At 67.5% G+C, this 57,671-nt stretch carries 46 protein-coding genes (1 of these 46 running past the window's edge); 17 read left to right on the top strand and 29 right to left on the bottom strand.

The annotated features are described in order from the left end of the window. Both DXK21_RS06120 and DXK21_RS06115 read left to right on the top strand, forming a co-directional pair. Nucleotides 1–220 carry the 3' end of a TonB-dependent receptor domain-containing protein gene (locus tag DXK21_RS06120; RefSeq protein ID WP_114816894.1) on the top strand. 1,856 nt of this gene lie to the left of the window's left edge, so 220 of the gene's 2,076 nt are visible here — the last part of the coding sequence; its start codon lies beyond the left edge, outside the window; the stop codon is at nt 218–220. A 200-nt stretch (nt 221–420) separates the two neighbouring features. Continuing rightward, on the top strand, nt 421–2,919 hold the full coding sequence (locus DXK21_RS06115) for a TonB-dependent receptor (RefSeq protein ID WP_114816893.1): 2,499 nt from the start codon (nt 421–423) through the stop codon (nt 2,917–2,919). A gap of 185 nt (nt 2,920–3,104) precedes the next feature. On the opposite strand, the gene mce is transcribed toward DXK21_RS06115, so the two are convergent. From mce to DXK21_RS06095, 4 genes are read right to left on the bottom strand one after another with little or no spacing between them, the layout of a single operon-like run. Then, nucleotides 3,105–3,527, bottom strand: coding sequence for a methylmalonyl-CoA epimerase (gene mce / locus DXK21_RS06110; RefSeq protein WP_211305981.1), 423 nt, complete (start codon nt 3,525–3,527; stop codon nt 3,105–3,107). After that, entirely contained in the window at nt 3,527–5,689 is a 2,163-nt protein-coding gene (gene scpA / locus DXK21_RS06105; RefSeq protein ID WP_114816891.1) for a methylmalonyl-CoA mutase, read from the bottom strand. The genes mce and scpA overlap by 1 nt, the downstream gene beginning before the upstream one ends. After that, nucleotides 5,686–7,080, bottom strand: coding sequence for a methylmalonyl-CoA mutase family protein (locus tag DXK21_RS06100; RefSeq protein ID WP_114816890.1), 1,395 nt, complete (start codon nt 7,078–7,080; stop codon nt 5,686–5,688). The genes scpA and DXK21_RS06100 overlap by 4 nt, the downstream gene beginning before the upstream one ends. After that, nucleotides 7,081–9,057: an acetyl-CoA carboxylase biotin carboxylase subunit gene (locus DXK21_RS06095; RefSeq protein ID WP_114816889.1), complete on the bottom strand. Its 1,977-nt coding sequence runs from the start codon at nt 9,055–9,057 to the stop codon at nt 7,081–7,083. 143 nt (nt 9,058–9,200) lie between these two features. Here DXK21_RS06095 and DXK21_RS06090 point away from each other — a divergent pair, with 143 nt between their 5' ends. Further along, a complete protein-coding gene (locus DXK21_RS06090) occupies nt 9,201–9,614 on the top strand; it encodes a GIY-YIG nuclease family protein (RefSeq protein ID WP_114816888.1) in 414 nt (137 codons plus the stop codon). Between the two features lie 148 nt (nt 9,615–9,762). Here the strand turns inward: DXK21_RS06090 and DXK21_RS06085 are convergent, their stop codons facing one another. Further along, nucleotides 9,763–11,298, bottom strand: a complete 1,536-nt coding sequence (locus tag DXK21_RS06085) for an acyl-CoA carboxylase subunit beta (protein ID WP_114816887.1) — start codon at nt 11,296–11,298, stop codon at nt 9,763–9,765. 86 nt (nt 11,299–11,384) lie between these two features. On the opposite strand from DXK21_RS06085, the gene DXK21_RS06080 reads away from it, so the two are divergent. Continuing rightward, nucleotides 11,385–12,839 carry a short-chain fatty acyl-CoA regulator family protein gene (locus DXK21_RS06080; protein ID WP_245945123.1) on the top strand — a complete coding sequence of 485 codons (1,455 nt, stop codon included), beginning with the start codon at nt 11,385–11,387 and terminating at the stop codon, nt 12,837–12,839. Between the two features lie 63 nt (nt 12,840–12,902). Here DXK21_RS06080 and DXK21_RS06075 read toward each other — a convergent pair whose 3' ends face one another. Then, nucleotides 12,903–15,143, bottom strand: coding sequence for a TonB-dependent receptor (locus tag DXK21_RS06075; protein ID WP_162790588.1), 2,241 nt, complete (start codon nt 15,141–15,143; stop codon nt 12,903–12,905). 199 nt (nt 15,144–15,342) lie between these two features. Here DXK21_RS06075 and DXK21_RS06070 point away from each other — a divergent pair, with 199 nt between their 5' ends. Together DXK21_RS06070 and DXK21_RS06065 are read left to right on the top strand one after the other, a co-directional pair. Then, a complete protein-coding gene (locus tag DXK21_RS06070) occupies nt 15,343–16,866 on the top strand; it encodes a carboxylesterase/lipase family protein (protein WP_114816885.1) in 1,524 nt (507 codons plus the stop codon). Beyond that, entirely contained in the window at nt 16,863–17,558 is a 696-nt protein-coding gene (locus DXK21_RS06065) for a TetR/AcrR family transcriptional regulator (protein ID WP_114816884.1), read from the top strand. Before DXK21_RS06070 ends, DXK21_RS06065 begins: the two co-directional genes overlap by 4 nt. Nucleotides 17,559–17,606: 48 nt before the next feature. Here the strand turns inward: DXK21_RS06065 and DXK21_RS06060 are convergent, their stop codons facing one another. Beyond that, nucleotides 17,607–19,109 carry a CoA-acylating methylmalonate-semialdehyde dehydrogenase gene (locus DXK21_RS06060; RefSeq protein WP_114816883.1) on the bottom strand — a complete coding sequence of 501 codons (1,503 nt, stop codon included), beginning with the start codon at nt 19,107–19,109 and terminating at the stop codon, nt 17,607–17,609. Nucleotides 19,110–19,212: 103 nt separating this feature from the next. Here DXK21_RS06060 and DXK21_RS06055 point away from each other — a divergent pair, with 103 nt between their 5' ends. Beyond that, a complete protein-coding gene (locus tag DXK21_RS06055; protein WP_114816882.1) occupies nt 19,213–20,091 on the top strand; it encodes a LysR family transcriptional regulator in 879 nt (292 codons plus the stop codon). Here the strand turns inward: DXK21_RS06055 and DXK21_RS16470 are convergent. Further along, nucleotides 20,088–20,912: a hypothetical protein gene (locus DXK21_RS16470; protein ID WP_162790587.1), complete on the bottom strand. Its 825-nt coding sequence runs from the start codon at nt 20,910–20,912 to the stop codon at nt 20,088–20,090. The two genes, DXK21_RS06055 and DXK21_RS16470, sit on opposite strands and share 4 nt — an antisense overlap. Nucleotides 20,913–21,260: 348 nt before the next feature. On the opposite strand from DXK21_RS16470, the gene DXK21_RS06035 reads away from it, so the two are divergent. Continuing rightward, nucleotides 21,261–21,833 (top strand): OmpA family protein, encoded by a 573-nt coding sequence (locus DXK21_RS06035; RefSeq protein WP_114816879.1) that lies wholly within the window; start codon nt 21,261–21,263, stop codon nt 21,831–21,833. Nucleotides 21,834–21,930: 97 nt separating this feature from the next. Here the strand turns inward: DXK21_RS06035 and DXK21_RS06030 are convergent, their stop codons facing one another. The 8 genes from DXK21_RS06030 to DXK21_RS05995 are packed head-to-tail and all read right to left on the bottom strand — an operon-like array spanning nt 21,931 to nt 32,095. Continuing rightward, the gene (locus DXK21_RS06030; RefSeq protein WP_114816878.1) at nt 21,931–23,406 is read right to left on the bottom strand and encodes a cobyric acid synthase; all 1,476 of its coding nucleotides are present in this window, start codon (nt 23,404–23,406) and stop codon (nt 21,931–21,933) included. Nucleotides 23,407–23,446: 40 nt separating this feature from the next. After that, nucleotides 23,447–24,136: a winged helix-turn-helix domain-containing protein gene (locus tag DXK21_RS06025; RefSeq protein ID WP_114816877.1), complete on the bottom strand. Its 690-nt coding sequence runs from the start codon at nt 24,134–24,136 to the stop codon at nt 23,447–23,449. Between the two features lie 10 nt (nt 24,137–24,146). Then, nucleotides 24,147–26,816 carry a sensor histidine kinase gene (locus DXK21_RS06020; RefSeq protein ID WP_114816876.1) on the bottom strand — a complete coding sequence of 890 codons (2,670 nt, stop codon included), beginning with the start codon at nt 26,814–26,816 and terminating at the stop codon, nt 24,147–24,149. After that, the gene (gene kdpC / locus DXK21_RS06015; protein WP_114816875.1) at nt 26,816–27,403 is read right to left on the bottom strand and encodes a potassium-transporting ATPase subunit KdpC; all 588 of its coding nucleotides are present in this window, start codon (nt 27,401–27,403) and stop codon (nt 26,816–26,818) included. Before kdpC ends, DXK21_RS06020 begins: the two co-directional genes overlap by 1 nt. Further along, the gene (locus DXK21_RS06010) at nt 27,403–28,158 is read right to left on the bottom strand and encodes a TorF family putative porin (RefSeq protein ID WP_114816874.1); all 756 of its coding nucleotides are present in this window, start codon (nt 28,156–28,158) and stop codon (nt 27,403–27,405) included. The genes kdpC and DXK21_RS06010 overlap by 1 nt, the downstream gene beginning before the upstream one ends. A 30-nt stretch (nt 28,159–28,188) precedes the next feature. Then, nucleotides 28,189–30,267 (bottom strand): potassium-transporting ATPase subunit KdpB, encoded by a 2,079-nt coding sequence (kdpB, locus tag DXK21_RS06005; protein WP_114816873.1) that lies wholly within the window; start codon nt 30,265–30,267, stop codon nt 28,189–28,191. A gap of 12 nt (nt 30,268–30,279) precedes the next feature. Then, nucleotides 30,280–31,992 (bottom strand): potassium-transporting ATPase subunit KdpA, encoded by a 1,713-nt coding sequence (kdpA, locus tag DXK21_RS06000; RefSeq protein ID WP_114816872.1) that lies wholly within the window; start codon nt 31,990–31,992, stop codon nt 30,280–30,282. A gap of 16 nt (nt 31,993–32,008) precedes the next feature. Beyond that, the gene (locus DXK21_RS05995; protein WP_114816871.1) at nt 32,009–32,095 is read right to left on the bottom strand and encodes a potassium-transporting ATPase subunit F; all 87 of its coding nucleotides are present in this window, start codon (nt 32,093–32,095) and stop codon (nt 32,009–32,011) included. A gap of 537 nt (nt 32,096–32,632) precedes the next feature. Between DXK21_RS05995 and DXK21_RS05990 the strand changes: the two genes are divergently transcribed. Continuing rightward, a complete protein-coding gene (locus tag DXK21_RS05990) occupies nt 32,633–35,461 on the top strand; it encodes a M14 family metallopeptidase (protein WP_114816935.1) in 2,829 nt (942 codons plus the stop codon). A 235-nt stretch (nt 35,462–35,696) separates the two neighbouring features. On the opposite strand, the gene DXK21_RS05985 is transcribed toward DXK21_RS05990, so the two are convergent. The 5 genes from DXK21_RS05985 to DXK21_RS05965 form a co-directional block, all read right to left on the bottom strand. Then, nucleotides 35,697–36,962 (bottom strand): dicarboxylate/amino acid:cation symporter, encoded by a 1,266-nt coding sequence (locus DXK21_RS05985; RefSeq protein ID WP_114816870.1) that lies wholly within the window; start codon nt 36,960–36,962, stop codon nt 35,697–35,699. A 161-nt stretch (nt 36,963–37,123) separates the two neighbouring features. Next, complete coding sequence (locus DXK21_RS05980; RefSeq protein ID WP_114816869.1) at nt 37,124–40,426, bottom strand: TonB-dependent receptor; 3,303 nt, start codon at nt 40,424–40,426, stop codon at nt 37,124–37,126. Between the two features lie 104 nt (nt 40,427–40,530). Further along, nucleotides 40,531–41,487, bottom strand: coding sequence for a FecR family protein (locus DXK21_RS05975; RefSeq protein WP_162790586.1), 957 nt, complete (start codon nt 41,485–41,487; stop codon nt 40,531–40,533). Beyond that, on the bottom strand, nt 41,459–42,070 hold the full coding sequence (locus DXK21_RS05970) for an RNA polymerase sigma factor (RefSeq protein ID WP_114816867.1): 612 nt from the start codon (nt 42,068–42,070) through the stop codon (nt 41,459–41,461). Before DXK21_RS05970 ends, DXK21_RS05975 begins: the two co-directional genes overlap by 29 nt. Before the next feature lie 134 nt (nt 42,071–42,204). Beyond that, entirely contained in the window at nt 42,205–42,378 is a 174-nt protein-coding gene (locus DXK21_RS05965) for a YdcH family protein (RefSeq protein WP_114816866.1), read from the bottom strand. Nucleotides 42,379–42,493: 115 nt separating this feature from the next. Here DXK21_RS05965 and DXK21_RS05960 point away from each other — a divergent pair, with 115 nt between their 5' ends. From DXK21_RS05960 to DXK21_RS05950, 3 genes are read left to right on the top strand one after another with little or no spacing between them, the layout of a single operon-like run. Beyond that, nucleotides 42,494–43,114: a UbiX family flavin prenyltransferase gene (locus tag DXK21_RS05960; RefSeq protein WP_114816865.1), complete on the top strand. Its 621-nt coding sequence runs from the start codon at nt 42,494–42,496 to the stop codon at nt 43,112–43,114. Next, nucleotides 43,111–43,578, top strand: coding sequence for a TIGR02444 family protein (locus DXK21_RS05955; RefSeq protein ID WP_114816864.1), 468 nt, complete (start codon nt 43,111–43,113; stop codon nt 43,576–43,578). Before DXK21_RS05960 ends, DXK21_RS05955 begins: the two co-directional genes overlap by 4 nt. 39 nt (nt 43,579–43,617) lie before the next feature. After that, the gene (locus tag DXK21_RS05950) at nt 43,618–43,842 is read left to right on the top strand and encodes a YdcH family protein (RefSeq protein ID WP_114816863.1); all 225 of its coding nucleotides are present in this window, start codon (nt 43,618–43,620) and stop codon (nt 43,840–43,842) included. A 12-nt stretch (nt 43,843–43,854) separates the two neighbouring features. Here DXK21_RS05950 and DXK21_RS05945 read toward each other — a convergent pair whose 3' ends face one another. After that, nucleotides 43,855–44,430 (bottom strand): diguanylate cyclase, encoded by a 576-nt coding sequence (locus DXK21_RS05945; protein ID WP_281269025.1) that lies wholly within the window; start codon nt 44,428–44,430, stop codon nt 43,855–43,857. A gap of 128 nt (nt 44,431–44,558) precedes the next feature. Here DXK21_RS05945 and purE point away from each other — a divergent pair, with 128 nt between their 5' ends. After that, complete coding sequence (gene purE / locus DXK21_RS05940) at nt 44,559–45,050, top strand: 5-(carboxyamino)imidazole ribonucleotide mutase (protein ID WP_114816862.1); 492 nt, start codon at nt 44,559–44,561, stop codon at nt 45,048–45,050. Between the two features lies 1 nt (nt 45,051). Continuing rightward, nucleotides 45,052–46,149, top strand: coding sequence for a 5-(carboxyamino)imidazole ribonucleotide synthase (locus DXK21_RS05935; RefSeq protein WP_114816861.1), 1,098 nt, complete (start codon nt 45,052–45,054; stop codon nt 46,147–46,149). Nucleotides 46,150–46,262: 113 nt separating this feature from the next. Here DXK21_RS05935 and DXK21_RS05930 read toward each other — a convergent pair whose 3' ends face one another. Beyond that, complete coding sequence (locus tag DXK21_RS05930) at nt 46,263–46,958, bottom strand: COQ9 family protein (RefSeq protein WP_114816933.1); 696 nt, start codon at nt 46,956–46,958, stop codon at nt 46,263–46,265. A gap of 192 nt (nt 46,959–47,150) precedes the next feature. Between DXK21_RS05930 and rpsU the strand changes: the two genes are divergently transcribed. Further along, the gene (gene rpsU / locus DXK21_RS05925; protein WP_114816932.1) at nt 47,151–47,399 is read left to right on the top strand and encodes a 30S ribosomal protein S21; all 249 of its coding nucleotides are present in this window, start codon (nt 47,151–47,153) and stop codon (nt 47,397–47,399) included. Nucleotides 47,400–47,512: 113 nt separating this feature from the next. Here the strand turns inward: rpsU and DXK21_RS05920 are convergent, their stop codons facing one another. The 6 genes from DXK21_RS05920 to DXK21_RS05895 all read right to left on the bottom strand — a co-directional run bounded on the left by DXK21_RS05920 (nt 47,513) and on the right by DXK21_RS05895 (nt 55,335). Then, complete coding sequence (locus DXK21_RS05920) at nt 47,513–48,958, bottom strand: ABC transporter permease (protein ID WP_114816860.1); 1,446 nt, start codon at nt 48,956–48,958, stop codon at nt 47,513–47,515. Further along, nucleotides 48,955–49,935 (bottom strand): ABC transporter ATP-binding protein, encoded by a 981-nt coding sequence (locus DXK21_RS05915; protein WP_114816859.1) that lies wholly within the window; start codon nt 49,933–49,935, stop codon nt 48,955–48,957. Before DXK21_RS05915 ends, DXK21_RS05920 begins: the two co-directional genes overlap by 4 nt. 113 nt (nt 49,936–50,048) lie before the next feature. Further along, nucleotides 50,049–50,678: a M23 family metallopeptidase gene (locus tag DXK21_RS05910; RefSeq protein WP_114816858.1), complete on the bottom strand. Its 630-nt coding sequence runs from the start codon at nt 50,676–50,678 to the stop codon at nt 50,049–50,051. A gap of 228 nt (nt 50,679–50,906) precedes the next feature. Then, on the bottom strand, nt 50,907–52,724 hold the full coding sequence (locus DXK21_RS05905; protein ID WP_114816857.1) for an autotransporter domain-containing protein: 1,818 nt from the start codon (nt 52,722–52,724) through the stop codon (nt 50,907–50,909). A gap of 97 nt (nt 52,725–52,821) precedes the next feature. Then, complete coding sequence (serA, locus tag DXK21_RS05900; RefSeq protein ID WP_114816856.1) at nt 52,822–54,711, bottom strand: phosphoglycerate dehydrogenase; 1,890 nt, start codon at nt 54,709–54,711, stop codon at nt 52,822–52,824. 84 nt (nt 54,712–54,795) lie between these two features. Beyond that, a complete protein-coding gene (locus DXK21_RS05895; RefSeq protein WP_114816855.1) occupies nt 54,796–55,335 on the bottom strand; it encodes a hypothetical protein in 540 nt (179 codons plus the stop codon). A 190-nt stretch (nt 55,336–55,525) separates the two neighbouring features. On the opposite strand from DXK21_RS05895, the gene DXK21_RS05890 reads away from it, so the two are divergent. Next, on the top strand, nt 55,526–56,452 hold the full coding sequence (locus DXK21_RS05890; RefSeq protein WP_114816854.1) for an Hsp33 family molecular chaperone: 927 nt from the start codon (nt 55,526–55,528) through the stop codon (nt 56,450–56,452). A 107-nt stretch (nt 56,453–56,559) separates the two neighbouring features. Next, on the top strand, nt 56,560–57,537 hold the full coding sequence (locus DXK21_RS05885; protein WP_114816853.1) for a glycerophosphodiester phosphodiesterase: 978 nt from the start codon (nt 56,560–56,562) through the stop codon (nt 57,535–57,537). The last annotated feature ends 134 nt before the right edge of the window (nt 57,538–57,671 follow it).

Genomic DNA, 57,671 nt, shown 5'->3' with positions numbered 1-57,671 from the left:
GCAGAACGACATCGCCGCCTTCGAGAGCGAGACGCCGGGCTACAACATGGTCAACGCCACCGTGGCCTATGACGTGGAACTGGCCGGGGTGAAGTCTCAGATCTTCCTGCGCGGGACCAACCTGCTGGACGAACTGGCGCTGAACCACGCCTCCTTCCTGGCCGAAACCGCCCCGCAGCGGGGCCGCAACCTGGTCTTGGGTGTTCGCGCCCGCTTCTGATTTCATCGGAGCCGAAAAAAGAAGGGGCGGCGTGCGACGGACGCCGCCCCTTTCTGCGTTAGATCACTGTCGGGCCTGCTGTGACATTTCCGCGTCATTACAGGCTGTTAATCTGACGGAGATCGTCCCGCCACTATTCGGCGCACATCGGTCTTCAAGCAGGTCGACGCCCCAAGCTTCCGGTCTAGCCAGGACTCTTCATGTCACCCGTCGTTCTGCTTCTCGCTCTCGCCTCGCTCGATCCCAATGCGGAGACGACGCCCGCGGTCGCGCCGCAGACCCAGACGCCCGCCGTCCCTGCGGCTGAAGAGCAGGAGGCCTATGACCTGGGCGAGATCCAGGCTGTGTCGAGCCGACGCCGGGGCGCGGCCCTGGGCGACTATGAGCCCGAGCTGGTGCTGGATGAAGAACAGCTGAAGGCTTACGGCGCCAGCAGCATCCAGGAGTTGATGACCCTGCTGGAGCCGGTGACGCGCAGCTCGCGCGGCGGCGCGCCGGTCTTCCTGGTCAACGGACGGCGCATCTCGGGCTTCCAGGAAATCCGCGGCATCCCGCCCGAGGCCATCGAACGCACCGAGATCCTGCCCGAGGAAACCGCCCTCTCCTATGGCTACAGCGCCGATCAGCGCGTGGTGAACTTCGTGCTGAAAGCGAACTTCCGCTCGCTGACGATGCAGGCCAGCGTCCGCCGCCCGGATGCAGGCGGCCGCACCGTCAGCGATCTGGAAAGCAATATCCTGCGCATCGCCGGCAAGCAGCGCACGACGCTGGATCTGGAATACGAGAACGACACGCCCCTGTTCGAGACCGAACGCAATATCCAGCGGGAAGACGGCGACCCGACCGCCTACCGCACCCTGCTGGCCAAGCAGGAACAGGCCTCGGTCGCCGGTTCGCTGGTGCGCGACCTGAACGACACCACCGCCCTGACGCTGAGCGCCAGTCTGGAGGACACCTCGCGGCTGTCCTATCAGGGCCTCCCGAGCGTCCAGTTGGCCGTGCCGCCGTCGACGGTGACGGAAATGCTCTACCTGAACGCCCCCGACGCCCTGTCGCGCACCACCGACACCCTGGCGGGCAAGGTCGGGGCCCTGGTGGACGGCTATCTGGGCGACTGGCGCTGGACGCTGACCGGCGGCTATGACCGCACCGAAACCAAGACCCGCACCGGGCGCGGACTGGATCAGGACACGCTGCAAGCCGGGGTGACGGCGGGCGTGATCGATCCGTTCGGCGACGCCGACAAGGCGCCGCGCCTGCCCTTCGACACCGCCCGATCCGTGTCCAGCAGCGGCAATCTTGAAGGCGTCATCAACGGCACCGCCTGGGAGGGCCCTGCGGGCGCCCTGACCTCGACCTTCAAGGTCGGCTTCGACACCCAGACCCTGGATTCCGAAAGCCTGCGTTATGATGCAGACCTGAAGACCAGCGTCTTCTCGGAGCGCTCGCTGTCGCGCGACCGGACCAGCGCATCGGGCAACTTCAACCTGCCCATCGCCAGCCGCGACCGAGAGGTTCTGGGCGTGCTGGGCGATCTGTCGGCCAACCTGAACCTGGCCTATCAGGACCTGTCCGACTTCGGCGGGCTGAGCGCCTATACGGTCGGCCTGAATTGGTCGCCGTGGACCCCGCTCAACTTCAACGTCAGTTGGGCCGACGAACAGAGCCCGCCGTCGATATCGCAGTTGAACGACCCGACCATCTCGACGCCGAACGTGCCGGTCTATGACTTCCGCACCGGCCAATCGGTCAACATCACCCGCATCGAAGGCGGCAACGCCGGCCTGTCCGAAGAGACCAAGCGCGTGCTGAAGCTGGGCTTCAACCTGACGCCGCTGAAGGACAAGGACCTGCGGCTGACGGCCAACTACACCCGGACCGAGGTCGAAGGCTCCATCGCCGCCTTCCCGACCATCACACCGGAACTGGAAGCGGCCCTGCCCGAGCGCTTCACCCGCGACACGGACGGCAATCTGCTGTCCATCGACGCCCGCCCGCTGAACTTCCAGAAGGCCGAGCAGCAGGAAATCCGCTGGAGCCTGAACTTCTCGACCCCCTTCGGCAAGCCCGACCCGGCGGCGGCCGGACGCATGGGCCGCGGCCCCGGCGGACCCGGCGGTGGTCCGGGCGCGGGCGGTCCTTCCCCCGGCGGCGGCGGCATGCGAATGGGCGGCGGCGGACGCGGCGGGCGTGGGGCCGCGATGCAGCCCGGCCAGGGCCGGTTCAACGTCTCACTCTATCACACCTATCGCATTCAGGATGAAATCACGATCCGCGACGGCCTGCCGGTGCTGGACCTGCTGGACGGCGCCGCCATCGGCGCGCGCGGCGGCCAGTCGCGCAACGAGGTCCAGTTCCAGGCCGGCCTGTTCAAGAGCGGCATGGGCGGCTTCCTGAACGCCAACTGGAAAGAGTCGACGCGGATCAGCGGCGGCTCGTCGCCGACTGACGACCTGACCTTCTCGGACCTGACCACGGTGAACCTGAACCTGTTCGCCGACCTGTCGTCGCGTCAGACCTGGGTGGCGAAATACCCGTGGCTGAAGGGTGCCCGCGTCAGCATCGGCATCGAAAACCTGTTCGACCAAAGGCTGGATGTGCGCGACGGGCTGGGCGAAACGCCCCTGTCCTATCAGCCCGACTATCTGGACCCCCTGGGCCGGACCTTCCGGATCAGTCTGCGCAAGATTCTGTTCTGATCCTCCCTGCCGTCATTCCGGGGCGCGAAGCGAACCCGGAACCCAGACGCAAGGGTCTTCTCCGCCCATGCCATTGAAGCCGCCGCCCGGGCCCCGGATTGTCCCTTCGGGCCATCCGGGGTGACGGCAAAGGGCCGGATCGCAGCCAAGAAAAAAGGCCCGGTCATCGACCGGGCCTTTTGACTTCAGTGCGCCTCTTTCGGCGTTTCCATCAGCTCGATCAGGACCCCGCCCATCTCCTTGGGATGCAGGAAGACGACCGGCGTGCCGTGGGCGCCGATGCGCGGTTCGCCCGTGCCCAGGATGGTCACGCCCTTGGCGCGCACCTGAGCAATGGCGTCGTGGATGTCGGCCACCTCGAAGCAGACGTGGTGCTGGCCGCCCTTGGGGTTCTTGGCCAGGAAGCCGGTGATGGGGCTGGTCTCGTCATAGGGCTCGATCAGTTCGATCTGGGCCGTGGGGGTGTCGATGAAGCAGACCTTCACCCCCTGGGCCGGCAGGTCGAACGGCTCGCCGATCTTGGTCGCGCCCAGGATGTCACGATACAGCTTGATCGAGTCCGCGATCGACGGCGTGGCGACGCCGACGTGGTTCAGGGCGCCGATCATCACTTCGTCTCCGCAGGGGCCGGCTGGGCATAGCCCAGACGCTGGTTCAGCTTTTCGATCAGGTCTGCCGCCGTCTCGGCGATGACCGAGCCGGGCGGATAGACGGCGGCGGCGCCCATATCCAACAGGGGCTGCACGTCCGACGGCGGGATGACGCCGCCGACCACGATCATGATGTCCTCACGACCCAGCTTGGCCAGTTCGGCGCGCAGTTCGGGAACCAGCGTCAGGTGCCCCGCCGCCAGCGAAGAGGCGCCGACCGCGTGGACGTTCTTCTCGACCGCGTCCCTGGCGGCCTCGGCAGGCGTCTGGAACAGAGACCCGGCGGTAACGTCGAAACCGATGTCGCCGTATCCGGTGGCGACGACCTTCTGGCCCCGGTCGTGGCCGTCCTGACCCAGCTTGGCGATCAGGATGCGCGGCGGGCCGCCGTCGTTTTCGACGAAGGTCGCGACCATGTCGCGGGCGCGGGCGACCTTGGGATCATTGCCCGCCTCCTTGCCATAGACGCCCGAGACGGTCTTCACCGTGGCGACGTGACGCCCAAAGGCGGCCTCCAGAGCGTCAGAAATCTCGCCCACCGTGGCCTTGGCGCGGGCGGCCTGAACCGCCAGTTCCAGCAGGTTGGCGTTTCCGCGCGCGCCAGCCGTCAGAGCTTCCAGAGCCGCATCGGTCGCGGCCTGATCACGCTCGGCGCGCAGGCGCTTCAGCTTCTCGATCTGGGCGGTCAGAACGGCGGCGTTGTCGACCTTCAGCATCGGAATGTCGTCGGGCGTATCGTTCAGATAGCGGTTCACGCCGACCACGGTCTGCTTGCCGGTGTCGATGCGGGCCTGGGTCTTGGCCGCCGCCTCTTCGATGCGCAGCTTGGGGATGCCGGCCTCAATGGCCTTGGCCATGCCGCCCGCCGCCTCGACCTCGGCCATCAGGGCGCGGGCGCGCTCAGCCAGATCGTGGGTCAGGCGCTCGACGTAGAAGCTGCCGCCCCAGGGGTCGATGGTGCGGGTCAGGCCCGTCTCCATCTGCAGCAGGATCTGGGTGTTGCGCGCGATCCGGGCCGAGAAGTCGGTCGGCAGGGCAAGCGCTTCGTCCAGGGCGTTGGTGTGCAGGCTCTGGGTCTGACCGCCCGCCGCCGCCATGGCCTCGACCATGGTGCGGGGCACGTTGTTGAACACGTCCTGGGCCGCCAGGCTCCATCCCGAGGTCTGGCAGTGGGTCCGCAGCGACAGCGAGCGCTGATCCTTGGGCGAGAACGTCTCGGCGACCTTTTCGGCCCACAACAGGCGGCCGGCCCGCATCTTGGCCACCTCCATGAAGTAGTTCATGCCAATGGCCCAGAAGAAGCTGAGGCGCGGCGCGAACCTATCCACGTCCATGCCCGCGTCCACGCCCGCCTTGATGTATTCCAGACCGTCCGACAGCGTGTAGGCCAGCTCGATCTCGGCCGAGGCCCCGGCCTCCTGCATGTGATAGCCGCTGATGGAGATCGAGTTGAACTTCGGCGTCTCCTGCGCGGTCCAGGCGAAGATGTCCGAGATGATCCGCATCGAGGGCGCCGGCGGATAGATGTAGGTGTTGCGGACCATGAACTCCTTCAGAATGTCATTCTGAATGGTTCCGGTCAGGGCCGCGTGCGGCACGCCCTGTTCTTCTGCGGCGACGACATAGAGAGCCAGGATCGGCAGGACGGCGCCATTCATGGTCATGGACACCGACATCTGATCCAGCGGGATGCCGTCGAACAGGGTCCGCATATCCAGAATGCTGTCGATGGCCACGCCGGCCATGCCGACGTCGCCCTTTACCCTGGGATGGTCGCTGTCATAGCCCCGGTGCGTAGCCAGATCGAAGGCGATGGACAGACCCTTCTGACCCGCCGCCAGGTTGCGGCGATAGAAGGCGTTGGATTCCTCGGCGGTCGAGAAGCCCGCGTACTGGCGGATCGTCCACGGATTGCCCGCGTACATGGTCGGATAGGGGCCGCGCATATAGGGGGCAAAGCCCGGCAGGCCGTGGATGGCGTCCAGACCGTCCAGCGCCTCGGGACCATAGGCCGTCTGGACCGTCAGCCCCTCGGGCGTCAGCCAGGGATCGCGCGTGGGTCCGACGCCGGTCGTGGTCAGGTCGAGTTCGACCTTGGTGAAGTCGGGGAAGGTGCTCACTGGGCGGCCTCCTCGGACGCGATCTCAAACGGCGCGGCGAAGCGCACCGGGGTCAGGGCGCCGTGGCGCACCGGGACGAAGGCGGGATCGGCGGCCTCGACAGGGGCCGGGCGCGGATCGGGGTCGACGTATTTGGTGACGCCGACCATTTGGCGGGCGCCGTCCTTCAGCGCGGCCTCCAGCTGGCCGCGCGCGCGTTCGACGCGCGGCTGGATCAGGTGGTGCTTCAGGGCGTCGACCACGCCGCCTTCGGCTTCGATCGACTGGAACTCCTTCCAGCCCGCCTCGGCCAGATCGCGGGTGCGGCTGTCCAGGAACCAGGAGCCGGCGGCGGGATCATCCACCCGGCCCAGATTGGCCTCTTCCATCAGCACCAGCTGGGTGTTGCGGGCCTGACGCCGGGCGAAGGCGTCGGGGCGGCCCTCGGCGCGGGTGAAGGCGTCCAGCACCACCACGTCGGCGCCGCCGACGGCGCCGGCAAACCCGGCGGCGGTCAGACGCAGCAGGTTGGGCCAGGGATCGCGCGCCGACAGCATCCGCCGCGACGAACGGGCCTCGATGATGGCGGGGGTCTCATGGCCAAAGGCCTTGGAGACACTGGCCCAGATCAGACGCATCGCCCGGACCTTGGCCAGGGCGTCGAAATATTCAGCGTCGACCGAGACGCCCAGCACCACGCCCTTCAGCGCCTGTTCGGTGGTCAGGCCGGCCAGGACGGCGGCCTTGACGTAGGCGACGGCGCTGGCGGCGGCGAAGGCCAGTTCCTGCCCCGCCGAACCGCCGGCCTCATGCACCACACGGCCTGAGGCGAGGAAGAGCCTGGCCTCAGGATAGGTCCCGGCCAGACGCGCGGCGGCCTCAGCGGCCTCGGTCACGGCGGCGTCGATCTCGCCTTTCCCAGATTCGGGCCCGACTTCGGCAAAGGCCGAGATGGGGTCCAGGTGGAACTGCAGCTGGGCGCGGGGCGAACCCTTGGCCACGGCCGCCAGAGCCTCGGCGGCCTTCACCCCGTCAAAGCCTGCGTCCAGCGCCACCGGCGCCAGTTCCAGAGCCACGCCCTCGAGGGCGGCGGCCAGCGCCGTCTCGTCCGTCGTGAACGCGCCCTTCAGCACCACCGAGGCGGCGCCGTTTTCAAGGTCGGTCAGGACGGCGGCGTTGACCGCCGCCGCCTCGTCGCCCTCGACCAGTGTGCGCAGGTCCCACGCCCGCCCCTCGGCGTCCGTCGTGCGCGGCGCACGAAGCGCCTGCACCCCGGTCGCGTCGGCATAGAGCGGCCGGATGATCAGGCCGTCGGCGTCGAGGTGCAGCAGGCTTTCGATCGCCCGCCCCTTCAGCGCCTTCTCGGCCTGTTCCCGCCACTCCAGCGGGCTCGGCGTGGGAAAGGTCGTCATCTACGCAAACTCCACCAGCACATCGTCGGCGGCGACCGGATCGCCCGCCTTGGCGCCGACCGCCTTCACCACGCCGTCGTGCTCGGCCTTGAGGATGTTCTGCATCTTCATGGCTTCGATGATGGCGACGGTCTCGCCCGACTTGACCTCCTGACCCACGGTCACGGGGATGTCGACGACCAGACCCGGCATGGGCGACAGCACCAGTTTCGACGTGTCGGCGGCGACCTTTTCCGGCAGGCGCTGATACATGGCGGCGGTGCTGGGCGTCAGGACGCGGACGCGGGCCTTGGCCGCCCGGTGACGAATGTCGAAGCCGTCGGGCGCGCGCTTGACCTCGGCGGTGAAGGGTTCGTCGTCCAGCACGGCGCGGAACTGGGCCATGCCCGGACGCCAGTCGATTTCCGACAGGGTCAGGTCGCGATCATCCAGCGAAATGACCAGATCCTCGGCCTCATCGTACGACAACGACACCTCGTGACCCTCACGCCCGATCAGGACGGTCCAGTCGGTGCGTTCCGAGGGATCGCCCGCCTGCTCGGCCAGGACCTCGTTCATCGCCGCCGCCACGGTGATGAAGATGTCCTTTTGCTCTTCGCTGGGTTCCAGACCGCGGAAGCCGTCGGGGAACTCGTCCTTGATGTAGCTGGTCGACAGCTGCCCGGACTTGAAGCGCTCCTGATCCATCACCGCTGACAGGAAGGGCACGTTGTGGCCGACGCCCGACAGGTGGGTGTCCTCCAGCGCGCGGGCCATGCCGGTGACGGCGGCGTCGCGCGTCTCGCCCCAGGAACATAGCTTGGCGATCATGGGATCGTAGAACATGCTGATCTCGTCGCCCTCGCGGACGCCGGAATCATTGCGGACGGTGTAGTCCCCCTGATCGCCTTCCTCGGGCTGCTCATAGCGCACCAGACGGCCGATCGACGGCAGGAAGCCGCGATAGGGGTCCTCGGCGTAGATGCGGCTCTCGATGGCCCAGCCGTTGATCGACAGGTCTTCCTGCTTGAAGCCCATGGTCTCGCCCGCTGCCGAACGGATCATCTGCTCGACCAGATCGACGCCGGTGATCAGCTCCGTGACCGGATGCTCGACCTGCAGACGGGTGTTCATTTCCAGGAAGTAGAAGCTGCGGTCCTGCCCCGCCACGAACTCGACCGTACCAGCCGAGTCGTAGTTCACGGCGCGCGCCAGGGCGATGGCCTGATCGCCCATGGCCTTGCGCGTCGCGTCGTCCAGCAGGGGCGACGGCGCCTCTTCGATGACCTTCTGGTTGCGGCGCTGGATCGAGCACTCGCGGTCGAACAGCGAGACGATGTTGCCGTGCTTGTCGCCCAGCACCTGAATCTCGATGTGGCGCGGATTGACGATGAATTTCTCAAGGAAGACCCGGTCGTCGCCAAACGCGGTCAGGGCCTCGGCCTTCACGGCCGCAAAGCCCTCGGCCATGTCGGCGTCGGAATGGGCGACGCGGATGCCCTTGCCACCGCCGCCGGCGCTGGCCTTGATCATGACCGGATAGCCGATCTCATTGGCGATCTTCACCGCCTCTTCGGTCGATTCAATCAGGCCCATGTGGCCCGGCACGGTCGAGACGCCCGCTTCAGCCGCGAACTTCTTGGACGTGATCTTGTCGCCCATGGCCTCGATGGCGTGCGGATTCGGGCCGATGAAGGTGATGCCCTCGGCCTCCAGACGACGCGCGAACACCGGGTTTTCCGACAGGAAGCCAAAGCCGGGGTGGACCGCCTCGGCGCCCGACTGGCGCACCGCGTCCACGATCTTGTCCTGGATCAGATAGGACTGGGCGGCGGGCGACGGCCCGATGTGGATGGTCTCGTCGGCCATCTCGCAGGCCAGCGAACCGGCGTCCGCGTCCGAGTAAACGAGCACCGTCTTGATGCCCATCTTGCGGCAGGTCTTGATGATGCGAACCGCGATCTCGCCCCGGTTGGCGATGAGAATTTTGGAGAACATGGTCAGATCCTGAAGGCGTTTGCTTTCGTCATCCTAGGCCCTGTGCCTAGGATCCAGATACGCGAGGCCGACTGTTCATTCACGTCGGCGGATCTGGACCCTCGCCACAAGGGCGAGGGTGACGGTGAAAGGGGGTATGGGGAATGGTCAATCGAGACGGTCTGATCGGCGTCTACATGATGGCGAACCGGATGCACGGGGCGATCTACATCGGCGTGAGCAGCGACCTGATCCTGCGAACCGATCAGCATCGGCGGGGCGTCGTCGAAGGCTTCACCCGACGATACGGGTTGAAGCGCCTGGTCTGGTACGAAGCCCACGAAAGCATCGTGGATGCGATCCAGCGGGAGAAGTCGCTGAAACGCTATCCCCGCGACTGGAAGACCAATCTGATCGAGCGGATGAATCCCGACTGGTCCGACTTGTATCCGGCGCTGGTGACGGGCGGAGCCGAGTCGGCGCCGAACGTTGAGGCCTATCGCGACTGGACGCCCGCCGAACAGGCCGCACCTGACTTGCGACCGCTGCCGAAGAACTGGCGAACGGACGAAGACTGAGCGTCCACTTCCTTCCGTCATCCTAGGCCTTGTGCCTAGGATCCAGACACGCGACGTCGCCGCAGAAACGCCACCGATGGAGTCTCTGGATCCTCGGGACAAGCCCGAGGATGACGCTGAGTGTGTGCGGAAAGCAGCCACGATCAACCTACAACGGGATGTTGTCGTGCTTCTTCCAGGGATTTTCCTGGGTCTTGTTCTTCAGCGTGCGCAGGGCCTTGATCAGGCGACGGCGTGTGCCGTGGGGCATGATGACGTCGTCGATGTAGCCCAGGCCCGCCGCCACGAAGGGGTTGGCGAAGCGTGCCTTGTACTCGGCCTCGCGCGCCGCCAGGGCCTCGGGATCGCCGGCTTCCTTGCGGAAGATGATCTCGACCGCGCCCTTGGCGCCCATGACGGCGATCTCGGCGGTGGGCCAGGCGTAGTTGACGTCGCCGCGCAGGTGCTTGGAGCTCATGACGTCATAGGCGCCGCCATAGGCCTTGCGCGTGATGACCGTCAGCTTGGGCACGGTGGCCTCGGCATAGGCGAACAGCAGCTTGGCGCCGTGCTTGATCAGGGCGCCGTACTCCTGCTTGGTCCCCGGCATGAAGCCCGGCACGTCCACCAGCGTCACCAGCGGAATGTGGAAGGCGTCGCAGAAGCGGACGAAGCGCGCTGCCTTGCGGCTGGAATCGATATCCAGCACGCCCGCCAGAACCTGAGGCTGGTTGGCGACGATGCCGACGCTCTGGCCGTCCAGACGACCGAAGCCGCAGATGATGTTCCGGGCGAAGTCGGCGCCGATCTCGAAGAAGTCGGCCTCGTCGACCATCTTCAGGATCAGCTCCTTCATGTCGTAGGGCTGGTTCGGATTGGTCGGGATCAGGGTGTCGAGCGACGCCTCGTCGCGATCCGGCTCGTCGTAGCTGTCGCGCACCGGCGGCTTTTCGCGGTTCGACAGGGGCAGGAAGCCGATCAGGCGGCGAACCTCGGACAGGGCCTCCAGATCATTCTCGAAGGCGCCGTCGGCGACCCCCGACTTGCCGGCGTGAACGCGGGCGCCGCCCAGGTCCTCGTGGCTGACCACCTCGTTGGTGACGGTCTTCACCACGTCCGGGCCGGTCACGTACATGTAGGACGTGTCCTTCACCATGAAGATGAAGTCGGTGATGGCGGGCGAATAGACGTCGCCGCCCGCGCACGGACCCATGATGACCGAGATCTGCGGAATGACGCCGGAAGCCAGCGTGTTCTGCAGGAAGATGTCGGCGTAACCGGCCAGGCTTTCCACGCCCTCCTGAATCCGCGCGCCGCCCGCATCGAACAGGCCGATGATCGGCGCGCCCGCCGTCAGGGCCATCTTCTGGATCTTGACGATCTTGGCCGCATGGGCGCCCGACAGCGAGCCGCCGAAGACGGTGAAGTCCTTGGAGAAGACATAGACCAGACGCCCGCCGATGGTGCCGCGCCCGGTGACGACGCCGTCGCCGGGGATGCGCTGCTGATCCATGCCGAAGTCGTGGCTGCGATGCTCCACGAACATGTCGGTCTCTTCGAAGCTGCCTTCGTCCAACAGGACTTCGATCCGTTCGCGCGCGGTCAGCTTGCCCTTGGCGTGCTGGGAGGCGATGCGCTTTTCACCGCCGCCCAGTTTGGCGGCGGCGCGACGGCGTTCAAGCTCCTCGAGGATGGCCTGGCTCATGGTTTGGGCTGCTCCCTGTAATCTTTGGTGATCACTGAGACGCTTCGTTGCAAAAAGGCAATCGCAACTTTGCAAAAGGGGCGTAAGTGCGTAAGCCTGCCAAGGTCGACGGGCTGTTTTGCAAAGTTGCGATGGCGGAAAAACTCTACCTCGGGGCCAAGGTGCGCAAGCTGCGCGAGGCGCGCGGCTGGACGCTGGAAGCCTGCGCCGGGCGGCTGGCCCTGTCGCCTTCCTACCTGTCGCAGATCGAGACCAATCAACGCCCGGCGACGGCGCGGGTTCTGATCGCCCTGACGCGGGCCTTCGACGTGGACGCCAGCCTGTTCGATCTGGACGGCGACGCCCGCCTGATTGCCGATCTGCGCGAGGCCGTGACCGACGTGGCCGGTCACGCCGAGGCCCCGTCCGCCGTCGAGCTGAAGCAGGCGGTGACGACGACGCCGCGACTGGCGCGTCAGTTCCTGGCCCTGCATCAGGACTATCGACGCCTGGACGAGCGGCTGAAGACGCTGAACGAGACCCTGGGTCGCGACGAGCGGGCGCAAGCGGCGCCTGCCCTGCCCTACGAAGCCGTGCGCGACTTCTTCCACTATCGCGACAACTACATCGACGTTCTGGATCAGGCGGCGGAGGCGCTGGCCGAGCAGCTGGGGCTGGGCGCGGGCGGCCACCCGGAGCGCGATCTTGAGGCGGCGCTGAACGACCTGTGCGGCGTGCGCCTGGCCACAGGCGAAGGGCGCGGGGCCATGCGGCGCTTCGATCCGGCGGCGCGCATCCTCTATATCGACGCCAGCCTGCCCGGCGCGACGCGATCCTTTTTGATGGCGCATCAGCTGGTCCTGCTGCGTTTCCACGACCTGATCGAGCATGAGCTGGACCGCGCCGCCTTCGACATTCCCGCCGCGCGCGACGTCTGCCGTGTGGGTCTGGCCAACTATGCGGCGGGGGCCCTGCTGCTGCCCTATCGCCGTTTCCTCGAGGCGGCGCGCGAACTGCGTCACGACGTGGACCGGCTGCGGAACCGCTTCCACGTCAGCTTCGAGCAGGTCTGCCACCGGCTTTCGACATTGCAGCGTCCAGGCTGGCGCGGCGTGCCCTTCTACTTTGCGCGGGTGGACATGGCCGGAAACATCACCAAGCGGCACAGCGCCACCCGGTTCCAGTTCGCCCGCTTCGGCGGCGCCTGCCCGCTGTGGAACGTGCATGAGGCCTTCGGCGCGCCGGACCGCATCCTGGTCAACCTGTCGGAGATGCCGGACGGCTCACGCTACATCTGCATCGCCAAGAGCGTGTCCAAGCCGGGCGGCTCCTACCTGGAACCCGACCGTCGCTACGCCCTGGGCCTCGGCTGCGAGATCGAACACGCGGATCAGCTGGTCTATGCGGCCGGCCTCGACCTGAACGGCCCGCCGACGCGCATGGGCGTCAGCTGCCGCATATGCGAGCGCACCGACTGCGCCCAGCGGGCCTTCCCGCCCATCGACCGGACCCTGCGCGTGCCGGAAAACGAGCGCGGCGTCATCCCCTACACCCTCAGCTGAGGCTCAAAAGAAAACCCCGCCGGGCGGACCGGCGGGGCTTCAGTTTATCCGGGGCTGGAAACCCTAGAAGTTGGCGGTCACGCTCAGCGTCACGGTGCGCGGCGCGCCGTAGAAGCCGATGACGGAATCCCCGGTGACCGGCAGCGGGAAGTTGTAGCCGCCGGCGCGATAGCGTTCATCAGACAGATTGCGGCCCGCCAGGCTGACCCGATAGCGGGCGTCTGGCGCGGTCCACATCAGGGTGGCGTCATAGAGCCAGTACGACCCCTGATCGAGCAGGGGAATGGCCTCCTCGAACATCTGGGTCGCCCCACGATACGAAGCCATCGGCGTGAAGATCAGCGAGCCCCGATCACCCAGATCAAGGCTGTAGGGCAGCGCGATATTGGCGGTCCAGTCAGGCGTGTTCTGGAAGTCTCGCTTGTCGGCCATGTTCTCCCGCAGCCCCGTCGCACGATTGAAGGTGACGAAGTCGTTGAACTTGGCGTCCAGGTAGCCGAGCGTCAGGCGCGGAATGAAGTTGTCGGTGACGCGCGCGCTGGCCTCCAGCTCCCAGCCCCAGATCTCGCTGGAACCCGCATTGTCGACGAAGCTGACGACCGAATCCGGCGGGATGAAGAACTGCGAGGTGATCTGCTGGTCGGTGTAGTCCGACTTGAACAGGGCCGTGGCGAAGTTGATGCGACGGTCCAGCAGCGAGCCCTTCAGGCCGATTTCATAGGTGTCGACCAGTTCCGGCTGATAGCCTTTGACGGTGTCGGGATAGAGCTTGGCGTCGCCGCGCATGTCGAAGCCGCCCGACTTGAAGCCGCGCCCGTAGGAAGCGTAGCCGGTCAGTTGCGGCGTGAACTTGTAGCTGGCGCTGATGCGCGGGGTGAACTCCGAATAGGTGTCCGAGTTGGTGTAATCGGTCAGCGGCGCGCCCAGCGGGACGGCCGTGCTGTTGCCGAAGAACGGGCTCTTGACGCCCATATAGTTTTGGCGAAGTTGGTCGACGCTCTTCTTGTCCCTGGTCCAGCGACCGCCGACCGACAGCGACAGCTGGTCCGTCAGATCGTAGCTGAAGTCGGCGAAGACGGCGAAACTCTCGGTGTCCACCTTGCCGCCGGTATATGTGGTCACAGGGAAGGGAACAAAGACGCCCGGCGAGACCTGCGACACGTTTTTTCCAAGGACGGTGTCGAACGCACCCTCGGCCGAGGCGTCCATGTAGAAGACGCCCGCCACGCCCTGCCAGCGCTCGCCCTGGAACAGCAGCTGGAATTCCTGCGTGAACTGGCTGTCGGCGTAGTAACCGGGGATGTCCAGGTACGGTTCAGGCAGGCCGTCGAAGTCGATGCCGTCGCCCTTGGTGTCGCCGTCACGCCAGGCCGTGACCGACTTCAGCGTCACAGCGTCGTTGACGTTCCACTCGCCGGTGAAGGACAGGCCGCGCGTGCGCACATAGCCCTCGTCGCCGATGCCGGCGCGGGTGTCATAGATGCCGTCGGTCATCGGCGCCTTCAGGCGATAGCCATGACGGGCGTTGGACTCGTCCTCCGTCATGTCGCCGGCCAGGCGGAAGAAGAGGTCGTCGGTCGGCGTCCATTCGACACTCAGACGACCCGCCGTGACGTCCTTGTTGTAGTGCTCCGCGCCCGTGGTCAGGTTCGTGCCATAGCCGTCGCGCGTATAGCGGGCGACCGCGCCGCCGATGCGCAGGGTGTCGGTCAGGGGCGTCGAGCCCGAGGCGATCAGGTCGACCTGATTATAGCTGCCATAGGCGCCCTTCAGCGTCAGCTCCGGGTCCTGCCCCAAGCGCTTGGTCACGTACTTGATTGCGCCGCCAATGGTGTTGCGGCCATAAAACGTGCCCTGCGGCCCGCGCAGGACCTCCAGACGCTCGATGTCGAAGATGTCCAGCACCGCGCCCTGCGGACGGGCCACATAGACATCGTCGACATAGAGGCCGACGCCGGGCTCGAAGCCCCACAGCGGGTCCTGCTGGCCGACGCCGCGGATGAAGCTGGTCAGGGTCGAGTTGGTGCCGCGCGCGATCTGGACCGTGGCGTTCGGGGTCTGCTGTTGCAGGGTGGTGATGTCGGCGGCGCCGGTCTGTTCCAGACGCTCGGCGCTGACGGCGGTGACGGCGACCGGCACGTCCTTCAACGACTCTTCACGGCGACGGGCGGTGACGACGATGTCGTCGATGCTGGAGGCCTGTTCGGTCTCCGCCTGCTGGGCGAAGCTCGGCGCTGCGCACAGCGAGGCCGTGATGAAGACGCTGGTCATCAGCGCCAGACGCAACTGTCCTGTCGTTCGCATTCTCGTTTCCTCTCCACGCGCGGTCGTTTGGTCGCCGCTGATCTGTGTTGGCCAGACGGTGGTCCGTGAATGGCCCCGCTGTCAACATCATTCATTCTTGCATGAATGAAGTTTCACGTAGCGGCTCGACAGCCGGGCGAGCGTTGTTCATTCTCAAGTGAACGAGCGCGGCGAAGATCGCGCCTCAAGGGACGGAATTATGGATCAGATCAATCTGGCCGCGACCGCGCCTGTCGCGCACACGCTGTCCGGCGACCTGCGCGGGCGTCGCGAAGGATCGGCGAACGTGTTTCGCGGCGTGCCCTACGCCGCCGCCCCGGTGGACGAGCTGCGCTGGCGGGCGCCGCGACCGTTTCCGGCCTGGGACGGCGTGCGCGAAGCGGCGGAATTCGGTCCCTCCGCCCTTCAGGCCGGTCCCGCCGACGTGGCCGACATCGTCGCCATCGGCGGCGCGCCGGAACCGACCGGCGAAGACTGCCTGACCCTGAATGTCTGGGCGCCCGCCGAGACGAGCGGACCGGCGCCGGTCATGGTCTGGCTGCACGGCGGATCGAACCGCATGGGGGCGGGCTCCCTGCCCTTCTACGACGGCGCGGCCTTCGCCGGCGACGGGGTGGTGCTGGTCAGCGTCAACTATAGGCTGGGCCAGCTCGGCTTCTTCGCCCACCCGGCGCTGACGGCCGAGGCCGCGCCCGACGAACCGCTGGGCAATCAGGCCCTGCTGGATCAGATCGCGGCGCTGGAATGGGTGCGTGATCACATCAGCGCCTTCGGCGGCGATCCGGCCAACGTCACCCTGTTCGGAGAGTCCGCCGGGGGGCTGGACATCCTGGCCCTGATGACGGCCAGGCGGGCGCGCGGCCTGTTCCACAAGGCTGCTGTCCAGTCCGGCGGCGGCTGGCTGCCGGCCACGCCGCTGAAGACCGCGCACGAGCGCGGCGCAACGGCGGCGACCGCGCTGGGCCTGACCCACCCTGACGCCGCCGCCCTGCGCGCTCTCGCGCCCGAGCATCTGACAGCGATTGAGGGCGCCTTCGGGCCGGTCATCGACGGTCGGTTGCTGGACCGCGACCCGATCAGCGCCTTCGCGCGCGGCGACTTCGCCGACGTGCCGCTGATGATCGGGGTCAACAGCGGCGAAGATTCCCTGCTCAACTACGGCGGCGGGCTGAAGCGTTTCGGCCAGCTGATCAAACCGAACGCCAAACTGGCCGCCCTCTATCCCGAGGCGAACGGCCACGAGGAGCAACTGATCCGCCTCGGCTTCCGTGACTTCGCCTTCGCCGCACCGGCGCGCTGGGTCGCCTCGCGTCCGCGCCGGTCGAAGGCCTGGCTCTACGCCTTCGACTATGTCGAAGAGGCCCGGCGCGAAACCATGCCGCGCGCCAGTCATGCGGCGGAAATCTTCCACGTCTTCGAGACCCTGGACCGCCGCCCCGACGGCGCCCCGCCCGCGACAGAGGCCGACCGCGCGATCAGCGCCGCCATGCACGCCCGCTGGGTCGCTTTCGCCAGGAGCGGCGTCCCCGGCGCCGACTGGCCCGCCTATGTCCCCGCCGACGACGCCTGGATGGTGTTCAACGACACGCCCGGCGGCGAGGTGAAGCGCGGCTGGTGGAAGGCGGCGCTGGACCACCACGGGCGCAAGGGGAAGCTGCTGATCCTGCTGCTGCGGGCGCGTGATCGCCTGCGAACCCTGTTCTCGTCTAGACTGCGTAAATGACCACGACCGAGACCAAGCCGCGCGCCAAGGCCAAAGCCAAGGCGCCGCCCAAGCCCAAGGCCCAGCGCCGCGAGGAGACGACGACCCGTATCCTCGATGTGGCCGAGGCCCTGTTCGCGCGCGACGGCCTGCACGGCGTCACCCTGAAGGCCGTGGCCAAGGAGGCGGGGGTCGATACGGCCCTGCTGCACTATTATTTCGACGACAAGAACCGGCTGTTCTCGACCGTCTTCGGGCGCCGCGCCGAGGTGGTGAACAGGCTGCGCCTCGATAGTCTGGACCAGTATGAGGCCGAGCACGGCGACGCCATGACCGTGCGCGGCGCCATCGACGCCTTCCTGCGCCCCCTGTTCGTCCTGTTCGACAACGGCGATCCGGCCTGGCTGAACTATGCCGCCCTGGTGGCCCAGGTGAACAACACCCCGGTCTGGGGCGGCGACACCATGCACAAGCATTTCGACCCGGTGATCGAACGCTTCATCGGCGTGCTGAGACGCATCGCGCCCGAAACGCCGCCGCGTCAGATCTACTGGTTCTATCACCTGCTGTCGGGGTCGCTGACCCTGTCGCTGGCCCAGACCGGCCGTATCGACGTCCTGTCCGGCGGCCTGTGCAAGTCCTCAGAAATGGGCGCCATCTGCGACGCCATGGAGGCCGTCTTCACCGGCGGCTTCGAGGCCATCCGGCGCTAACCCAAAGAAAAACCCGACCTCAAGATCTGAGGTCGGGTTCCGGTCTCATCAGCCCATCGTCGGAATGACGAAGGAGCTGTCCGCGTGTTCCAGTTCGCTATCAGGCCAGCGGGCGGTGACGGTCTTGGTCTTGGTCCAGAAGCGCAGACCTTCCATGCCGTGCTGGTTGATGTCGCCAAACGCCGAGCGCTTCCAGCCCCCGAACGAGTGATAGGCCACCGGCACCGGGATCGGCACGTTGATGCCGACCATGCCGACGTTGACCCGGGCGGCGAAGTCGCGGGCCGCGCGGCCGTTCTGGGTGAAGATGGCGACGCCGTTTCCGTACTGGTGCTTGGACGGCAGGCTCAGCGCCTCCTCGAAGCTGGCGGCGCGCATGATCTGCAGCACCGGGCCGAAGATCTCTTCCTTGTAGGATTCCATCTCGGGCTTGACGTGGTCGAACAGCGACGGGCCGATGAAGAAGCCCTTCTCGTGGCCTTGCAGGCTGAACTCGCGGCCATCGACGACCAGTTCGGCGCCTTCTTCCACGCCCTTGTTGATCCAGCCCAGGACCTTGTCCTTGTGGGTCTGGGTGACGACGGGGCCGTAGTGGGCCTCGGCGTCGGTCGAGACGCCGACGCGCAGGTTGGGGATTTCCGAGACCAGACGCTCGCGCAGTTCGTCCGCCGTGCGCTGACCGACCGGCACAACGACCGGCAGGGCCATGCAGCGCTCGCCTGCCGAGCCATAGGCCGCGCCGGTCAGGTCCTTGATCACCTGATCCATGTCGGCGTCGGGCAGGACGATGCCGTGGTTCTTGGCGCCGCCCATGGCCTGGACGCGTTTCCCGTGCTGGGCGCCCATCTGATAGACGTAGTGAGCGATGTCGGACGAGCCGACGAAGCTGACGGCGTGGATGTCGGGGTGGGTCAGTATGGCGTCGACCGCCACCTTGTCGCCGTGGACGACGTTCAGGACGCCCTTGGGCGCGCCCGCTTCCATCATCAGTTCGCCCAGACGCACCGGCAGCGACGGATCACGCTCCGACGGCTTCAGGATGAAGGTGTTGCCGGCGGCGATCGCCATGCCGAACATCCACATCGGGATCATGCCGGGGAAGTTGAACGGGGTGATGCCCGCCACCACGCCCAGGGGCTGACGCATGGAATAGACGTCGATGCCCGGACCGGCGCCCTGCGTGTATTCGCCCTTCAGCGCGTGCGGGATGCCGCAGGCGAACTCGATGACTTCCAGGCCGCGCTGGATATCGCCCTTGGAGTCGGCGATGACCTTGCCGTGTTCCGAGGACAGCAGCTCGGCCAGCTCGTTCATATTGGCCTCGACCAGGCGCTTGAACTCGAACATGACGCGGGCGCGGCGCTGCGGATTGGTGCTCGACCAACCCTCGAAGGCGGCCTGGGCGGCCTGAACCGCGCGGTCCATTTCGCTGACGGTCGCCAGCTGGACGCGGGCCTGAACCTCGCCGGTGTTGGGGTTGAACACGTCGCCGAAACGGCCCGATGCGCCGTCGAAGGCCGCACCGTCGATTAAGTGGCGAATGTCGCGCATGGAGGCGTTTCCCTGTGATGTCGTTATTCGTTCCAGCATGGCCTAGCAGACCGCCGCGAGACTACCCATTGCAATCTTGCATCCTATGCTGTGCATTCGTGCAATGTTCGACTGGGACGACGTTCGCATCTTCATCGCCGCCGCGCGGGCGGGTTCGCTGGCGACCGCAGCCCATCGGCTGGGCATAGACGCGGCCACGGTCGGGCGGCGCGTGGCGCGGCTGGAGACGGCCCTGAAGTCGACCTTGGTGGTGCGCTCGGCGTCTGGGCTGCTGCTGACGGCGGCGGGCGCGCAACTACTGGAGACGGCGCTGGACGCCGAGAGCGCCATGGAGGCCGCCGAGCGGGTGACGCGGCCCGACCTGATCGCCGGCACGGTGCGGATCAGCGCCTCGGAAGGTTTCGGCGGCGCCGTCCTGGCCCCCGCACTGCCCGCCCTGCTGGCGGCGCACCCGGGGCTGAACATCGAACTGGCCGCCAGTTCAGGCTTCCTGTCGCCCAGCCGCCGCGAGGTGGACATGGCCATCACCCTCAGCCCCGCCGCCAGCCCGCGCTTGATCGTCGAGCCGCTGACGCCCTATCAACTGGCGCTCTACGCCGCGCCCGAACACGTCGCCCGACATGGCGCGCCCGACAGCGTGGACGACCTGCCCCGCTTCGACATCGTCGGCTATGTCGATGACCTGATCTATGCGCCCGAGCTGCATTATCTGGACGAGATCCGGCCCAACCTGCGCCCCCGCCTGGCCTCGTCCTCGATCCGGGCGCAGCGAGACATGATTGCGGCGGGTGGCGGCGTCGGGGTCCTGCCCTGCTTCCTGGCCGAAGGCCTGACGCGGATACTGCCTGACGCCGTCCTGATCGAGCGCCGCTTCTGGCTCAGCACCCACCGCGAGGTCCACGGCACGGCGCGGCTGAAGGCGGCGCGGCGCTGGATCAAAACCCTGTGCCAGACAGCTGCCGACCGTCTGTCGCCCTATTAAAGGCCCAGCAGGTCCGACCAGCGCCATTGGCCGGTCCCCAGCGCCAGCTTGGGCGCGCCGGGATCGTCGCTGAGCGTCACGACCACATAGCCGCGCACCGTCTGCGACTTGCACTCGCGCGGCGAGAACCCGACCACGACGGCCACGGCCTGACGCACGCCCGCCAGCCCCTTGCCCTCCTGGCCGGGGCTCAGCACCCAGTCGCCGTTCCAGATGACGATGGCCCGGCCGCGCGCACCGGACTCGCGATAGGCCTCGGTCAGGCGGGCGCGAATGCGCGGGTCGTCGCGCAGGGCGTTCTGCAGGCGCTCGACCATGTTGCAGACCCCGCCCGAGCCAGATCCAGAGCCTGAGCCCGACCCGCTGCCGGACCCCGTGCCCGTTCCGGTCCCGGCGCCGCTGCCGACGCCGGAGCCCCCGCCCGCTGTCGTCGCCCCGGCCAAGGCGCTGTCGCCCAGAAAGACATAGGAGACGCTGGGCGTCGGCGCGGTGATAGGCACCGGCTCCACCGTCGGCGAACGCGGCGTCGGGCGGCTGGGGCGCGGCGTGGGGCGGGCGACCGGCGCAGGCGCGGCCCTGGCGGGGGTCTTGACCGGCGTAGGCGCAGGCGACGGCTTGGGCTCTGGCGTCGGGGCGGCGGCGGGCTGGCCGCCCCCGGCCTCCTGTTCAGCCGGTTCAGGCGCGGGCGGCGGCGGCAAGGGCTCGACCAGTTCGACCTCCACGGCCTTCCACTCAGGCGGGAAGACCGGCGTCTTGACCGGCGCAGACAGGATCAGCGCCAACACCAGAAGATGCGCGGCGATGCTGATCACGATCGTCATCGCCCGCGCGCCGCGACGCCTGCGCGCGCGGCCGGCTGCCTCAGGCCTCGTCATTCAGACCAGGCCCGCCGCTTCAGGCACTCAACCGTAGATCGTCTCGCCATCTGTATTCCGCAGTCGATCTCATCGCTCAAGATCGTCATTTGAAAGGATCAGTCGCTCGCGTCAGGATCATGGCGCTCGAGATACAACGCACGAGGAAGGCAAAAAACGCAGATATTTGAACTTTTTCTATGGTTAAGCTGGCACCTTTTCTTTTGTTGCGCGTCTCTACCGCGCCGTTCCTGTTCCAACGGGTTCCGCGTACGCACATCCGGGACTAGCGCCCCGGCACGAAGGAGACTTAACTTGATCAAACTCACATCTCGAGCGGTGGCCGTGACCAGCCTCGTGCTGATCGGCGGCCTGGCCGCCAGCGGGTGCGCCAGCCACCGCTTCGTGCGTGACAACGTCGCCGTGGTCGATGAACGCGTGACCGCCGTCGACAGCCACCTGACCCAGGTCGAAGGCACGGCCGGCGAAGCTCTGGCCCGCGCCAACGCCGCCCACAAGCTGGCCGAAGGCAAGTTCCTGTACGAAGTGGTGCTGTCGGACGACTCGGTGAAGTTCCCGGTCAACCGCGACGCCCTGTCGCCAGAAGCCGAACAGCGCCTGACCGAACTGGTCCAGCGCCTGAAGGCCGAGAACCGCAACGTCTATCTGGAAATCCAGGGCCATACGGACTCGTCGGGCGACACCCGCGCCAACGAACAACTGGGCCAGTCCCGCGCCGAAGCCGTCCGTCGCTTCCTCAGCGACCAGGGCATCGCCCTGAACCGCATGGCCACCATCTCCTATGGCGAGACCAAGCCGGTGGCGCCGAACAATACGCGCGAAGGCCGCGCCCAGAACCGTCGCGTCGCGATCGTCGTCCTGAACTGACCTACGGGCGGCGGCTCACAGCGGGGCCGCCGCCGCAATACCCGCTGGAGCGCCCATGGCGCCCTGCACAGTCTCGCCGGATGAAACCGCCGGGCGCTCAAGTCAGGCCTGCGATGCGCTCCATAGCCTTGATGTCGAAGTGCGTTTCCAGAACCGTCGCGATCCGGTCCAGAGCCTGATCGACGCGCGCCGTCTGATCGCCCCCGTCGCTGACCGCGCCGAGCTCCGCCAGCAGGGCTAATCGCGCCTCGGCCTGATCGAACAGACCGTGGACATAGGCGCCGCTGATGCGCCCGTCCCCAGACACCGCGCCGTGAGGCCGTCCGTCGATCCGGGCGAAAGGCCGCGCCGTGTCCGGCCCCTCGGTCACGCCGATGTGGATTTCATAGCCCTCGACCGCCGCCGCCGACGCCGCCAGCTCTCCTTCGACGCGCCGCAGCACCTTGTCGCCCGCCAGCACCGTATCGACCTCCAGCAGCCCCAGGCCCGGCGCCGATCCCGGTGCCCCCTCGGCGCCGTCGGGGTCGCTGATGCGGCGGCCCAGCATCTGATAGCCCCCGCAGATTCCCAGCACCCGGCCGCCGCGCCGCACGTGGGCGTGGATGTCCACATCCCAGCCCTGCGCTCGCAGGAAGGCCAGGTCAGACAGCGTCGCCTTGGTCCCCGGCAGGATGATCAGGTCCGCATCGCCCGGCAGGGCCTGCCCCGGCGGCACGAAGCCGAAGTCCACGCCGGGCTCGTGCCTGAGCGGATCGAAGTCGTCGAAATTGGCGATGCGTGACAGCATGGGCACGGCGATGCGCACCCTCCGCCCCGCCCTGCCCTGTGACGCCCGATCCAGCACCACCGCATCCTCGGCCGGCAGGGCCCGCGCATCGGCCAGCCAGGGCGCCATGCCCAGATCGGCCCAGCCGGTGCGGCGCACGATCTCGGCCCGCCCCTCGTTGAACAGGGCAGGATCACCCCGGAACTTGTTGATCAGAAAGCCCTTGATCATGGCCCGATCTTCCAGGTCCAGCACCGCGTGGGCCCCGACCAGCGCGGCGATGACATGCCCCCGATCAATGTCGCCGACCAGGGCCACCGGCACGTTCGCGGCGCGCGCAAAGCCCATGTTGGCGATGTCGCCGGCGCGCAGATTGGTCTCCGCCGGGCTGCCAGCCCCCTCGACGATCACCAGGTCGGCTTCGGCCTGAAGACGCCGGAAGCTGTCCAGCACCACGTCCAGCAGGGCCGCCTTGCGCGCCTGATAGCCCGCCGCCTGCCAGACGCCCTCGACCCGCCCGCGCACGACCAGTTGGGCGCCCGTATCGCTCTGGGGCTTCAGCAGGACCGGGTTCATGTCCACCGTCGGCGGCGTGCGGCAGGCCACGGCCTGCAAGGCCTGGGCGCGACCGATCTCTCCTGACCGCCCTTCGGCGTCGGGGGCAGTGACGGCGGCGTTGTTGGACATGTTCTGCGGCTTGAAGGGCCGCACCGTCAGGCCGCGATTGGCGAAGACCCGGCACAGGCCCGCGACCAGCACCGACTTGCCCACGTCCGAGCCGCAGCCCTGAATCATCAACGCCGCCATACGGCCTCCTCTGCGACTTGGCGCATGAAACAAGCCCGGATCAGGCTGTCAGCCGGTATCCGACGCCCGGCTCGGTGGCGATCAGGCGAGGCTGGGCCGGGTCCGCCTCCAGCTTCTGACGCAGTTGTCCGATGACCACGCGCAGGTACTGGGTGTCGTCGGCGTGGGCCTTTCCCCAGACGGCGGTCAGCAGGTCGCGGTGGCCCACGACCTTGCCCGCATTGCGCGCCAGATGGGCCAGGACGTCATATTCCTTGGGCGTGACCCGCACGGCCTCGCCCGCACGCGTGATCAGGCGGCGTTCCAGATCGATGACCACCTCCCCCACCGTCAGAGGCCCCGTCGCCTCGGCGCGCGGCGCGGCCTGGCGCAGGTTGGCGCGCACGCGGGCCAGGAGTTCGCCGACGCCGAAGGGCTTTTCGACATAGTCGTTGGCCCCCAGATCCAGGGCCGCGATCTTTTCGGCCTCCTTGTCGCGCGCCGACAGGATGATGATCGGCCCGGCATAGAACTCGCGGGCGCGGGCCAGCACGTCCTTGCCGTCCATGTCGGGCAGGCCGAGGTCCAGCACCACGGCGTCGGGGCTCCACAGGGCGATGCCGCGTAGGCCCTCTTGCCCGCTGTCGGCGCGGCGCGGCTCATAGCCGGCGGCGTCCAGCGCCGGCGACAGGAAGCGATGGATCTGGGGCTCGTCGTCTATGACGAGAATCTGGGGACGAACGGCGGCCATGCGGCAGACCTTAGAGCAGGCTCGGGTGGGTGACGACGGCCTTGGGCAGGCTGATCAGAATACGGGTTCCTTTTCCGTCCATAATCGGGCTGGCGGCGGCGATGCGGCCGTTCATGGCCTCGACGAAACCCTTGGCGATGGCCAGACCCAGGCCGGCCCCCTTGGTGCGGTCCGACGGCTCTTCCATGCGACGGAACTTGTCGAAGACACGTTCCAGTTCGGCGGTCGGGATGCCCTTGCCCTCGTCCTCGATCGAGATGACCACCGCGCCCCGGTCCTCATAGGCGGCCAGCTCGACCGTCGAGCCGTCGGGGCTGTAGACGATGGCGTTTTCCAGAATATTGACCAGGGCCTGTTCCAGCAGCCCCTGATCGACCATGACCAGGCTGAGCTGAGCCGGGAAGTCGCGGGTCATCTTGCGCGCGCCTAGACGTCGCGCCACCCGCTTGCCCGCCGCGTTCAGCACGTCGCGCACGTCGACCCAGTCGGCGCGGATGTTCAGCCCGCCGCCCTCCAGCCGGGTCATGTCCAGCAGGTCGCCGACATAGCGGCTGAGCCGCTCGGCCTCCTCGCGGATCGACAGCAGCAGGTCGGCGCGGACCTCGGGCTTCAGCTTGTCGCCGAGATCAATCAGCGTGGTCGAGGCGCCCAGGACCGTGGACAGGGGTGTCCTCAGGTCATGGCTGACCGAGTTCATCAGCGCGCCCCGGAAACGGTCGGTGCGGCGCAGGGTCTCGGTCTCGACCGCCTGACCGGCCAGGTCGGCGCGCTCGACCGCGACCGCGCCCTGATCCAGCAGGGCCAGAGCCAGTTTCTCCTCGTCCGAACCGGGCGACAGGGCCGCCGCCTCGATCCCCGCCACACCCGCGCGGTCTCGCACGCCTTGCAGCGGACGGAAGGTCCAGCGCGCCTGCGGCAGGGTGCCGGTGCCGTGCCCCGCCGGTTCGCCCTTCTCCCAGGCCCAGCGCGCGGCGGCCATGGCCTCGGCGTCCAGCGGGGTCTTGGTCGGCGCGCCGGCGACCAGGGTCAGTTCGTCGTTGACGGGCAGAAGCACCACGGCCCCCGCCCCCGCCGCCGCCGCCGTCTGCTCGGCCAGGATGCGCGCGGCGGTGGTCCGGTCGCCGACGCCGGTCAGGCGCTGGCTGGCGGCCAGCAGGGCCGACACGGCAGAGGCCCGGCGCTGCGCCGTCTTCGCCTGCTCTCGCACCCGTCCGGCCAGGAAACCTGTCGTCAGGGCCACGGCCCAGAAGACGATCAGGGTCAGGAAATCGGTCGGCGAACCGATGGCGAAACTATATTTCGGCTGAAGAAACAGGAAGTTGTAGGTCAGGAAGGCGACCGTCGCCGCCGCCAGGGCCGGTTTCAGGCCGTAAAGCACCCCCGCCGCCAGCACCGCTGACAGGTAGATGACGCCCAGATCGACACGCTCGAACGTGCGGTCCAGCAAAAGGGCCAAGCCTGTCGCCGCCACGACGCAGGCGGCGCCGACCGCATAGCCGCGCCAGCCGCCGGTCAGACGCAGACGCGGCTCCCGCAGCGTCTTCTCCTCCAGATCGACCCCGTCGGTGATGACGTGAACCGCGACGCCGCGGGCCTGGCGCAGCAGTTCCGCCGCCAGCGACCGCCCCAGCCATTCGGACAGGCGGCTGTCGCGCCCCTTGGCCAGAACGATCTGGGTGACGTTGTTCTGATGGGCGTGATCCATGACGGCGCGCACCACGTCGTCGCCGCTGAGGACCACCGTCCGCCCGCCAAGCTGTTCCGCCAGCTTCAGCGCGTCCGACAGCTTGCCCGCCGAGCCCACGCCGTGCCGCGCGCCCGAGGGCCGGTCGACGTGGGTCACGGTCCAGGGCGCGTCCATCATCATGTCGGACAGCCGTCGACCGGCGCGGACCAGGGGCGCGGCCATGGCGTCGCCGGCGATCAGGACCAGAATCCTCTCGCCCGCCGCCCACGGCCCCGGCACCCCCTGCTCGCGCAGTCGCGCCACCAGCTGATCGTCCACCGTCTGGGCCGCGCGGCGCAGGGCCAGCTCGCGCAGGGCCGTCAGATTCTCGACCTTGAAGAAGTTGTCCGAGGCCAGCCGCGCCGTCTCCGGCACATAGACCTTGCCCTCGGCCAGCCGCTTGCGCAGCTCCTCCGGGGTGATGTCCACCAGTTCGATGTCATCGGCGCGCGACAGGGCGCTGTCCGGCACGCTTTCACGTTGCCTGACGCCGGTGATCCGCAGCACAACGTCCGACAGGCTTTCCAGGTGCTGGACGTTCAGCGTGGTCCAGACGTCGATCCCGGCGTCCAGGATCTCCTCCACGTCCTGCCACCGCTTGGGATGACGCGAGCCGGGGGCGTTGGAGTGGGCGTATTCGTCGACCAGCAACAGGCCGGGGCGGCGCGCCACGGCGCCGTCTAGGTCGAACTCCAGCAGGGTCCGGTCGCGATAGGCGATGGGGCTGCGGGCCATGACCTCCAGCCCGCGCAGCAGGCTCATGGTCTCCTTGCGGCCGTGGGTCTCGACCACGCCGACGACGACATCATCGCCCTCGGCTTTGCGGCGGCGCGCGGCGCGCAGCATCTCATAGGTCTTGCCGACGCCAGGCGACATGCCCAGAAAAACCTTCAGCCGCCCACGCTTTCGCGGGGCGGCCGGGGTCTTGTCCGTCGGGAGGATGGACGGCGCCATCAGCCCTCCGCGGCGGGACGGGCGAAGCGCGCGTCCAGCGCCATATTGGTCAGCAGCACATTGACGCGCGGCTGGCCCAGCACGCCGAATGTTCGGCCTTCGACATGCTGTTCGATCACCTTGCTCACCTCTTGCACGGCCACGCCCCGCGCCTGGGCGATGCGGGCGGCCTGAAGCCTAGCGTAGGCCGGAGAGATATGCGGGTCGAGGCCCGAAGCCGAGGCCGTCACGGCGTCGGCGGGGATAACCGCCGCGCCCATTTCGGCGCGCAAGGCATCGGCGTCCGTCTTGACCCGGGCGATCAGGTCCGGGTTCAGCGGGCCCAGGTTGGCGCCGGACGACGACGAGGCGTCATAGCCGTCGCCCGCCGCCGAAGGACGCGGATGCAGATAGACCGGCTCCGCAAAGGTCTGGCCGACCAGGGCCGAGCCCACGACCTTGCCGGCCTTGTCTCGGACCAGGCTGCCGTCGGCTTGCTCCGAGAAGACCGTCTGGGCCACGCCCGTCACCGCGAACGGATAGGCGACGCCCAGAACGCCGGTGAACAGGGCGATCATCACGACCGCCGGACGGATGTGGTTCAGCATCAGAAGGTCGCCTTCACGCTGGCTGCGACGCGACCGTCATAGGCGGCGCCGAAGTCGTGTTCGTCGGTGTCGAAATAGCGGACGTCCAGCGCAAGATGGTCGGTCAGCTGATAGGCCGCGCCCAGGTTCCAGGTGGTGTAGTCAAAGTCAGACGACACCCACTGGCGCCCGACTGCCGCCGAGATGGTCCACTTGTCGGCCGGGCTGATCGCGCCGTTGATCTCGGCATAGGTCGCCTCGTCCTCGGACGCGCCGAAGAAGTCCGGCGAGTAGTAGATCGCCGCCCCCAGGGTGGCCGGGCCGACCGCGCGCGAGGTTGCGGCCTTCAGCTCGACATAGTCATAGTCGGCCCCGTCCGGCTGACCGGCGTAGAAATAGCTGACCACGCCGAAGTCCCAGTTGAAGCCGCCGAACTCGGGCCGGACGCCGGCGTAGAGGTCGATCTCGGCGTCGGTGTCGGCGTCCCCGGCGAAGGAGACGTTACCGGCCCAAGCGCCGGCGTAGAACAGCCCCTGGGTCACATCGACCCCGGCTGAAATCGCCGGATCGCCTTCGGTCTGGCTGACACCTCGGAAGACATAGTCGGAGCCGACGGCGGCGTTGAAGGCGACCTCAGGGCCAGTCTTTTGCGGGGCCGCGTCCTGGGCCTTTGCCGGGGTGCTGCACAGCCCCAGAGCGATGATGGCCACCAGGCAGGCGCCGCCGAACAGGGCGTCGTTGGCGCCCGAGACCTTCGAAGAGTTACGTTTACGCATGAGAGTTTCCTTGACGTCTCAGGGCGGGCTTCAGGCCAGGCCGAGAGCGGAGATGACGATGTCGATGAGCTTGATGCCGACGAAGGGCGCGATCAGACCGCCCAGGCCGTAGATCAGCAGGTTGCGGCCCAGCAGCTTGCCCGCCCCCACAGCGCGGTACTTCACTCCGCGCAGCGCCAGCGGGATCAGGGCGATGATGACCAGGGCGTTGAAGATGACCGCCGACAGGATGGCGCTCTCCGGGCTGGACAGCTTCATCACGTTCAGCGCCGCCAGCGACGGCAGGCCGACTACGAACATCGCCGGGATAATGGCGAAATACTTGGCCACGTCGTTGGCGATGGAGAAGGTGGTCAGGGCTCCGCGCGTGATCAGCAGTTGCTTGCCGACCTCGACGATCTCGATGACCTTGGTCGGGTCGCTGTCGAGGTCGACCATGTTGCCGGCCTCACGGGCGGCCTGGGCCCCGGTCTGCATGGCCACGCCGACGTCAGCCTGAGCCAGAGCCGGGGCGTCATTGGCCCCGTCGCCGCACATGGCGACCATGCGTCCCTTGGCCTGTTCGGCCTTGATCAGGCGCATCTTGTCCTCGGGCGTCGCCTCGGCCAGGAAGTCGTCGACCCCGGCCTCGGACGCGATAGCCGCCGCCGTCACCGGGTTGTCGCCGGTGATCATGACGGTGCGCAGACCCATGCGGCGCAGGTCGGCGAAGCGCGCCTTCACGCCCGGCTTGACCACGTCCTTCAGGTGAATGACCCCGACCAGGACGTCGTTCTCGGTCACGGCCAGAGGCGTGCCGCCCGAGCGGGCGATGCGGTCCACGGCGGCGCGGAACTCGGCGGGTGCGGCGTTTTCGGCCATGCCCAGGGATTTCAGCACGGCGTCGACCGCGCCCTTGCGCCACGACTGGCCGTCCGCTTCCAGACCCGACTGGCGGGTCACGGCGCTGAACGGGATGGTCTTGGCCCCGACAGGCAGGTCGCCCATCACGCCGGCGTTGCGGCCCAGCTCGACGATCGAGCGGCCCTCCGGCGTCTCGTCCGCCAGCGAAGCCATGACCGCCGCCCGCATCGCTGCGTCGGGACGCACGCCCGGCACGGTGATGACCTCAGTGGCCATGCGGTTGCCGAAGGTGATGGTGCCGGTCTTGTCGAGCAGCAGGGTGTCGACGTCGCCTGCCGCCTCCACCGCACGGCCCGAGGTCGCCAGCACGTTCACCTTCAGCAACCTGTCCATGCCGGCGATGCCGACCGCGGACAGCAGTCCCCCGATCGTCGTCGGGATCAGGGTGATGAAAAGGGCGCCCAGGACGATGGGGTCCAGCTTGATCCCGGAATAGGCGCCGAGACCCAGCAGGCTGGCCACCGCGATCAGGAAGACCAGGGTCAGCCCGGCCAGCAGCACCGAAAGCGCCAGTTCGTTCGGCGTCTTGCGACGGTCCGCGCCCTCGACCATGGCGATCATGCGGTCGAGGAAGGCGGCGCCGGGGGCCGAGGTGATGCGCACCTTGATCCAGTCCGAGACGACCGTGGTGCCGCCGGTGACGGCAGAGCGGTCGCCGCCGCTTTCGCGGATGACGGGGGCGCTTTCGCCGGTGATGGCGGCCTCGTTGACCGAGGCGACGCCTTCGATGATCTCGCCGTCCGACGGGATGACGTCGCCGGCCTCGACCAGGACGATGGAGCCGATCTCCAGCTCCCCCGCCGGGGTCGGGACCACCGTGCCGGTCTTCGGATCGACGATCAGCTTGGCCTTGGTGGTGACGCGGGTGGCCCTCAAGGAGTCCGCCGCCGCCTTGCCGCGCCCTTCGGCGATGCTTTCGGCGACGTTGGCGAACAGGACCGTGGCCCACAGCCACAGCGCCAGCTGGATGGCGAAGCCCGCCGCCAGGCCGCTGGCCACCGCCACGACCGCCGAAGCGGTCGCCAGCAGGGCGACGATCCAGGTGGCGAAGATCACCGGGTTGTTGAGCAGTTTCGTCGGGTTCAGCTTGACGACGGCGTCGCCGAGCGCCCGGCCGAGCATGGCCCCGGACAGGCCGCCCGCAATGGGTGACGCCCCTCTTTGGAGGGATGGGGAGCTCGACGGATCGAGCGTGACTTGGGTCATAAGATTATCCGATCAGAACCGGGCCACGACCTGAAGCATGTCGAAATGCTCCACGATCGGACCCAGCGAGAGGGCGGGGAAGAACTGCAGGCCGCCGAGGATCAGGATCACCCCGATCAACAGGCCGATGAACAGCGGGCCATGGGTCGGCAGGGTCCCGGTCGAGGGAGCCAGCTTGGGCTTGGCGACCAGGGCGCCGGCGACGGCCAGAACCGCGATGGCGGGCACGAACCGGCCCAGCAGCATGGCCAGACCCAGGGTGGTGTTCCACCAGGGGGCGTTGGCGGTCAGACCCGCAAAGGCCGAACCGTTGTTCCCGGTCGCCGAGGTATAGGCATAGAGGACCTCGGACAGGCCGTGCGGCCCCTTGTTCAGCAGACCGGCCAGGGCTTCGGGCAGGACCGCAGCCACGGCCGAGAAGCCCAGCACCGACAGCGGCACGACCAGAACCGACAGCATGGCGAACTGAATCTCGCGCGCCTCGATCTTCTTGCCCAGGTATTCAGGCGTGCGACCGACCATCAGGCCCGCCACGAAGACCGCCAGCATGGCCATCAGCACCATGACGGCGATGCCCGAACCGATCCCGCCGGGCAGGATCTCGCCCAGCTGCATCAGGAACATGGTCACAGCCCCGCCCAGCGGCATGTAGCTGGCGTGCATGGAGTTGACCGAGCCGTTCGAGGCGCCGGTCGTCTGGGCCGCCCAGGCCACGGAGGCCGGGACGCCGAAGCGGACCTCCTTGCCCTCCATATTGCCGACCGAGGTCTCGACCCCTGCGGCGACCAGAGCCGGCGCCGGCTGGCTTTCGATGACGTAGAGCGCCGAGCCGGCGGCGCCCAGCAGCAGGATCGCTGCGATCACCAGGGCGCGCACGTCCTTCTTGGCCAGGACGCTGCGGCCAAAGGCGAAGAAGGCCGCCCAGCCCAGGACGTTGATGCTGATCGCCGTGATCAGCGTCGTCAGCGGCGTCGGGTTCTCCAGCGGGTGGGCCGAGTTGACGTTGAACACGCCGCCGCCGTTGATGCCCAGCTGCTTGATGGCCAGCTGGCTGGCGGTCGGGAACAGGCTGATCGTCTGCGATCCGCCTTCCAGCGTCGTCGCCTGGGCCGAGGCCGCCAGCGACTGCACCACGCCCAGCCCGGCCAGAACCACGGCCACGATGAAGGCGATGGGGAGCAGGACATAGAGGCTGGTGCGCGTCAGGTCGGCCCAGAAGTTGCCGACGCCCTCGCCGCGATTGGCGATGAAGGCGCGGGCGAGGGCCGCCGCGATCGTCGCGCCGGTGGCCGCCGAGACGAAGTTCTGCACCGTCAGGCCGACCATCTGGGTGAAGGTCGACAGCGTCGTTTCGCCGCCATAGCTCTGCCAGTTGGTATTGGTGACGAAGCTGACCGCGGTGTTGAAGGCCAGATGCGGGCTGACGCCGTCAAACCCCTGCGGGTTCATCGGCAAGACGCCTTGCAGACGCAGAATGGCGTACAGCAGGACAAAACCCGTCAGGTTGAAGGCCAGCAGGGCGCCAGCATAGCCCAGCCAGCCTTGGCTGCGCGTCGGGTCCACCCCGGCGGCGCGATAAAACAGGCCCTCGACCGGCTTGAGCACCGGGTCCAGCCAGGTGCGTTCGCCGTTCCAGACGCGCGACATATAGATCCCGATCGGCCAGCCGAGCATGACGGCGAGGCCGAGGGTCAGGGCGATTTCCGCCCAACCTTGAATGTTCATCTTGAGTCGGCTCCGCTCAGAACCGCTCGGGGCGCAGCAAGGCCGCGACCATATAGGCGGCGATGACGAGGGCGCCGGCGCCCCACAGGACGTTCAGCACCATCGTCACAACCTCTTCAACGCAACAGCGAGGGCGGCGAAGGCCAGGAAGGCCCCGCCGCCAATCGCCAGAAAGATCACATCGGCCATGCCGAAAGTCTCCAGCTCAGTGAGAGCCGGAAGAGACGCCCAGGAGGCCTAAGCGGGCCATGCGGAAAGCCCTGCGCCGCATAAGGCGCGCATAAAGATCAGGCCGCCGCGACGGTTCAGGGCGTTATCTATGGCCACTCGTCAACCTGCCCCGTCGAGCCAGGCGTCGATCTCCGCTGTTTCAGGCCCTGACCGGGTCGCGCGGGGCCGCTTTCCAGAGCGTCCTTCTCAGGCTCGCCGCCCGAGAGAATCGCCTCCAGCTGCGTCAGACGCGACAAACTGTTCTCGGCCATCTCCGGCGCCATCGGTCCGCGTCAGCAGGCGTAACGACGTCAGCCCTCCAGCCTGAACGGCCATGGACATCTCCGGGCGTGTCGGCATCGTGGAGGAATCAGCGCTGCGGCAACGTCATGTGATGAGCGCCCCCGCTGCTGCTTTTGACAGGAACGCCATGATCAGACCGTCCACTTCCGCCGACCGGCGGAGCCCAGTATCGCGTCGACGCCCCATCAGAACCCTGGCCTGGACGGTCGGCTTCGCGGCCTTCGCTCTCAACGGCGCCAGCGCCCTGGCCTATGAGGCCGTCCTGACTGAAGCGCCCGCCGCCGTTGCGGCGCCCGCCACGGCTTCACGCATCACCTCGCCGCAGGAGGCCTTCGGGCACGCGGTCGGCGCTGACTACCACCTGGTCAACTACACCCAGTGGGAAGCCTATCTGAAGACCCTGGCCAGCCAGTCGGACCGCATGAAGCTGGTCGAGATCGGCAAGTCGTCCGAGGGCCGCACCCAGTATATCGCCATCGTATCGACGCCGCAGAACCTGGCCAACCTGGACCGCTATCAGGAGATCGCGCGTCGTCTGGCCAAAGCCGAGGGTGTCAACGAGGAACAGGCCCGCGCCATGTCCGCCGAGGGCAAGGCCGTGGTGTGGATCGACGGCGGTCTGCACTCGACCGAGACCGTCCCGCCCCAGGCCCTGATCGCCGCCGTGCATGAATGGCTGACCGCCGAGGACGCCGAGGCCCTGCGCGTTCTGAATGACACCATCATCCTGTTCGCGCCGCTGAACCCGGACGGAATGGAGCTGGTCTCCAACTGGTACATGCGCAACGCGGACCCGCTGAAGCGCGAGTTCGCCTCGATCCCGGTCCTGTACCAGAAGTACGTCGGCCACGATAACAACCGCGACTACTACCTGTCGGCCATGGCCGAGACGACCAACGTCAACCGCCAGTTCTTCCGCGAGTGGTTCCCGCAGATCATCTACAACCACCACCAGACGGCGCCCGCCGGGACGGTGGTCTTCATGCCGCCCTTCCGCGACCCGTTTAACTACAACTACGACCCCCTGGTCATGGGCACCCTGTCGGAAGTCGGCGCGGCCATGCACAGCCGCCTGATCGAAGAGGGCAAGCCCGGCTCGACCATGCGCAGCGGCGCCAGCTACTCGACCTGGAACAACGGGATGGAGCGCTCCATCACCTACTTCCACAATGCGGTCGGCCTGCTGACCGAGATCACCGGCCACCCGACGCCGAGCCAGATCAGCCTGATCCCGCAGAACCAGCTGGCCCGCAACGACCTGCCCATGCCGGTCGCGCCCCAGACCTGGCATTTCGCCCAGTCGATCGAGTACTCGCAGTCGATCAACCGCGCCGTGCTGAACTACGCCTCGCGCAACAAGGACCGGCTGCTGTTCAACATCTGGCGCATGGGCCAGAACGCCATCGACAAGGGCAATACCGACACCTGGCGCATCACGCCGACCGGCGTTGAAGCTCTGGTCGAGGCGGCTCAGGAACAGGGCGCCGTCGCCGGTCGTCGCGGCGTCGATCCGGCCCTCTATGAGCAGGTGCTGCGTGATCCGGCGCGTCGCGATCCGCGCGGCTATGTCATCCCTGCGGATCAGGCCGATCTGCCCAACGCCGTCGCCTTCCTCAACAGCCTGATCAAGACGGGCGTGGACGTGGACCGCGCCACGCGCGCCTTCACCATCGGCAACACGACCTATCCCGCCGGCTCCTATGTGGTGAAGACGGCCCAGGCCTATCGTCCGCACGTGCTGGACATGTTCGAGCCGCAGGACCACCCACACGACCTGCAGTATCCGGGCGGTCCGCCCGCCCTGCCCTATGACGCCACCGGCTATACCCTGGCGTTGCAGATGGGCGTGAAGTTCGACCGCATCCTCGACGGCTTCGAGGCCCCGACCGAGCGCGTCGCCGACGTCATGGCCCCGCCGCCTGGCAAGATCGAAGGCTCGGGCCGCGCCGGCTGGCTGATCGATCACGCCCCGGTCAACGGCTACATCCTGTCCAACCGTCTGCTGAAGGCCGGCGTGCCGGTCTTCTGGCAGGAAGGCGAGACCCGCGCGGGCCGTCAGACCCTCGCCCCCGGCGCCCTGTGGATTCCGGCCAGCGATGCGGCGCGTCCCATCGTCGAGGCCGCCGTGCGCGACCTGGGCCTGAACGCCCATGCCGCCGCTCGCGCCCCCGGCGGCGACAAGATCGCGCTGAAGCCGGTGCGCGTCGGCCTGGTCGACCGCTACGGCGGCTCCATGGCCTCGGGCTGGACCCGCTGGATGCTGGAGCAGTTCGAATATCCGTTCGAGGTGGTCTATCCGCAGCGTCTGGACGCGGGCGATCTGTCCAGAGACTTCGACGTCCTGGTCTTCGCCTCGGACATGATCCCGGCGGACCTGTCGGCGGCGGCCCAGCGCGGTCAGCCGGAGCCCGAGTCCATCCCGGCCGAGTACCGCAGCTGGCTAGGCCACATCACCGCCGACAAGACCGTGCCGCAACTCGACGCCTTCGTGCGCGGCGGCGGCAGCGTCGTCACCATCGGCTCGGCCCACCGCCTGGCCACGGCCATGGGCGCGCCGGTTCAGGACGTGCTGCTGGGTTCGGACGGCAAGGCTCCGACCTCGACCGACTTCTTCATCCCCGGCGCCGTGCTGAAGACCGAGGTCGACAATCGTCAGCCGCTGGCCTTCGGCGCCCCGGCCCAGATGAACGTCTTCTTCAACCGCAACTCGGGCTTCCGCCACACCGGCGAAACCGGCTCCATCGTCCGCTATCCTGAGCAGGTCGCAGTCGCCAGCGGCTGGGCCATCGGCAAGCAGAAGCTGGCCGGTTCGGACGCTGTTCTGGACCTACCGCACGGCGAAGGCCGCGTCATCGTGCTCGGCCCCGACGTGGTCAACCGCGCCCAGGCCCGGTCCTCGGTCCGCCTGCTGTTCAACGCCCTCTTCTACGGGCCGGCCATCAGCGCGGAGGAATAGAGGTTGCGGCGGCGGCCCTGACCGGGCCGCCCTATCCGCCGTCACCCCGGACGGACCGTAGGGCCGATCCGGGGCCCAGGCGCTTCATCAGACAAGCGACGCGTCAGGTTCAGTCGCCTGGGTTCCGGGTTCGCTTCGCGCCCCGGAATGACGGCAAGGAAGCTAATCACCGCCGCATAGCAAAACGGCCGCCCCATCGCTGGGGCGGCCGTTTCCTTTTCAGCGCCTGAGTAACCTAGGCGGTCGCGACCTGGGGCGCGTCCGGCTCGCCCTCAGGGATGTCGTCCAGTTCGCCTTCCCACTTGGCGACCACGGCGGCGGCCACCGAGTTGCCGACCACGTTGGTGGCCGAGCGGCCCATGTCGAGCAGGTGATCGACGCCCAACACGATGGCGATCCAGGCTTCCGGCAGACCGAAGTAGGTCAGGGTCGCCATGATGACCACCAGCGAGGCGCGCGGAATGCCGGCGATGCCCTTGGACGTCACCATCAGCAGCAGCAGCATGAAGATCTGCTGCGAGACGCTCAGGTGAACCCCGTGCGCCTGCATGATGAACATGGTGGCGAAGGTGCAGTAGAGCATCGAGCCGTCGAGGTTGAACGAATAGCCCAGCGGCAGGACGAAGCTGACGATGCGGCGACGCACGCCGACGGTGGGCAGGGCGTCCAGGATGCGCGGATAGGCGGCTTCCGAGCTGGCGGTCGAGAAGGCCAGCAGGGCCGGGGTGCGGATCACCTTGAACAGCGGAATGACGCGACGGCCCAGAACCGCAGCGGCCGCCAGGAACAGCAGGCCCCACAGCAGGCCCATGGAGCCATAGAAGCCCAGCACGAACTTGGCGTAGACGGCCAGCATCTCCAGCCCCTGCGTGGCGATGGTCGAGGCCAAGGCTGCAAAGATGGCCAGCGGGGCCAGCTTCATCACAAACTCAGTGACCTTCAGCATGATGCTGGCGGCCTGTTCGACCAGGTTCAGCACCGCCGGCGCCTTGTCGTCCAGGGCGGCGACCGCCGTGCCGACGAACAGGGAGAAGACCACGATCTGCAGGATCTCGTTCTTGGCCATGGCGTCAAAGATCGACGTCGGCACCAGGTGCGTCACGAAGCCGTGCAGCGAGAAGGCGTCGGTCGAAGCGGCCGGAGCCGTCGCCAGCGCCGCCTGCGGCAGGTCCATGCCCGCGCCAGGTTGCAACAGCTGCACCATCACCAGGCCCAGCAGCAGCGACACCACCGAGGCGCCGATGAACCAGGTCATGGTCTTGACGCCGATGCGCCCGACCGAGGCGGCGTCTTCCATGTGGGCGATGCCCGCCACCAGGGTCGTAAACACCAGCGGCGCGATGATCATCTTGATCAGGCGCAGGAAGACGTCGGTGATCAGCGACAGATTCGTCGCCGCCGCCGCCGCCTGATCGGCGCTGAGGTACTGGTTGACGCCCCAACCGACCAGCACGCCCAGGATCATGGCGCCGATGATGAGATAGGCGAATATTCGGTTCATATTCAACGTTCCAACTGTACTCGACTCACCCCGCCGGAACATTTCCCCCCGACCGTATGAGCCTCATCCGTTCATACAAAAGCGGGGCAGCAGACGATCGAATGTCCGCTGCCCCGCCTCGTTCAGATCTTAGCTAAAGCCAATCGACCCTCGCGACTAGATCAGAATTCCTTCCGGATCGTCGCATACCACCAGCGACCACGGTTCGAGTGGACGCTGCCGTCATAGCCGTACCGTTCGTTGGCCAGCGGCGGATCTTCGTTGGTGATGTTGCGGGCGCCGACGCGAAGACGCGTGCCTTGCATGCGACCGCTCTCGAACTCGTACTGGACGTAGAGGTTGTGGGTCAGCCAGTCCTCGACGACCCAGTAGTCCTCTGTGCCAGCCAGGTAAGCCGAGGTGTCGTAGTAGTCGCTGACGTAGCTGGAATAGAGGCCCGTGCTCCACGGACCATTGTCCCAGGTCAGGCTCGACGAGGCCTTCCACTGGGGGCGGCCGTTGCGGCGAACCAGTTCCTCGACGCCCGAGACGGTGACGCCCGAGATGACGCCGTCCTTGAGGCCGTCCAGCAGCATCTGGTGGTTCTCATTGGCCTCCTGATACAGCTTCAGCCACTGGCTGACGTTGACCGTCCAGGTGAAGGAACCGACCGGCGTGTCGCGCAGGCTGTAGTGCATCCGGTAGTCCACGCCTTCGGACTCGCGCGGCTGCAGGTTCAGGTAATCGTCCTTGATCGACAGGATGGTCCCGACCGGAGCCAGACCGGCGGCCAGACCGTCGGCGATCTGCTGGGCGTCGGGCGCCGCGCGCACCACATTCTCGTTGAAGCTGCCGATCTCGCGCAGGTAATAGTCCATGATCAGCTGGTTGGTGGCGCCGAAGATGCCGACCAGATCGGTCTGGTTGATCTTCCAGTAGTCCACCGCGAACGTCAGCACGCCATAGTCGCTGGACCACAGCTTGGGCTCGAACACGATACCGGCGCTGAGGTTTTCCGAACGCTCGGGCTTCAGGTCCGGGTTGCCGGCGCGGTTCTCGATCCGCGATTCCGACGAGCAGTACTCGTTGTCGCCCGGCACCCCGATCGCCTTCTGGACAGCGCAGGCGGCGTAGTCGCGGCGCGAGTTCGAGCGCTGGAAGTCCGGCTGATGCAGTTGCGTCAGGTTCGGCGCGCGGAAGCCCTTGGACCAGGCGGTGCGGAACATCAGCCAGTCATTCGGACGATAGGCCAAGGCCACCTTGGGCGCCCCGACCAGACCGAACAGGGAGTAGTCCTCCAGACGCCCGGCGACCTGCATGTCGATCGACTTGACGAAGGGGATGTTCATCTCGGGCGAGACGACCGGGATCGCCAGTTCGGCGAAGGCCGAATAGACGTTGCGCGCGCCCGAGCTGTCGGGGGTGTAGGTCACGCCCATGATGTCCGACTGGCTGACGGCGCCGGCCAGATCGGTGAAGGTGATGGTGCCGTCCAGACGGTCGTCGCGGTCTTCGGTGAAGCTCTCGCGACGCGCCTCGATGCCGGCGGCCAAGCCCACGTCGCCGCCCGGAAGCGTGTAGATGTCGGGGCGCGAGACGTGGAAGTCCCACTGCATCAGCTCGGTTTCCGCCGTGCGGCCGACCCGGACCAGGAAGCTGTCGATGGTGGCCTGATTGTTCACGCCGAAGACGGCGTTGCGCGGATTGTTCAGGTCGCCGCCGACGAAGGGGTTGTAGGCGTCGGGCGTCGTCTTGTTGATGGCGGCTTGCAGGCCGGTCATGCTGACGCCGTCCATTTCGTCTTCGGTCCGCGCCTTGGAGTAGAGCAGCGCGCTTTCCCAGTCGAAGCCGCGGAACTGGCCGCGCAGGCCGCCGACAAAGCGGGTCGTGACGTTTTCAACGTCGACGGCGCGATAGCCCAGGTCAGCGAAGCGATAGTCCTTGATCTCGACCCCTGCGCCCGACAGCGGCACGGAGCCGGCGCCGGCCACGATCAGACCCGGCAGACGCGCGGTGACGCCCTCGGCACCCAGAGGATTCCAGTAGGCGGTCGGCGACATCAGCACGCGCTGGAAGTCCAGCGGCGTGTCCTGCTGACGCTGCGACCAGGTGCTGGCCTGATAATAGCCGATCTCGCCAAAGGCCTCGATGCCGTTGTCGAACTGGTGGTTGATGAAGGTGAACAGGTTGGCGCGATCGACTGCGGAGCTGATCGTCCGCATGGTGTCGAGGTCGTAGCGCAGGTTCTGATCTTCGTTGCCCGTCGCCGTCGTCAACGACAGCGTCGCGTCATCGAAACAGGTGCCGGCCACGAAGCCCGCCGCCACGCAGCCCAGGTTCGTGCCCGGCTGGATGTGGAAAGAGCCGGCGGCCGCCGTCAACTTCTGGCCGTTGACCGTCGTCGTCGCCTTGCCTGGGGCATAGGTGCCGGGATCAAGGCGGAAGCCTTCAGCCCAGGCCGTGACCGAGCTGTAGGAGACGTAGTCCAGACTCGTGGCCCGGTCGCCGAAGCGGTTGATGCGGCCCTCGACGGTGGCGTAGTCGCGCTCCCAGATGAACAGGGCGTCGCGGGTCAGATAGTCGCCCATCACCGAGATGTTGGTGCGACCGTCGTTAAAGTCCCGACCCGCCTGGAAGTTGAAGGAATACTCCTCCATCCCGCCTTCGTCGCGGCCCATGCCCGACTGGACGGTGAAGCCCTTGAAGTTGCCGCGCAGGACCGTGTTGACCACGCCCGCGACCGCGTCCGTGCCGAACAGGGCGGCGGCGCCGTCAGCCAGCACTTCAACCCGCTGAACGCCCATGACCGGGATCGAGTTGGTGTTGACGGTCGTGACCGGCACATAGTTTTCGATCTGGGTGCCGGGGTGGGCCACCAGGCGGCGGCCGTTCAGCAGCGCCAGGGTATTGCCGGTGCCCAGAGCCCGCAGGTCGATTGAGGCCACGTCGCCGCGCGCGCTGTTGATGCCGCCGTTGTCGGTATCGGCGTCGTTGAAGTTGACGTCGCCCGCCTGCGAAATGGCGCGGTACAGGTCGTCGCCGTCCACGGCGCCGATGGCGTCGATGTCCTGGGCGCCGATCACCGTCACCGGCAGGGCTTCGTTGATGCGCGTGCCCTTAATACGGCTGCCCACCACCACGACTTCGTCGACCTGGGCCGCCTCTTCCATCTTTGGGCGCTGACGCAGGACGAAGGTCGATCCCTCGTGGCTGACGATCTCCAGGTCCGTGCCCTGGATCAGCAGGTTCACCGCCGCCTCGACATCCATGACGCCGGTGACGGCGCGGGTGCGAACGCCCGCCAGATGCGCCGTCGGCGCCGAAATCTGAACGCCGGCCTGACGCGCCAGCTCCGTGATGGCCTGGCTGATCGGTTGGGCCGGGACGTCGAACGTCCGATCCTGGGCCATACCGCCATTTGCCGCAAACAACAGCGCCAACCCTGCGGCGCTGCCCGCCAGGCCCTGCTTCCAAGACGCTTTCATAACCCCGACCCTTGTACTTTTTTGGACGTCCGCCGTGCGACGGATCTCCTCCAAGACGCGGGGCGCGCCCGAATCCTCCAAAAAAAGCAATTCGTGGTCGGAATTTAGACCTGACGGCGGCTAAGGCGGATTTCCTCGGCGTTCACGGCCACGTCCAGGTCCAGGCTCCCGGCCGCCGCGCGGGCGAAGCTGACGGGGTCGTTGGCCACGAACAGGCCGGTGATCCGCAGGCTCGCCACCAGGGGATCGGCGGGCACGATGCGGGTGGGATTATAGCGCGCGAACTCCCGCGCGGCGCGCATCAGGGTCTCGTCTTCCAGCTGGATTCGGCCATGGCGCCAGGCCAGCTCCCGATCAGCGTCAATCTCGCCGGTGTGCACCGGCGGCGCGCCGTCGGACAGGAAGGCGCGGGTATTGGCGGCCAGTTCCAGCCCCTCGCCGTGCGGACCGTTCAGCTCGACCTCGCCGCCGAAGGACACCACCTGCAAGGGCGACCGGCCCAGCCGCCGCACCAGGAAGCTGGCGCCATTGGCGATCACCGCCGCCTCGCCCGAACGCACAATAAAGGGGCGACCCGCGTCGGCGACCACGTTGAACAGGGCCTCGCCCGTGTTCAGCACGATCTCGCGCGCCTTGCGGTTATAGCGGACGTCGCCCTCGGACAGGGTGTTCAGCGTCATGACCGAGCCGTCGTCGAGCGGCACGACGCGGGTCTCGCCCATGCGGGTTTCAAACGGCTGAGCCCGCTTCCAGAAGGCGGCTAGCCCCCCTGCCCCGCCGACCGCAATCACCGAGACCGAGGCCGCGATCAGACCGCGGCGGCTCAGCACCGACTTGGGCGCCGGGCGCGTGAAGGGAATGGCCCCGCCCGCCAGGGCCGCCGCCCGGCGACTGTGCACCGCCACGGCTCGCGCCCGCGCAAAGGCGCCAAGACGCCGCACGTCGCCCTCCAGCCAGGCGTCCAGCGTCGCCTGATCCGCCGGGGACAGGGGTCCGTCGTCAAGTCTGGCCGCCCAGAGGCAAGAGGCCCGCTCAACCTCCTGGCTTGTCTGCCTGACCATGAACCTTACCGCGTTGTTGTTTCTCAGACTTAGACGCGACCACCGCGCCAAATCCGCCATTGGCGTAGGCGGCCATCAACAGGCCCAGCCCCTTGGCGATGTGTTTTTCGACCGTGCTTTCCGCAATCCCGGTCCGACGCGAAACTTCCTTCTGCGAAAGCCCCGAAACGCGGCTCAAAAGGAATATCTTTCGCGTTTTTTCCGGCAGCCGAGAAATCATCTCGGCCAGGACCTGAAGCTCGTTGCGGGCCATCACCGTGTCTTCCGGCGTCAGTTCATCGACCGCCAGTTGCAGGCTCTCGACCTCGGCCAGGGAGCGGATCGACACCACGCTCTTGCGGCGCACCCGGCTGACCAGAACCGAATAGGCCGTGCGGAAGAAATAGGCCCGGACGTTGCGGATCTCCGACACGTCGGCGACCGTCACCAGCTTGGCGTAGGCTTCCTGGATGATGTCGTCGACGTCGAACTCGGCCTGGCGCCCACGGCGCAGCCAGCCGCGCACCGCCGGCTCGTGCGGCATCACATGCGTGGCAAGCCACAGCGCCCGTTCGTTAGAAACCCCCATGCCCCGCTTCTGCATGAGGGGGGCTGTGGGATTCAACTTCTATTTTCCACCCGCCCTTCAAAGCGACCCGAAGCCCGCTCGCCAGAGCCAGGCAGCAAAAAGCCCCGCAGGCGGACCTGCGGGGCTTGGCGTTATTGAATGGGGGAGGCCTAGTGAGTCCTGGCCTCCAGACTAGTGATCTCTTCCTTCAGCCTGAGCTTTCGCTGCTTGAGCTCCCTGATCTGGATCGGGTCCGCGGTGGGTCTGCGCGCCTCCTGCTGGATCGTCTCATCCAGCGAACGATGCCGATTTCCCAGTTCGCGAATACGAGCCTCAATGGTCATGGCTTGCGCCTCCATGTCTAAGGGACCACTACACAGAACGCCCGGAACGGCGGCCTGTGGAATCACATTGCAGTGACCCTCCGTCGTTCCGAACACGGAGACTGTGGAAGTCAAAATGGCCGATGATGTGAACTCGACCATACGGAACCCGAAACCGTCGCGGTTGGTCGTTGGAATCTCTGGCGCTTCCGGCGTCGTCTATGGCGCGCGGGTGCTGGACGCCCTGCGCGAACTGGGCGTCGAGAGCCATCTGGTCGTCACCAAGGCCGCCCTGCTCACCTTGTCGCAAGAGACGGATCTGAGCCCAGACGACCTGATGTCGAAGGCGGACGTGACCTACAAACTGGGCGATGTCGGCGCAGCCATCGCCTCGGGCTCGTTCCGCACGCTCGGCATGATCGTCGCCCCCTGTTCTGTTCGGACCATGAGCGAGATCGCCACCGGCGTGACCTCGACCCTGCTGACCCGCGCCGCCGACGTGGTGCTGAAGGAACGCCGCCCGCTGGTGCTGATGGTGCGCGAGACGCCGCTGCACCTGGGCCACCTCCGCACCATGACGGCGCTGGCCGAGATGGGCGCGACCATCGCCCCGCCCCTGCCCGCCTTCTACGCCCGGCCCGATTCGATCGCCGAGATGGTGGATCAGTCGGTCGGCCGGGCGCTGGACCTGTTCGGTCTGGACTGGTCGGCCGTGCGCCGCTGGGAAGGCCTGAAGACCGGGGCGACGCGCGCGTGAGCGACCTGTGGACCTGGACCCTGACGGCCTACAAGGCGCCGGGCGTGGCCGAGACCTGCCTGAGCTTGCAGGACCACCACGAACAGAACGTGCCCCTGCTGCTGTGGGCCGCCTGGGTCGCCGTCACCGACCGCCGCCCGGACGAAGAAACCATCGAGGCCGCCTGCGACGCGGCCCGCGCCTATGACACCGTCATCGTCAGCCAGCTTCGCGCCGTTCGCCGCACGCTGAAGGCCCCTGTCCCCGACATTGACCACGACCACCGCGAAGCCCTGCGCCAACAGGTCAAGACGCTGGAGCTGGACGCCGAGCGCCGCCTGATGCTGGAGTTGGAAAGCCTGGCCCCCGCGCCCTCCGGCGCACCGCGTCGCGCCATCGACGGTCTGGCGGAAACCGCGCGGATGTGGACGCGGGTCGTTCCGCGCCCGGCGCTGACGATCCTGGCGGATCGCCTTCCCGCCTGAGCGCTGGTCGGCTATAAGCAGTAACGTCCGGGGCGCACCATGAACGATGACCAACCCTTCCTGTCCGTCGAGGACAAGCGGCTTCGCGCTGAGCTGAAAACGCTTCAGCAGGAACACGCCGATCTCGACGCCGCGATCGAGGCGCTGAACCTCATGCCCGCCAAGGATCAACTGCTGATCGCACGCCTCAAGCGCAAGAAGCTGGCCCTGCGCGACGAGATCGTGAAAGTCGAGGACCGCATCCTGCCCGACATCATCGCCTAGGCAGACATAGGCTCAGCGGCCCTTCTTCCTCAACCACATGGCGGCGTCGGCTTCGGACAGCCAGACCTCGGGATCGGTCTGCCCCGCATAGGGACGCACGCCGAACGAGCCGCCCAGGGCCGCGCGCTCTCCCTGCCACTGGAAGCCGTCGGCCTCGAGCGTTTCGGCCAGGCGTCGCGCCTTGTCGCGGCCTTCCTCGACCCCGGCGTGCAGCAGCAGCAGCGCGAACTCGTCGCCGCCCAGCCGCCCGACCGCGTCGGATTCGCGCACATTCTCCAGCAACAGGTCCGCGACCCGCACCAGGGCGGCGTCGCCCGCGGCGTGGCCGAGCCGATCGTTGACGCCCTTGAACCCGTCCAGATCGAGATAGAGCAGCACCGCCTGAACGTCGTGACGGCGACAGAAGGCCATGCTGCGGTTCAGCACCGTCATGAAGCCGCGCCGGTTCAGAGCCCGCGTCAGCACGTCGTGGTCCGCCAAAGCCTCCGCCATCTCGGCGCGCGCCGTCAGGGCCGCGACCTCGGCGCGAAGCCGTTCGATCTCGGCGTGCAGATCCACCTCTGCGGTCGGGACGGCCAATGGGCTCAAGTCAGGCTCCGGCGCCGCGAATCAAGGCCGACTCCAGCCCTCGCAGCGTCAGGGATTCTAGCGACCTTGGTTGCGGGCGCAACGCGCGTGCTGTAACGGGCCGCTTTCCGTGTGGGGAGCCTTCGCGCATGACCGCCTCGACGCCACCTGTCGCTATCATCATGGGCAGCCGTTCTGACTGGCCGACCATGAAGCTGGCCGCCGAACGCCTGGATCAGCTGGGCGTCGCCTGGGAGGCCAAGGTCGTCAGCGCCCACCGCACGCCCCAGCGCCTCTATGACTTCGCGACAAACGCCAAGGCCAACGGCCACAAGGTCATCATCGCCGGCGCCGGCGGGGCGGCCCATCTGCCGGGCATGGCCGCCTCGATGACCGACCTGCCGGTGCTCGGCGTGCCGGTCCAGTCCAAGGCGCTGAAGGGCATGGATAGCCTGCTCTCCATCGTCCAGATGCCCGGCGGCGTGCCGGTCGCCACCCTGGCCATCGGCGAGGCGGGCGCCGCCAACGCCGGCATCCTGGCCGCGCAGATCCTGGCCCTGTCGGACCCGGCCTTGGCCGAACGCCTCAGCGCCTTCCGCGCCGCCCAGACCGCTTCCGTCGCCGAAACCGTCGAGGACTGACTTGCCCCAGTTGCCCCTGAGCCCCGGATCGACCCTCGGCATTCTCGGCGGGGGCCAGTTGGGCCGGATGCTGAGCCAGGCCGCCTCGCGCCTCGGCTTCGACGTGGTGATCCTCGACCCCGAGCCCGACTGCCCGGCCGCCCGCGTCTCGCGCGCCCAGATCACCGCCCCCTATGACGACCCCGACGCGCTGCAGGCGCTCGGCCGCCTGTGCGACGTCGTCACCTTCGAGTTCGAGAACGTGCCCGCCCTTTCGGTCGAGCAACTGGCCGAAGCCGGCGCCCTGGTCGCACCAGGACCGACCGCTCTGGCCGTGGCTCAGGACCGGGTGGACGAGAAGACCTATCTGAACGCGGTCGGCGCCGCGACCGTCGACTTCGCCGCCGTCTCGACCCTGGATGACCTCACCACCGCCATCGAGACGTTTGGTCTGCCCGCCCTGCTGAAGACCCGCCGCGAAGGCTATGACGGCAAGGGTCAGGTCTGGATCAGGGACGCCGCCGACGCCGCCGACGCCTTCGACGCCATCGGGCGCCGCCCCGCTGTTCTGGAAGCCGCCGCCGTCTTCAACCGCGAACTGTCGGTGATCGCCGCGCGCGGCCGTGACGGCGCCGTCGCCGTCTATCCTCTGGGCGAGAACATCCACGCCAACGGGGTGCTGAAAACCACCCTGGCCCCCGCCGCCGTCGATGCGAAGACGCAAGGACGCGCCGTGGAGATCGCCTCGGCGGTCCTCGACGGCCTCGACTATGTCGGGGTCATGGGGATCGAGCTGTTCGACATGGGCGCCGATTCTGACGGAAACCCCGAGTTGCTGGTGAACGAGGTCGCCCCGCGCGTCCACAACACCGGCCACTGGACCCAGGACGGCTGCGTCTGCGACCAGTTCGAGCAGCATATCCGCGCCATCGTCGGCTGGCCCCTGGGGCCCACCGAGGCCCACGCCCGCATCGAGATGACCAACCTGCTAGGCGACGAGGTCGAGGAATGGCGCACGTTCGCCGCCGAACCCAACGCCCGCCTGCACCTCTACGGCAAGGCCGAGGCCCGCGCCGGCCGCAAGATGGCCCACGTGAACCGGGTGCTAGGTTCGATCTGATCCGTCATCCCGGAAGCGGCGCAGCCGCTATCCGGGACCGCGATAGACTCAGACGTCTGCATTTTTGGCGGTCCCGGCTCTCCGCTTCGCTGCGGCCGGGATGACGGTTGAGATCAAGTCGAGGGCGTCTCTTCCTTCGCCCCGTACCTCAGCCGTCCCAGCGCTTCCGTGACCGCTTTCAGCGGCGCGTCGAAATCCTTGCCTGCCTTCCACTTCTCGAAGGCCATGACGTTCTCGATGCGACGGGCGACGAAGGCCTCCGCCGCCTCGCGCCCTTCGAACCAGCGCATGGTCAGGGCCGGAATCAGGATGCCGCCCAGGATAGCGCGCTTGGAATAGTGGTTCTGGTCCGTCGCCGTGTCCCCGGCCCAACGCCAAAGATGGTCCGCGCTCTCCCAGGCCAGCTTGAAGCCCAAGTCGATATTGGTCGGCAGACTGAGAAAGCCGGCGCAGCGCTTGGCCGCCTCTATGTCCTCGGCCCCCGCCTCCATCCGCGCCGAGACGGCGGCGGCGATTCGCTGGCGAATCTTCATCGTCTCGGCAGGCGTCGCCTCCAGCGCTTTCAGGGCGCGCGAATCGTGACGCCGCGACAGGAGAACCGCCAGATCACGCGCCCCGTTCGGCAACAGCAGTTCCTCGTCGCCCAGCGACAGGCCGTTGGCCTCGCACGCCGCACGCACCAGACGGCTGTTCCAGCCTAGCGCGGGCGCGCGTTCTATAGCGGCGTCCAGCACCGCCTGCTCCATACGGACAGCCCAGTCGTCCTTGGGCGGGGCGGGTTTGGGATCGGCGGGGGCGGCTTCGGTCATATCCCCAAGATAGTCCTGTCCTTCCGGCATTTCGACCCATCACGATTGCCTGTGTCGATCTGGACAGGCCCCGACTGGTCGTGTATCAGCGCGCCTTCATCCGAGAGCCTTAGTTCTTTCGGTCGAGATTTTTATTTTGTCTGCCCGTCTCCCTTCGAAAGGACGCGGCGGGCGGCCAAAGGAGAGATAACCCTGGTTCAGATTTTCGTTCGCGACAACAACGTCGATCAGGCGCTCAAGGCCCTGAAAAAGAAGATGCAACGTGAAGGCAGCTTCCGTGAAATGAAGCGCCACGTGCACTTCGAAAAGCCTTCGGAAAAGCGCGCCCGTCAAAAGGCTGAAGCTGTCCGTCGCGCCCGCAAGCTGGCTCGCAAGCGCGCCCAGCGCGAAGGCCTGCTGCCGGCTCCGAAGCCGCGCGTTCCGGGCGCAGGCGGCCGGTAATACGGCTCCAGCCCAGGCTGAAAAGATCAAGGCCCGCCCCGGGAAACCGGAGCGGGCCTTTTCTTTGTCTCCCTGAAATCCTTCTCCCCTTGAGGGAGAAGGTTTCACACGCCTCAGCTTCCCCCGCGCACCGCGCCGAGGAAGCTCTTCCAGTTCAGCTTCACGTCCGACAGGGCGCCGGCGCGGAAGGCGCGGCCCGCAACCCAGACCATCAGGGCGGCGAACAGGAACATCCCGATCAGGGCGCCGATGATCTCGATCAGAGGCGGACCGCTGGGCGCGCGCGCCGCCATGACGAAGGGGGTGAAGGGCGGGATCAGGCTCATCACCTTGACCACCGTGGCGTCGGGCGTGCGGATGGCCATCTGCATGACGATCAGCGGCACGAACAGCACCATCATGATCGGCCCCATCAGGGTCTGGGCGTCGCGCGGCGTCTCGCAGAAGGCGCCGATGGCCGCGAACAGGACGGCGTACATCAGATAGCCGCCGACCATGAACAGCAGGAAGTAGATCAGCAGCCCGTTGCTCATCAGCACAGAGCCGATGTCGCCCGCCATATCCGGGGCGGCGGCGATCAGGCCGATTCCCCCCAGCCCGCCCCAGGCGACCAGCACCGTCAGCGTCAGCAGCGCCACGCCAAGCACCTTGCCGGTCAGGATCTCGGTCGCCGAGGCCGAAGACAGCAGGACCTCCAGGATCTTGTTCGACTTCTCCTCCATGACGCTGTTCAGCAGGATCGAGGCGCCGGTGATGATCAGCGACCACAGGATGAAGCCGACCGCCAGGCCGACCACCGTCGGCAGCTTGTCGCGGAACGACACCTCGCCGCCCGACGCCGCCTTGGGCGAGAAGACAGCCAGCTCGGGACGGAAGCGGTCGGTTTGGGCCACCACGGCGGGGTCAATGCCGCTGGCGGCGAAGACCTGACGGCGGTTGACGTCCTTCAAAGCGTCGCGGACGGCGTTCTCGACCGCGTCGTCCGTGGCGCGGGCGGTCCAGACGCGAGCGCCCGGCTGGCCCTCGATCTCTGTCAGGAAGACGACGGCGCTCAGTTTCTGGCCGTCCGGCGCCTCATCGCTGAGGTAGCGGCGCGCCAGGGCGTCGCGGGCCTCGCCCGGCGCGGCGGCGACGATCTCGGCGGGCGGCGCTGCCAGGGTCAGGCTAGGCTTAGGCGCGGTGAAGCCGGCCCCGGCGCGCGGCGCTTCACGCTTAAGGGCGGCAACCCCGGCCTCATAGCCCTGCGTCTCGGCGATCTGGCGCACCCGGTCGCCGCCCGCCACGCCCGCCTCGGGGATGGCGGCCATGCGCAGGGCGTTGATGTCGCCCTTCGCCTGCTCGTTCTCCAGCGACTGCCGCACGGCGGCCGCCAGGCCGGAGCCGGTCGGCGCTTCGTCGACCAGGGCCACCGATCGCGTCGGCTCGGCATGGCTCATCAGAATGGGAATGGCTCCGCCCAGCGCCCCGAACAGGGGGAAGGCCAGCAGCGACAGCCAGAAGCCGACGGTCTTGGCGTAGGCCATGTATTCACGGCGCGCGATCAGAAGGGTGCGGTTCATCGGGCGGCCTCCGCCTTGAGCCCATCGTGGGCGGCGTCTCTGGCGACGCTCTGGTCATCGTCCGGGTGATCGCCGGTCAGGGCGATGAAGGCGTCGTGCAGGGTCGGCTCCTTGATCTGAAACCGGCGCACGTCCAGCCCGGTCAGGAAGGCCGACTTCAGCGCCTCCTGCCCTCCTGCCCCCTGGGCCAGACCAGCCCGAAGGATGCGCGCCCCGTCGTGGTCGTTCAGCACCTCGACGCCGCTTACCCCCGGCAGAGCCGCGACCGCAGCGAGGTCCAGCGCCCCCTCCAGTTCCAGGAAGCGCGGCGAGGTCGCCCTCGCCTGATCCACCGTGCCTTCAAAGGCCTTCCTGCCGCGCGCCAGCAGCACGACCTTGTCGCACAGGCGTTCGGCGTGCTGCATGACGTGGGTCGAGAATAGGACCGTCGCGCCGTCCGCGGCCAACGCCCGGATCATGGCCTCCAGCCCCTGCTGGTTCATCGGGTCGAGGCCGGAAAACGGCTCGTCCAGGATCACGAACTCGGGCCGATGCACGACCGAGGCGATCAACTGGACCTTCTGAGCCATCCCCTTGGACAGCTCCTTCATCTTCTTCTTCTGGGCGTCGCCCAGGCCCATCTGCTCCAGCATCTCGCGGGCGCGCTTGCGGCCCTCGGCCACGGGCAAGCCCTTCAGCCCGCCGAAGAAGGCGATGGCGTCCACCGGCGTCATCTTCTTGTAGAGGCCGCGCTCTTCGGGAAGGAAACCAATCCGGTCGCGCACCTTGCGCCCGTCGTCGGCGCCCAGGATCTCGATCCGGCCCGAGGTGGCGGGCTGCAGCCCCAGGATCATGCGCAGGGTCGAGGTCTTGCCCGCGCCATTGGGGCCCAGGAAGCCGCAGATCGTGCCCTTCTCGACCTCGAAGCTCAGGTCGGACACGGCCTGAAAGCCGCCGTATCTCTTGCTGATCCCATCCAGCGTCAGCGCTGCCGCCATGCCCTATCCTCCAACCGTCAGAGACGAATCCTAACGGTCAGAGACGGGGAATGGAAAGGGCATTTTACATTACGGAACGGTCATCATTGCCGCAGACCCCGACGCGGCGCGTCCTAGACCTTGGGCGCCGTGACTTTCACGTCAAAACTCTGACCCACGACCTTGGTCGGGTTCACCTGACCGCCGTTACGGCGCACCTCGAAATGCAGGTGCGGGCCGGTCGAATAGCCGGTCGAGCCGACCAGGCCGATGCGCTCGCCCGTGGCCACCGACTGGCCGGTGTGGACATCGATACGGCTGAGGTGGCCATAGACGCTGCTCATCCCGTTCGGATGCTGGACCTCGATGAAGTTGCCGTAGCCGCCGGCCTGGAAACCGGCGCGAACCACCTTGCCCTCGGCGGTCGAATAGACGCTGGTGCCCTTGGGCGCGGCGATGTCCACGCCCTTGTGGGCGCGAGCCTTGGCCTCGATGGCCAGCTTGCGCAGACCAAAGGCCGAGTTGATCCGATAGCCCTTCACCGGGGCCTCGAACACAACCTTGCGCATCAGGGGACCAGCGGGCTTGGCCACCGCCGTCACCGGCGGGGCGGCGGGGGCCGACAGATCCTCGACCTTGTCCGGGGCGGGATTGGCGCCGTTCAGCGGCGCGGCGGCCATGGCCAGAACAGCAGCGCCGGCCAGCAGGGTGATCTGACCGACATGAAGCACGAACGGCCGGGCGGCCGGGGGAAGAAAACGCATACGAAACAACAGCTCCTGGCGCTCTTTCAAGCGGGAGGGCCGTCGTGCTCGCGCGATGCGCGGATGGCGGAGAAAACAGTCGCCGACGGCCGGGGTTGTCCTTTTCTGGCATCACACCGGGACCTGAATGGGGCGCCTCGGGGGCGACACGGCGTCGCATCGTGGAACCCAAACGCAAAGGGGCCGCGCGATCCTCGACCGCGCGGCCCCTCTTCGGTTGCTTTCGCCTTACAGCGGCAGGGTCAGCTGCACCCCGCCCATATGGCTGTTGGCCTGATCGCCGAAGCGGCCCTTGTAGCCGATCGAGACCTTCAGGCGGTCCATCACCGTGCCTTCGATCCCCGCCGAGGCCAGGAACTGACCGCCCCAGGGCTGATCGACCTCGCGCGCCAGGATCTTGGCGGGATTGCCGGCGATGCCGGTGCGCACGGCGTCGCTGTCGTCGCTGAGGCTGTCGCGATACCCGCCCTCGGCGAAGAAGCGGAAGCGGTCGACGCCGCCCTCGGCGCGCAGGGCGATCTCGGCGGTCGTGCCTTGCACCGAGCGGTCCTGATAGGCGTACTGGGCCGCGACGCCCTGCTCCATGAAGCCGTCCACGTCGCTGTTGATCCAGGCCACAGCGGCGCGCGGCGACAGGGCGATTCCCCCCATGTCGAACCACATCCCGCCCTGCAGACGCGCGCCGGTGGAAACGCCCCGCGTTGAACCTGTGTGAACGACGGGAGCCAGCGAGGTCAGACGGCTGATGTCGTTGAAATCGTCCTGAGCCACGCCCGCCGCCGCGTTGACGAAGATGTCGCCCGAGCGCCAGCCGCCGTAGAGGTCGAGGCCGAAGGTGTCGAGATCGACGTTCAGGCTTCCTGCGTCCACATCAGCGTTGCGATAGCTGCCGGCCAGGCCGAACTTCATCGTCTCGGTGCCGGACTCCAGGGCGATGCGAACGCCATAGCCGTTGGAGGTCGCCTCGCCGATGGCGCCGCGCGCGTCCGTCTCGGTCCGGTCGGCCAGGGCCGAAACCGAGATCGCGGTCCCCGCCGTCCAGGCGTCGCGCCCCGACAGGCTGGCGGTCGAACCGTCCAGCGCATCCTCGCGGTGCCGCCAGGCCGTCTCGCCCAGGACCGCCGTCTGCGAGCCGAGATCGCCGTAGTAGAGATAGTCGTTGGCCAGGCGCGCGATCAGCCGGTGCCCCGCCGCCGTCGGGTGCACGCCGTCCCAGTAGAGGTAGCCGTCGGGATTGGCGCAGACGGTCACACCGTTGAAACAGGCGTCCTTGGCGTTGGTCAGACCGAAGCGATCCGGGCTGGCCGTCAGGGTGTCGCTGATCTTGTAGAGATCCATCAGGATGATGTTGCTGTTGGCCTGGTTCGCCGCCACCGTCATCAGCCCCGTCTGCAGGGCGCTGTTGAAAGTCGTGCCGGCATAGTCGGCCAGAGGCTTGGCCGGCAGGCCCGGCCCCTGATTGAACTGCGGCGTCGTGCCCAGACGCGGCAGGTTCGTCACCAAAATCGTCCCCGCCCCGGCCGAGGCCACGCTGTTGACGATGAAGTTGATGTCCGCCGCCGCGCTCTGGGCCACCGGGGCGATGGCGCCCTGCGGGTTGGCGGATGCGCCCGCCGCCGGAACAGCTTGGAAGATGTTGTTGGCGCCGCCGAGGATGCTGACAAGATCGCCCGCGCCGAACTTTCCGCCCGCGCCCGTATAGGCCAGCAGTTGGTTGCGCATGCCCGGCGGCGAGGCCGCGCTGTCGGTGCGCGCGCCGCCAAAGGCCAGATTGATGCTGCCCGTCACCGGCGCGCCGGCGGCGTAACGCCCGGCGTTGAAGCCCAGCAGTTCGGTAAACACCGGCCCGTTCGAGAACCGGCCCTGATAATAGGGCGGCGAGGTCGGCGTCGTATTGCCCGTCGCGGCATAGAGGTTGCCGTTGTCGGACAGGCTGTCGCCGAAGACGACCAGACGGTTGTAGCTCTGGGCCCCTGCGGCGCCTGCGGTCGAGACGGCAGCCAGAGTCAGCGCGGCCAGAGCCGCTCCGCGAAGAAGACGAGACATCGGTGTTCCTCCCTCGACCGTCAGTGCGCGGTCGTTATGGAGAGGATGCGCTGCTTCGCCGCGAACGCAAGATGCCCCTAGGGAAGGTGAACGTCGTTCAGTGAAGCATTCGGAAGCGGACCGTGCCCGGCAGGTCACGCAGGACCTTCAGCACCTCGGGATCATAGTCGCGATCCACGTCGGTGATGACGTAGCCGGTGCGCTCGTCCGTCTTCAGATGCTGGCCCAGGATATTGAAGCCCGCCGCCGACAGGGCGCGGTTCAATTCGGCCAGAACGCCCGGCTGGTTCCTGTGGATGTGCAGCAGACGGTGGGCGCGCGACACCTCGGCCAGTTGCACGTTCGGCAGGTTGACGCAGAAGGTGGTGTCGCCCCGGTTCAGATAGCCCAGCAGCCGCTCGGCGGCGAACTCGGCGATGGCTTCCTGCGCCTCCTCGGTCGAGCCGCCGATGTGGGGCGACAGGATGACGTTCTTCAGTCCGCGCAGAGGGCTGTCGAAGGGGTCGGCGTTGGTGCGCGGCTCCTCGGGGAAGACATCGACCGCCGCGCCGGCGACCCGGCCCGACTTCACCGCCTCGGCCAGGGCGTCGACGTCGACGACGTGCCCGCGCGACAGGTTCAGGAACAGGACGCCCGGCTTCATCTTCGCGAACTGGGCCGCGCCGATGACGTCGGCGTTGTCCTTGCGCCCGTCGACGTGCAGGCTGACCACGTCGGCCTCGGCCAGCAGGGCGTCCAGCGAGCGCATCCGCCGGGCGTTGCCCAGGGCCAGCCGCTCCGACAGGTCGTGGAAGATGACGCGCATCCCCAGCCCCTCGGCCAGCACCGACAGCTGCGAGCCGATGGCGCCGTATCCGACGATGCCCAGGGTCTTGCCCCGCAGCTCGCGCGACCCGGTCGCCGACTTGTTCCACTGGCCCTGATGCATGGCCGCCGACTTGTCGGCCACATCGCGCATCAGGACGATGGTCAGGCCGATGGCCAGTTCGACCACCGAGCGGGTGTTGGAATAGGGAGCGTTGAACACGGCCACGCCATGTTCGGCGGCGGCCTCCAGATCGATCTGGTTGGTGCCGATGCAGAAGGCGGCGACGGCCAGCAGACGGTCGGCGTGCTCCAGCACGCGTGCGCTGACATTGGTCTTGGAGCGGATGCCCAGAACATGCACGCCCTTGATGGCCTCGATCAGGTCGTCCTCGTCCAGCGCGCCCTTCATCGTCTCGACGGAGTAGCCCGCCTCCTCCAGCCGCTCGACGGCGGCGGGGTGGATGTTCTCCAGCAGCAGCATCTTGATGCGGTTGCGCGGATAGGACCAACGGCCCGACACGCCCTCCGCGAACAGGACCTCGTCCAGCGAAGCGGCGACGGCGTCGGCGACCTCGATCACCTTGGCCCGGCTGACGACCTCGGTGAAGGCGTAGAAACGGTCGGCGGCGCCGGCCAGCTTGACCTCGGCGTCGGTCCAGCCGTCGCCGACCATGACCACGGGTCCAGTCAGGTTCAACGCCTTGATGACCTCGGGCTTGCCGTTATCACGCGACAGGGGGTTGGCGTCGTCCACGCCCGTCACCCGGCCCTCGGCGTCATAGATCAGGTCGTTGGCCAAGACATGATCGGCGGCGATCCCCAGCCGCGCGGCCAGGGGCGCGATCACCTCGCGGAAACCGCCGGACAGGATATAGACCCGCTCGGCGTGACGCTCGAAGAAGTCCACGTTGCGGCGGATCGAGGCGCTGGCCTCGTCCAGAATACGGTCGCTCAGCGCCTCGACGTGACTGCGGTTCAAGGCCAGCAGTTCCAGCCGACGACGCAGGGCCGTGCCGAAGTCCACCTGCCCCGTCATGGCCTGATCGGTCAGGGACGCGATCTCGGCCTTTTTCGCCGCCGCATCAGGCGCGTCGGACAGGGCGATGTCAGCGAGCGCTTCAAGCGTCTCGATGCGCACCAGGGTGGAATCGAAGTCGAAGATGAAGACGGGCGAAGTCATGCGCCGCACCTAGCCCACCTTCGCACTTGCAGCAATAAAAAGGGGGACCGAAGCCCCCCTTTCCGCATGAATTTTCCAAAACCGTCACAATTTGCCGAAACCGCCTGATCCCTGGCTCTTGCGACGGCTTTCCAGCGCCGCAGCGCCGATGGCGGCGGCGATGGTGGCGACCGCCAGCAGGGCCCCGCCCTCCCTGGCGTGGTCACGCGCGAAATCGCCTGCGTCCTCGGCATAGCGCCGCGCCTGCCGGGCGTAGCGCTTCATGGGCTTGCGCGTCTTCTTGCCCGAATGGTGCAGCCAGTGTTCGGCCTTGGCCCGCGCGTCCTGGCCGAGACGCCCGGCGCGCTCGCCGGCGTAGCCGCCCAGGTCGGCGGCACGGTGGGTCAGGTCGTCGGCCCCGTGCCGCACGCCGCGCGCGATGTCGTCGAACCGATGGCGCAGGGCCTCCGCGTCGAACCAGCCGCGCGGATCGACCCGCTCACGCAGCCGCTCATAGCGCGTCGGGCCTGAACGCTGGGTCAGCAACAGGGCGGCGATGCCCACGCCCGCCAGAACGGCGACCACGCCGGCGGTGATGCCTGGATGTTTGCGGACCTCGTCCACGGCGTTGAACTGTCGAACCATGGGCAATCAAACCTCTTCTTGTCGAAAACTGTCGTCAGGACAGGAGCGAACCGCGCCGAAAGAGGTTCCGCCGTAAACGGTCAAGCTGCAAGCCTCGTCGGCGGATCGGCCCCTCCCCCTTACCAAGGGCGGGTCGCCTCCCTATGTTGCGCCGCTTCCAGACAGTTTCGCCTTTTTCAGGATCTTCGCCGTGACCGATCACGCGCCCGCCGCACAGACCATCAAGGCTCACGCCGACGATTTCGCCGCCGCCTTCCAGATCGAAGGCTGGCCCGTGCGCGGCCGCCTGGTGCGGCTGGGCGAGGTGGTGGACAAGATTCTGTCGGCCCATGACTATCCCGCACCCGTCGCCGGCCTACTGGGCGAAGCCTGCGTCCTGGCCGCCATCGTCGGCTCGGCGCTGAAGTTCGAGGGCCGCCTGATCGTTCAGGCCCAGGGCGACGGCCCGGTGCGCTATGTCGTGGCCGACTACGACACCGCCGGGACGCTGCGCGGCTTCTGCCGCTTTGATCCCGAAGAGGTCGCCCAGGCCGCGGGAGGCGTCGCACGCCCCGGCGCGCAGGCCCTGCTGGGCCAGGGCGTCTTCATCATGACCATCGACCGGGGCGAGGATTTCGAACGCACCCAGGGCATCACCCCGATCGAGGGCGACAGCCTGTCGCTGTGCGCCGAACACTACTTCACCCAGTCCGAGCAGGTGCCGACCAAGGTCCGCCTGGCCGTGGGCGAAGTGACCACCGAGGCCGGAACCTCATGGCGCGCGGGCGGGGCGATGATTCAGGTCATCGCCGGCGACAGCGCGCGCGGCTCGACCGAGGAGGTGTGGGAACGCACCCGCGCCCTGTTCCACACCCTGGGCGACGACGAGCTGATCGACCCGACCATCAGCGCCGAGACCCTGCTGTATCGCCTGTTCCACGAGGACGGCGTGCGGCTGGAGGGCGCCCGGTCCCTGGCCGCCGTCTGCCGCTGCTCCAAGGAACGGCTGGTCACGGTGATGCAGTCCTTCCCCCCCGAGGACCGCGCCGAGATGGTCGAGGACGACGGCATGATCCACGCGACGTGCGAATACTGCTCGACCATCTACAAGATCGACCCGCAAGAGATCGCCGGCTGATCTCCCTTTTTCGGGGTCACTGAGCGAAGGCGGCGGGGCGACGGCTCCGCCGCCTTTGTCCTGTCTGCCCCCTACCCTCGGCGGGCGATCCAGCCCATCCTGACGCCATGTCCGCCCCCCAAGTCATCGCCCATCGCGGCGCGTCCGGCGAACGGCCCGAGCACACGGCTTTGGCCTATCAACTGGCCGTGGAACAGGGCGCGGATGTCATCGAACCGGATCTGGTCATGACCCGCGACGGCCAGTTCGTCGTCCGCCACGAGAACGAGATCGGCGGCACGACCGACGTGGCCGACCGCCACGCCTTCGCCGCTCGCAAGACCACTAAATCCATCGACGGCGTCCAGACCACCGGCTGGTTCACCGAAGACTTCACCCTGGCCGAGTTGCAGACCCTGCGCGCCCGCGAACGCCTGCCCCTGCTCCGTCCCGCCAATACCGCCTGGGACGGTCAGGAGCCGATCCTCACCTTTGACGAGGTCGTGGCCATCGCCCGCCAGGAGACCGTCCGCACCGGACGGGTCATCGGCGTCGCCCCCGAACTGAAACACCCCTCCTATTTCGCCGGCGTCGGCCTGCCGATGGAAGACGCCTTCGTCGCCGCCCTCGACCGCCACGGCCTGACCGCCGCCGACGCCCCCATCCTGATCCAGTGCTTCGAGGTCGGCCCGCTGCAACGGCTCAAGGCCCGCATCGACGCCCCCCTCTTGCAACTGATGAGCGTCATGGGCGGCCCCGCCGACCGTCCCGACCTGACCTATGCCGCCATGAGCACGCCTGAGGGCCTCAGCGCCGTCGCCGCCTATGCGGACGCCATCGGTGTCGAGACCGGCCTGATCCTGCCGCGCGACGGCGCTTCCCGCAGCCAGTCCCCCACGCCCCTGATCCCCGACGCCCACGCCGCCGGGCTCAAGGTCGTGGCCTGGACCTTCCGCGCCGAAAACGCCTTCCTTCCCCTGGAACACCATCACGGCGACGCCCCCGCCGCCCACGGCGACCTGACCGCCTATCTCAAGGCTTTCTACGCCCTCGGCGTCGACGCCGTGTTCAGCGACTTTCCGGGCATGGCGGTCGCGGCGCGCTAACGCCTCTCTTTCCTCCCCACTCTGTGGGGAGGGGGACCGCGTAGCGGTGGAGGGGGCGACGCAAACGCTACCGTCGAGCCGCCCCCTCCGTCTCGTCGGCTGCGCCGCCGATCCACCTCCCCATTCGCTCCGCG

It is taken from the genome of Brevundimonas bullata, from assembly GCF_003350205.1.
Lineage (GTDB): Bacteria > Pseudomonadota > Alphaproteobacteria > Caulobacterales > Caulobacteraceae > Brevundimonas > Brevundimonas bullata.
The sequence above is the reverse complement of the archived record's forward strand: the minus strand, read 5'-3'. Positions and strand labels throughout refer to the sequence as shown.

Coding starts and splice junctions, on each gene's coding strand:
- DXK21_RS06115 (WP_114816893.1), top strand. CDS start 421: ATGTCACCCGTCGTTCTGCTTCTCGCTCTCGCCTCGCTCGATCCCAAT.
- mce (WP_211305981.1), bottom strand. CDS start 3,527: ATGATCGGCGCCCTGAACCACGTCGGCGTCGCCACGCCGTCGATCGCG.
- DXK21_RS06100 (WP_114816890.1), bottom strand. CDS start 7,080: ATGACGACCTTTCCCACGCCGAGCCCGCTGGAGTGGCGGGAACAGGCC.
- DXK21_RS06095 (WP_114816889.1), bottom strand. CDS start 9,057: ATGTTCTCCAAAATTCTCATCGCCAACCGGGGCGAGATCGCGGTTCGC.
- DXK21_RS06090 (WP_114816888.1), top strand. CDS start 9,201: ATGGTCAATCGAGACGGTCTGATCGGCGTCTACATGATGGCGAACCGG.
- DXK21_RS06085 (WP_114816887.1), bottom strand. CDS start 11,298: ATGAGCCAGGCCATCCTCGAGGAGCTTGAACGCCGTCGCGCCGCCGCC.
- DXK21_RS06075 (WP_162790588.1), bottom strand. CDS start 15,143: ATGCGAACGACAGGACAGTTGCGTCTGGCGCTGATGACCAGCGTCTTC.
- DXK21_RS06070 (WP_114816885.1), top strand. CDS start 15,343: ATGGATCAGATCAATCTGGCCGCGACCGCGCCTGTCGCGCACACGCTG.
- DXK21_RS06065 (WP_114816884.1), top strand. CDS start 16,863: ATGACCACGACCGAGACCAAGCCGCGCGCCAAGGCCAAAGCCAAGGCG.
- DXK21_RS06060 (WP_114816883.1), bottom strand. CDS start 19,109: ATGCGCGACATTCGCCACTTAATCGACGGTGCGGCCTTCGACGGCGCA.
- DXK21_RS06055 (WP_114816882.1), top strand. CDS start 19,213: ATGTTCGACTGGGACGACGTTCGCATCTTCATCGCCGCCGCGCGGGCG.
- DXK21_RS16470 (WP_162790587.1), bottom strand. CDS start 20,912: ATGACGATCGTGATCAGCATCGCCGCGCATCTTCTGGTGTTGGCGCTG.
- DXK21_RS06030 (WP_114816878.1), bottom strand. CDS start 23,406: ATGGCGGCGTTGATGATTCAGGGCTGCGGCTCGGACGTGGGCAAGTCG.
- DXK21_RS06025 (WP_114816877.1), bottom strand. CDS start 24,136: ATGGCCGCCGTTCGTCCCCAGATTCTCGTCATAGACGACGAGCCCCAG.
- DXK21_RS06020 (WP_114816876.1), bottom strand. CDS start 26,816: ATGGCGCCGTCCATCCTCCCGACGGACAAGACCCCGGCCGCCCCGCGA.
- kdpC (WP_114816875.1), bottom strand. CDS start 27,403: ATGCTGAACCACATCCGTCCGGCGGTCGTGATGATCGCCCTGTTCACC.
- DXK21_RS06010 (WP_114816874.1), bottom strand. CDS start 28,158: ATGCGTAAACGTAACTCTTCGAAGGTCTCGGGCGCCAACGACGCCCTG.
- kdpB (WP_114816873.1), bottom strand. CDS start 30,267: ATGACCCAAGTCACGCTCGATCCGTCGAGCTCCCCATCCCTCCAAAGA.
- kdpA (WP_114816872.1), bottom strand. CDS start 31,992: ATGAACATTCAAGGTTGGGCGGAAATCGCCCTGACCCTCGGCCTCGCC.
- DXK21_RS05995 (WP_114816871.1), bottom strand. CDS start 32,095: ATGGTGCTGAACGTCCTGTGGGGCGCCGGCGCCCTCGTCATCGCCGCC.
- DXK21_RS05990 (WP_114816935.1), top strand. CDS start 32,633: ATGATCAGACCGTCCACTTCCGCCGACCGGCGGAGCCCAGTATCGCGT.
- DXK21_RS05985 (WP_114816870.1), bottom strand. CDS start 36,962: ATGAACCGAATATTCGCCTATCTCATCATCGGCGCCATGATCCTGGGC.
- DXK21_RS05980 (WP_114816869.1), bottom strand. CDS start 40,426: ATGAAAGCGTCTTGGAAGCAGGGCCTGGCGGGCAGCGCCGCAGGGTTG.
- DXK21_RS05975 (WP_162790586.1), bottom strand. CDS start 41,487: ATGGTCAGGCAGACAAGCCAGGAGGTTGAGCGGGCCTCTTGCCTCTGG.
- DXK21_RS05970 (WP_114816867.1), bottom strand. CDS start 42,070: ATGCAGAAGCGGGGCATGGGGGTTTCTAACGAACGGGCGCTGTGGCTT.
- DXK21_RS05965 (WP_114816866.1), bottom strand. CDS start 42,378: ATGACCATTGAGGCTCGTATTCGCGAACTGGGAAATCGGCATCGTTCG.
- DXK21_RS05960 (WP_114816865.1), top strand. CDS start 42,494: ATGGCCGATGATGTGAACTCGACCATACGGAACCCGAAACCGTCGCGG.
- DXK21_RS05950 (WP_114816863.1), top strand. CDS start 43,618: ATGAACGATGACCAACCCTTCCTGTCCGTCGAGGACAAGCGGCTTCGC.
- purE (WP_114816862.1), top strand. CDS start 44,559: ATGACCGCCTCGACGCCACCTGTCGCTATCATCATGGGCAGCCGTTCT.
- DXK21_RS05930 (WP_114816933.1), bottom strand. CDS start 46,958: ATGACCGAAGCCGCCCCCGCCGATCCCAAACCCGCCCCGCCCAAGGAC.
- DXK21_RS05920 (WP_114816860.1), bottom strand. CDS start 48,958: ATGAACCGCACCCTTCTGATCGCGCGCCGTGAATACATGGCCTACGCC.
- DXK21_RS05915 (WP_114816859.1), bottom strand. CDS start 49,935: ATGGCGGCAGCGCTGACGCTGGATGGGATCAGCAAGAGATACGGCGGC.
- DXK21_RS05910 (WP_114816858.1), bottom strand. CDS start 50,678: ATGCGTTTTCTTCCCCCGGCCGCCCGGCCGTTCGTGCTTCATGTCGGT.
- DXK21_RS05905 (WP_114816857.1), bottom strand. CDS start 52,724: ATGTCTCGTCTTCTTCGCGGAGCGGCTCTGGCCGCGCTGACTCTGGCT.
- serA (WP_114816856.1), bottom strand. CDS start 54,711: ATGACTTCGCCCGTCTTCATCTTCGACTTCGATTCCACCCTGGTGCGC.
- DXK21_RS05895 (WP_114816855.1), bottom strand. CDS start 55,335: ATGGTTCGACAGTTCAACGCCGTGGACGAGGTCCGCAAACATCCAGGC.
- DXK21_RS05885 (WP_114816853.1), top strand. CDS start 56,560: ATGTCCGCCCCCCAAGTCATCGCCCATCGCGGCGCGTCCGGCGAACGG.